The following is a 57,671-nucleotide window of genomic DNA, read 5'->3' as shown; positions in this document are numbered from 1 at the left end:
TGAACTTCGGTGTAGCGACCATCGGGCATGCGCACAAGTATGTCGAAGACGACTACTGGCGTATCGTCGCCGACTTCGCGTGGTAACTACTTCTTTCTGAAAACTGTTAGCAATGCTTTCGCGCGGGTGGCGCCGACAAGCATACAGCGGATCCAGTCCTCGTGCTTGCTCGCTTCGGCGGGCTCCTCGAGGTCGGTCAGCATCACTGCAGTAGCGTCGAGCCCCTTGATGCGGTAAACGCTCACGATGTTTATCTTGTCCTTGACCAGCGACTTGTCACCGCTGGTGTTCCACACCAGCCGTTCGTCGGTTAAGTTCCTGAGGGCGGAATTCCTGTCGCTCTTCATCGATACCACTAAAATATCCGATACCGAGAGCTTCTTCTTTTCCATCAGTTCATCTATGCGGGCGCTGAGCATCTGCACTTGTTCACTGCCATCGCGATACTGGATTTCCTTCACAGCTTCGCCGAGCACGATGTTGTCGAAAGCCTGCAATCTGAATCCGGTATTCTTGCGCACCCATTCTAGAATGCGCTTCGTGCTACGGAACCCGCGGTTCAATACCATCACTGGCATCGCATCTACCTGTGCGTTGTCGATACCGTTGCGGCTTGCATACAGGCGCTGCGCCGGGTCGTAAAAGAACCTCACTATACCGTGCTCCTCGTTGTGCAAAAGCCCGATAAATCCGTCCACCCACTCGCTTGCGAAATCCTGACCCTCGTCGATAATCACCGCATCGTAAAAGAACTTCTCGCGCTTCTTCTTGTCTTTCGCCAGAATCTTCTGCGCCTTCACGAACGCCTGCGGGAGTTCCCTGTCGTAGTACTGCGACCTGTCGCCACTCTTGTCAACCTTCAGCTTCGCAGCGCGCACGTACTTCTCGCACCATTCGGAATACGCGTACACGTCTACGCGCCCGTAGCTCACGCCACCATCCTGTGCGTATTTTTTCTCGACACCAATACGGTCATTGCTTATTACCTTGTCTACATCCTGCTTGAGTTCGGTCGCAAGCAAATCGTTGTAGCAGGCGATGGCCACGTTCTTGCCTATGCGCGAAAGCCGTAGAGCATCCCACACTACCATGTGCGACTTTCCGGAACCGGCCACGCCCTCTATACGCATGCGCGGGTTGCGCGAAATAGATTCCATCATCATCTGCTGCATCTCGGTCGCTTCCTGGAAGCAGTTCTCGTAAGATGACTTGATGATTTCGCCGGCATCGGGCTTTTCGCCTTGCCCGTCCAAAAAGTTCCTGAGCCTGAACAGCGAATCCTCGTCGAGGTACTCGTTCATGAACGGCATGTTTCCGTTCGCCTGCACAGGCGTCTCGAGAATCTCGATAAGCCGCTTCTCGAAACGTTTCGCGTTGATGACATCGGGCCTGAGCAATGCGCGCTTCCTCGGGATTTCCGACGAGGGGATCCCTTCCATGCTGTCCATGTCGCTGAAGCATACCGCCCACTGCACGCGTACCTTGCGCATGCGCCCTTCTCTCGCGGGCTCGAGGATTTCCTTCATGTATTCGTGCAGCGGCGCGATGAGGGCACTCACCTGCTCGCCCGGAGAACGGTTCAGGCGGTTCTTTCCGCTATACCATTCCGTCTCGCGCGTCTCCTCGTTATACTTTGTCCATATCCTTGCGCCCTTGCATTCCACTATAAGCATGCCGTAGTCGCGGTGGTATAGAATACAGTCCACCTCGTGGTTTATCGCACCGCCCGTGCGACTGGTAAATACGAGATGGCGGTTCATCCACACATCCCATGCGGGGCCAAGCGTCTGTGCAATACGAAAAATAGCCCACTCTGCAGTGGACTTTGAATCGGGCTTGATATTGATGCGGATAGGCATCTATTTCTTGAGGCCGGCAGCCTCGAAGAAAGGAATGTTTCTCGGGTTCGGGAGTGCGACTTCGGTAATCCAGTTGTATTCCGCGATACCGGCAAGTCCGATACGTGCGCAGAGCTGGTCGCGTGCAACGTTGTACGCATCCAGAATCTGGACCTTCTCGCCTTCCTTGGCTTCTTCGATCTTCTTGGACCAGCTCACGCCGAGTTCCACGAGGGCGGCGCTCGCCTTCACGTACTTGTGCGCCTGGTCCTGCGTGATAACCGGTTCTGCCGGGGCTACGAAAGCATCCACGCTGACAATCGGGACACTCTTCGGCAATGCGGACTGAACCTGATCCATATTGGGCTTCACGTCGGCATCGTCGTTACAGGCAACAAAAAAAGAGGCGATAGCCAGAATTGAAATTGCAAGAATTCGTTTCGACATATGCGCCTCTTTTTTTAATAGCGGTTCAGGGATTTGAACCCCGGACCAATGGATTATGATTCCAGTGCTCTACCACTGAGCTAAACCGCCATGTGTGGCAAATATAGCATAGTAATCGAGCATTTTCAAGGTATTTCCTCAAAAAAAACTAATAATGGACTTTAGTTTCCACAGAATTCTCGCCCCACTTTATCACCTGCCAGCCGGGCTTGTCGCTCTTGAGCTTGAAGTACGGCCTGTCGGGAGCAATCTGCATCTGCGTTGCCGGAGCGACATGCACGGTGATGTCTCCGAAGCTTTCTTCGAATTCGCAGTGGTAATGCCCACAGAAAACATGCTTCAGGTTCTTGTACTTCGCAAGTACTTCCTGAACTTCCAGCATGTTCTTCAGGTGGTAGTGAAGGTCCATGAACTTGTGGTCACAGAAGCAGGGCGGATGGTGCATGAACAGCAGGACCTCGTTCTTCACCTTCGGAATCTCGGTCTCTAGCCAGTCGAGCTGGTCCCGCGAAACTTCACCGCATGCACTGTCCAGGAAAAAGATAGACCTGCCCTGGAGGTCAAAGCGGTAGTAGCACTTGCCGTTCTTTACGGGAAGGTCGAAATACTGCGCCATCACGTCAATATTGTCGTGATTTCCGGGAATGATGCACACAGGGCAGCTCACCGACTTGATCTGGTCGGCGATAAACTTGTACGCTCCCGGTTCGGCATCCTCGTTTGCAAGGTCACCAGACAGGACAAGCAGGTCTAGTTCCTGCATGGAATCAGAATTCAGTGCATCCAAAAAGTTTTTGCGCACGTCGATATCCTGCACAAGACTTTCATCTTCGCCAATATGGATATCCGATATCTGTCCTATCTTCAACAACTTAACACCTTGCAATAGTTCATTTAATATATAAAATATGGATTTGCTCTAATCAAGAAAAAAACAATTTTACCTAGACGAGTGTGATATTGCTCATATTCCTGACGAGAAAACCGTATTTTTTCAATGCCTTTCTGTGCTTTTATTGTTCACAGTCATTGAAAACTATCTTTCAACATCTGTCCACGTTGAAGGTCGTGGATTCATTCGTAAGTTTTCAACATTTGTCCACAAGGTTATTGAACTTGTATGTTTTTGACTCTCATGGACTTGTGTATAAAACCCACAAATTATATCCACTATTCACTGCACCATAATCATTTTCCTATATATAAATAGAAAGATAATTATGATATAGGAGTGAATTAGGCCTCCTTCTTGACCTGGGGAGCAGGCTGGACCTGTGCTGCAGACTGTGCAGGTACACCCATCTGGCAGTTACCCTGGAAAATTGCGCCTTCCTGGATAATAAGGTGCTTGGTCTTGATGTTGCCGACGAACTTGGAAGTGTTCTCGAGGATGAGCTTTTCGCTGCAGTCGATGTTACCCTTGACGCTACCGGCGACTACGGTATTGGTGGACTTGATTTCGCCCTCGATAAAGCCGCTGCGCTCGATAATGAGCTCGCCTTCGATGTTGATGCTGCCGTTCACTGTTCCGGCGACACGGACGTCACTCTTGCCGCTGATATCGCCCTTGATGCTGACGGTGCTGCCGATCTGGGTAATTTCCTGTTCTTTTGTAGCCATGCTATGCTCCTGATTGAAAAACTATGTCTAGTAATTTATAAAACTTTCTGGGTCCTGGGGGACTCCGTCCTTTGTAATTGTATAGTGTAGATGGGGACCGTTCGTATTGCCCGTATTCCCCACGGATCCGATGATATCACCCTTGTGGACCGGGCTCCCCTTTTTCGTCTTGATATTCATCAGGTGTGAATACGTGGTCACGTACCCGTTCCCATGGTTGATGACGATGGTGTTGCCCAGTTCCTCCATCTTCCCTGCCGATTCGACAGTACCGCTTCCGGTAGCAAAAACCGGGTTCCCGGGCTGGGCCGAGAAATCCGTACCGAGGTGCGAGGCGTCTTCCGAGAACTTCTTGCTCACGATACCGACTACGGGGATCAGGTCGGGAATGTGTTCCACGCGGAGCTTTTCCTCGAGGGTCTTCCAGCCGTGAGCGTCAAAGTCGATGTTGTTCTTCTCGGAGGGAGTGTGAGCGAACCTGTTGCGGTCAATGATGGAATTGATCTTGTTGGAGTCGTTCTCGATGAAAGTCTCGAAGATGTTCTGGATGCGTTCTTCCATTACCCACAGGGAATCGAGACGCATGAACATTTCCTCGTAGTTCTTGTCCTTCTTGATGAGCTGCGCGTTCATGACGCGGATTTTCTCATATTTTGCGACAATAACGTTGATTTTTGCCAGGTGGAAGGCAAAAACACCGAGTACAACTATAAACAATGCGAGAAAAATCTTCAGGAAGGTGAACCACTTTGTGGATATCCTGAACTTCTTGATCTCGTGAGAATCCTCCGGGATAATCTGTACTGTATAGTACTTCTTCACGGTTCACTCCCTTAGCGGTTTTCCATGATTTCCTGGATTCGGGTCAGGTCGTCCATACTGTAGTACTTGATGACGATCGTGCCTTCGGGCTTGCCGGCGGCGCTCGGGTTCAGCTGGACCTTGGTACCGAAGAACGTCTCGAGCCTGGACTCGAAATTCTTCATGTCGGCGCTGAGTTCCGGCTTGGGCTTCGCGGGGGCCTCGGGCTTCTCGCCTGCAGGCTGCGTATCCACATTTTCTACCGGTTCTGTAGTTTCTTCCTTCGGCTTGTTGATATCTTCACCGCGGGAAATCGCCTCGATCTGGCGGACGTTCAGGCCTTCTTCGATAATGCGGCGGGCCAGCGCTTCCGGGTTGGCAATCTTGTCGCTGCAGAGGGCGCGTGCGGCACCGCCGGCAATCTTGCCCTCTTCTATCCAAGTGAGCACTATTTCGGGGAGCTTGAGCAGGCGAAGCGCATTCGTGATTGCCGAACGGGATTTGCCCACAGCCTTCGCGAGGTCTTCGTGCGTGTAATTATAATTGTCGATAAGTTTCTGGTACGACCTGGCGATTTCGACCGGGTTCAGGTCCACGCGCTGGATGTTCTCGATGAGGGCCCATTCGCTCATCACCTTGTCGTCGAGGTTTTCGTAGACCTGTGCCTTGATGGTCGAAAAACCGGCGAGCTTGCTTGCGCGGGTACGGCGTTCACCGCTGATAATCTGGTAGCGGTCGCCCACCTTGCGGAGCACGATGGGCTGAATAAGCCCCTGCTGCTTGATGGAGTTCGCAAGTTCGGTGAGTTCTTCTTCGTTGAAAACCGTGCGCGGCTGGTAGGGGTTCCTGTCGATGAGGTCGATAGCGATTTCAACAATCTTCTCGCTGCTGTCGACTTCGGGTTCGCTGGCGGCAGGATTGCTGACCGATTCGGGCGCACTGACAGGCGCCGCCACGTTGTGGAATCTGAGAATGTCGGAAAGACCGCGTCCTAATGCTTTTTTACCCATATTATATTACCTGTCCTTGTTCAGGATTTCTTCGGCGAGTTTCATGTAGGATTGCGAACCGGAGCTCTGCACGTCGTACAAAATGACCGGCTTGCCGTGGGAGGGCGCTTCGCTCAGGCGGACGTTCCTCGGGATGACCGTCTGGAAAACCGTGTCGGCCAGGTTTTCGCGGACTTCTTCGGCCACCTGTTTCGAGAGGTTGTTGTTCGCGAACATGGTGAGGAGCGCACCTTCGATCTTGAGGTTCGCGTTCAGGTTCTTCTGCACTTCGCGGATAGTCTTGAAGAGTTCGGTCATACCCTGCAGGGCGTAGTATTCGCACTGCACCGGGATGAGCACGCTCGTCGCCGCCGTGAGCACGTTCAGTGTCAAAAGGTTCAGGCTCGGGGGCGCGTCGATGATGATGAACTCGAATTCGTCCTTCAGCACCTTGATGATGCGTTCGAGGCGGTGTTCGCGGCTCATCGCGTTCACCAGTTCGATTTCCATGACGGCGAGGTCCGGGCCGGAGGTGATGACCTTCAGGTAGTCGAGGGTCGTATCGGCTATGGCCGGCTTCAGGTTTTCGAACGTCATGTTGTCCGGATTATCGGCCATGTCGAGAATTTCATGGATATCGGTTTCTTGCGATTCCATGAATCCCAGACCCTGCGAGGCGTTACCCTGCGGGTCCATGTCGATAAGGAGTGTCTTTTTTTCGAGAGCGGCAAAACTTGCAGCCAAGTTCACGGCCGTCGTGGTCTTGCCCACGCCGCCCTTCTGGTTGCATACTGCTATCACTTTACTCATTTATTACCTCGAGTGACTAAGGCGTAATCCTGTTCTTCGTTCGGCAGTTTGTATTTCCAGATGTTGACTGCCGGGTCGTTTTCCAGGTGTGAAATGCTATTGAAACTTTTTAATGTGAGGAATAGTCCGCCCTTCTTGAGGGCGGGCTGTGCACGTTCCCAGTCGTTTTCGAAAGTCGAGAGGGCGCGGCAGCTGATGAAGTCCAGGTCGGCAAGGCCCGAAGTCTCGAAGCGCTTGCCCACCACGGTCAGGTTCTTGAGCCCGAGCTTTTCTTTCGCGTAGTTCATGAACTCCACGCGCATGTGGCGGGGCTCCACCGCATAGAACTGCACCTCGGGCATCGCGATGGCGAGCGGGAAGACCGGGCACCCTGCGCCGGCACCCATGTCGGCCCATTTTTTTCCAGCTGTCATCCCCGCGGAGGCGGGGATCTTCATTTCCTTCACTATATATATATAGGGAACGAGCGAGTCGGCGATGTGCCGGCTCAGGAACTTCTCGGAATCCTTTGCCGAAATCAGGTTGCCGAATTGCTTGGTTTCTACCACCAGGTCGGCAAAGTCATAGAGCTTGCCCAGCGTCTCTCCGGACAGCTGCACGCCATGTTCCTTCAGGAACTGGTTCAGGAGATTCTGCTGCTCTATGTTTGTTCTGTAGCTCAATTTTTCCTAACGTCATCCCCGCGCAGGCGGGGATCTTTTATGTTGGTGTTTCACGTGAAACACAGCCAAGGTGACCAAGCAAAAATGTGCTTGCACATTTTTATTTGGGAACCGCAGGGTGTTGGCCTATGGCGAAGCCAGAGGCCCAACATGTTCAACATGTTGGTTTCGCGTTCCCACACAATTTAGTATATCTCACAAAAAAAAGAGGGCGCCGAGGTTGGCGTCCTTTCATTTTTTAAAAATATCCGTGAATAACTTTTTGATAAATGTTGAAATAGTGTGAACTTACCTTGAAAGTTTTACGGTGTACTTCCCCTTCGCGGGGCGACCGAGGAGGTCGAACTGTTTGAACTTTCGCCAGTCCGCGAGCGGGTATATTTTCTTGGGTGCAATGCGGACGGGTTCCTCCTCCGCGCCGACATAAACATAGAATGACTTTTCGATTGCCGGAAATACCATGCTTGTCCATGTCTGGATAAGTGTGTCTCCCCGTATCTCGTATTCGTATTTCGACATGAAAGGGTATGTTGAATCCGGCTGATACGGATCGATGCACCTGCCTTCGTCCTCAGGGTCATGGACTAAGATGCTAAAAGCATAAACGCAGCTACTCTTGCTGTAGAGGGTGTCGCGAAGGATACCGCATGACCCATGATCGCTGACCACGCTGCCATTATCGCTGGAGTAGGTCATCTCGCTAAATTGAAATTTATTTTCTTTTTCGTTCAGAAAGACATCCCTCTTTTTAAACAGGTACCCGTCCTTGTAGATGGAAATGTACTTCATGTTCCCGTCTTTCTCGATTATCGTGGTATCGTTATAGACAGTCAGTTCCTGTATAGTCGTGTCCGGTTTTATAAAATACTCCATGGTGCTGTCCAGATGGCGCCCGGTCCTGTAGTATTTAGTGATCCGAATCTGGTCGAGGAGGCCAATGTCGGCGCCTTTTTCCTCATAATAGATACTGTCGGGAACATAGCCCTCGTAGCTCTTGTCGTATATACCGTACTCTTTTCCGATATAGAGGTCGAATATGGTTTGGATGCAATCGGATGCGAATGCGTTTAACGCCAGGAATGTCAGTATAAATAGTGTCCTTCTCATGTCGGTAAATATAGAAAAAAGTTAGACTGTTATCTCTACCCGGTTTCCTTCGGAGCCTACATGCTGCACCTCGGAAATGTCGACAAACAAGTTTGTCGCCGCTTCCTCGGTTTGCAAACGTTCCACGTGAAACATTTATATAATTCAAAACTTTCAACATTAGTCCGCAAATATATTTCTAGAACCTTGCTGGTGAATTTGGGTCGCACCAGATGGGGCCGTGTCCACCGAATGCTGCCGAGAGGGCTGCTCCCGTGACGCAGAGCCCCGTCCAAATGAGTGAATTTTTCAGGTAATTTCCTTTTTCTTGCTCTTTTATGGAGGGATTGATTTTCCCGGAGTTCGAATCCGAAGCCTCGGCCTTGTCGTTATAGTCCACCTTGAATATCAGGGCGCGGTCGATTTTAGGCAAGTCCCCGGTCTGTTTCTGTGGCAGTAGCTGGGCGAACGACAGTGACGCGCTCGCCAGTAAAAGAATTGCAATACCGTAAAATCTCATGATAACCCCAAATTATTCTCCCGTAGATAATATATATAATTTCGCGGTCATTTTCATAATGGTGCTGCTTATCATGTGGTATAAATAGTATATTTATGCCGGAGGCCTAAATGGTAGAAATCGAGATTATCCAGGGCGACATCACCAAGCTTGCAGTGGATGCCATCGTGAATGCGGCGAACTGTTCGCTGCTGGGTGGCGGTGGCGTGGACGGCGCCATCCACCGGGCGGCGGGCCCGGAGCTATTGCAGGCGTGCATTCCGTTCGGCGGGTGCAAGACCGGCGAGGCCAGGATTACCCCCGGGTTCAAGTTGCCGGCAAAGTTCGTCATCCATACTCCGGGTCCCATCTACCGGGATGGCCTGCACGGCGAACCCGAACTGCTGGAATCCTGCTACAAAAGCTGCCTCGATCTGGCTGAACAGAACGGCTGCGAGACGGTCGCCTTCCCCGCTATTTCGACCGGCGTCTACGGTTACCCCTGGCACGAGGCGACCGAGATTGCGGTAAATACCGTCCGCGAATTCCCGGCAAAAACCGTCAAGAAAGTCATCTTTTGCTGCTTCTCCGCCGATATGGCGGCAATCTACCGCGAAGAGGTAGCGAAGGCGTCATTCTGAATTTATTGACATGAAATCGCGCTTTTTTTTGTCTTTTTTTATAGTGCTCGTGATGGCGGGCATCTCATTTGCCAACGAGGAACAGGACCCCAATGTAGCGCAGGATTCCGCTAGGGTGCAGCAGAACTCTGGAAAAACTTTCTTTCGGGAATTGGTTCCTTGGAATATGTACCTGGGAGGCGGCACAGGTTTCGCTTTTGGAGCAGATTGGGTTTTTGGTGATTGGAATTATATATACGTTAAAGGTGATGATTCCAGTTTTATACCAAGTCACATTTGGTTGTGGACTATTGGGACGCATGCTTTTTATGCGGACGGGTTTAACTTCTTGCTGCAGCCAAATATCCTATATTTCTACGAAAGGGGCATCTCGTTCAAGTTTTCCCTAGGTCCAGAACTGGGCTACATTAACGAGACTGGCTTTGATTACGGCTTTTCGCTCTGTATCGGGACAATCATCGACATGTTCAATGTCAGGGTGGGCTATCTGGTACGGACGAAGAGTCCTTATTTCCATATATTGTTTAACTTGCCGGTAGGCATTAGTATGTGGGTATAATAATCTATATTTTAGCAGACAAGTATTGAATTTTTTCAAAAAAAAGGAACATCTTATGGAAGAAGTCGTAAAATTTCTCAAGGCATGTGGTGCGTATTTCCTCGCGACGGCCGACGGCGACCAGCCGCGCGTCCGCCCGTTCGGAACCGCCAACATTTTCGAGGGCAAACTCTATATCCAGACCGGCAAGTCGAAGGACTGCTCCAAGCAGATCCAGAAGAACGGCAAGGTCGAAATCTGCGCGATGAACGCCGCGGGTAACGAGTGGGTCCGCGTCGCCGGTACCCTGGTCCGCGACGACCGCCGCGAACCGAAGGTCGACATGCTCGAGCACTACCCGGAACTCAAGTCGATGTACTCCCCCGACGACGACAACACCGAGACGCTCTACTTCAAGGAAGCGACCGCTACGTTCTACAGCTTTACGGCGGCTCCCCGCACCGTGAAGTTCTAGTCGATTGTTTCACGTGAAATTTTGGGCTTGACCCGGAATCTCATTGATGAAAAAATTGCCTCGACGGAATGCCGTCGGGGCTTTTTTCATTGCGGGAAACCCGTGTCCGTGTTGATATTTTTGTAAACATTCTATTAACAAAATGGTCGGGCGTATAATTTCCTGCGAAAGCGATGTGAATAATCTCTGAACAAATTCCCCGACTTTTTCACAAAGTGCCCTTTAAAGAAATGTTTCACGTGAAACAATTTATCCCATCTGTGGATAACGGGTGAACTGTGGTGATAACAGGATGTATCGGCTAATTATTCAATCAACACTTTAATAACATCCTAGTAACAATTATACTAACAACTGAATGGCGCTAAATTCGTAAAAAAAGACCCGCTTTTGCAGCGGATCCTTTTAAAACCGTTAGTTCTGTTTCGCGACTAGACTAGAAAGCGAGACCGAAGGTCAGGTTGATGTCGGTGCCGAAACCATTGGAAACGAGATTTTCGGCATCTTCTTCGGCGTTGTCCTTGTTCTTGCCTTCGGCGCTTGCAGACATGATGTTGTAGCCGACACCGAGGTCGATGGAGAACGTTGCGCGACCAGTGCGGAACTTCCAACCGACCAGGACATAGGGGCCAAAGGCGTTGGCGCTTGCGCTTGCCTCGACATCGTCATCGTCGTAGTCGAGACCGACGTGGGCGTACTGGAGTTCGGCTTCGACGTAGAGACCCTTGTGGCCGGGGTTCACGTAGTAGCGGAAGCCGCCGATGATTCCCAGGGCGAGCATGTCGAAGCTGGCGTCATCTTCGTCGATATCGTAGTAGTCGCTGCTCACGTACATGACTTCCGGGCGGATAATGACAGACGTGTGCGGCGTGACGGAGCGTTCGACGGTCACGAACAGGGTCTTGAGGCCGAGGGCCGTCATCACGACGAGGCTCACCGGGTGGATGCTGATGTTCCATGCCGGATCGTCGGCCGGTGCTACCGGTGCCGGAGCGCTGGTGGACTGCGAAGCTTCGGTGCTTTCGTAGGGGTTCTGTGCGAATGCCATGCCCAGAGAGATGGCGGTGATAAGTAAGAGCTTGCGTATCATTGGATTTCCTCCTTGTATGAATGGATGGAATTATAGCAAATTAATAATGTAATACAAGCCATGACGGGATTTTTTTTTAGAAAAAAATGTTGGGCATTATCACATTATGCCCTGTTGGAGTAATCTCCCCCGTGTTTTTTTTGCTTTTTCAGATTATATTTTATTGATGTGATTTTATTACGTGTGTGTCGCGCCAAGCGCGCGTAGTTATAGAGGTATTAAATGACGCTAAATAAAAGTCTAGCTGTGTGGGTGCTCCTGGCTGTCACCCTGTCCATGGCGGCGCCGCAGAGCGCCAAGGTGCGTTCCGTTCTTGGCGACGTGTCGTTCAAGAAAAAGGGCCAGGGAGACTGGGCCAGCCTGCGTGTAGGCGCGAAGGTCCAGGAAAAGGACCTTATCCAGACGGACCTTGAATCCGGTGTGCTCATCTCGATGCCCGAAGGCAGCACGATCTCCATCGAGGAGAACGCGCTTGTCGAGTTCACGCAGGTCATGTTCATCAAGGATTCGCAGATTTCCGAAATCAACATCAAGAAGGGCCTCCTCCGGTTCAACGCGCAGAAGCAGACCGGCAAGAAGAGCCAGTTCAAGTTCAGGACCGGGACCATGACCGCATCGATTCGCGGTACGGACGGTACGGTGGGCATGACGGAAGGCGGACAGTCGTTCGGTGCCTTGAACTCGGGCGAGATGGTGATGGAAGAGAATGGCCAGCAGGTCTCGGTGAAGGCGAAGCAGTATGTTGCCTTCCGTAAGGGCAAACCGCCCGTAGTTGTCGAGGCCAAGAACGCCGGCGACCCAGACTTCGCGAAGAAGATTGCGGCTGCAATTGACGATCCCAACAAGTCCGATGCCGAAATCCAGTCGCAGGCCAGGGAACTCGATGCAAAGATCGAGAAGCGTAATCAGGAAATGAAGTCCAAGTTCGAATGCAAGTTCGAGCGTGTGCCGGAAGTGGTGGGCGCCGACAGCATAGAGATCTTCGCGACCTGTACCGACGGCATGCAGGTGGCCATCGGTTCCGAACGCCACACCTCCGACGGCAAGCGTATGCGCTTCGTGCCCAGGTGGAGCCGTGGCGCGCTTGGCGCAAAGAAGTTCGATGCGCTTTGCTCCGTGGAACATACGACGTTCGAATGCGGCAGCATCGCGTTCAACTACAGGCTTGACCGCACCGTGAAGATCATGAAGTCCGACATAAACAAGTGCGAGGCGCTGTACACCACTAGCGGCTATACCGACAACGAGGGCAAGCTCTCGATCTATGTGCGCGATAGCCTCGTGAAGGAACTCATGCTCGAGAGGGATAATCCGGCGGCGGTCCTCAAGCTTGTCCCGGGAACTCACAAGTACAAGTTTGTGCCCGAGAACAGCCCGGAATTCAATGGAGTCATCGAGCGCGAACTGCAGTGCTACCCCAAGACGGGCGTACACGTGAGCGTGCGCGGTGGCGCCAAGGAAGTTATCAAGAAGAAGGTTTCGCAGGGTGCGTCGATGTACCCGGAACTTATATTCGATGTTGAGAAGGTCCTCAACAACGACCCGTCCCAGATCCGGTCCGTAGACGTTGTCGTCGCCGGCCAGAAGTTCGAGACGAAGTACGTGCCTTCGGAAACGGGTATCGGCTACAGTGCGACGGTCCAGATTCCGCGCGGCAAGATGACCACGGTCAAGATCAAGGTCAACATGCGTAGCGGCGAGGTCGTGCTCGCGACGAAGGTCTACGAGTTCCGCTAGCCCCTAGGTTGCCAAGAACTTTAAGCAGGAAGCCGACCGCTCCCTGCTTTTTTGTTTGGTGTATATTACATTTTAGTTTGTATTTGTTTACAAAAAACTAATTGCCTCGTTTATCCGTAGTATTTATTTTATACGGAGTTGCAAACAAGGGAAAGTTCCCGATAAAATAAAAGGAGGCAACACTAGTGAAGAAACTCGTCATTTCCGTTTGTGGCGGCGGCGCCCTCGGTATTGGTCCCCTCAAGTTCATGAGCCTGCTCGAAAAGGATCTGGGTGCAAACCTCGCCGATGTGAGCGAAGCATTCGCGGGCACTTCTACCGGCTCGATTATTGCGAGTGGACTTTGTGAGGGCATGACGGCCCAGACGCTCTTTGACCTGTACAAGGCGAATCTCGAGAAGATTTTCAAGAAGAAATCCGGTACGCTTCCGCCGATTGCCCGTTCGAACTACTACCGCTACGACAATTCCGGCCTCAAGAAGCTCCTGTACGAGAACTTCCCGGGCAAGATGGACAAGTTCAACAAGCCCATCTACATCCCGACCACCTACATGAACGGTGAAAGCGTAGAGAAGGTGTGGGACCGCACCGACACCTGGATGGACCGCGCCTACGCCATCCTTTCGAGTTGCTCCGCGCCGACCTATTTCGACACGCTGACTCTTGATGGCAAGGTCTTCTGCGATGGCGGCATGTGGGCGAACGACCCCATCATGGTGCTGCAGTCCGGCCTCAAGAATCTCTGCGCAAGCAAGAAGAAGTACCGCGACCTCTTTGCCGACGGTATCAAGATCCTCACGTTCAATACCGGCATGATTACCCCGAACAAGGCCCCCGCGAAAAAGAACGCTCTGGGCTGGCTCGAATACATCATGGATGACTGGATTGCACGTACGGGCAACTCGAACTACTTCGAAGCCTGCGCGAACATCGGTGAAGACAATGTTTACCGTGTCGCGCCGAAGGTGGACAAGAAGTATGCGATGGATGACCTTACTCTCGTCGACAAGGTTGCCAAGATCTGGGAAGACGAATACAAGAGGGTCAAGAAGGATGTCCTCAAGTTCGTGAAGTCCACGATGTAGTCGACACTTCCGATTGAAAAAATTCACCGGCCGCAGGAGCGGTCGGTGTTTTAATTTGATTCGGCGATAACCGCAGGGCGTTGCGGTCTAGCCCTTTGCGGCATCATCGTGCTTGTGCGTAACTATATCGTCGAGCACGGTGCGCTGGGCGTAGAGTTCCTCGGAGATGTGGCTGAAGGCCTCGACTACCACAGGGTCGAAGTGCTTGCCTGCGCCCTCGGTGATGATGGCCATCGCCTTCTCGTAGGTGAAGGGCTTCTTGTAGATGCGTTCGGCCACGAGCGCGTCGAACACGTCGGCCACCGCCATGATGCGCGCCGACAGCGGGATTCCGTTGCCCTTGATTCCGGTGGGGTACCCTGTGCCGTCCCACTTTTCGTGGTGGTAGTGCGCCATCTCGGTAGCTTCCTTGAGGTAATCGTCATCCATGGAATCGCTTGCGTTTTCTTCGATCTTTTCGAGAATATGCCAGCCTTCGGTGGTATGGCTCTTCATGATGGCGAATTCTTCGTCGGTAAGCTTGCCCGGCTTATTCAGAATGAGGTCGGACACGGCGATCTTGCCGATGTCGTGGAGAGGCGCGGAACGCTTGAGCTTTGCGATGTACGCGTCGTCGAGAATTTCGCTGAACTTGCCTTCGCGCTGCAGCTCCTTCGCGATGGCCTCCACGTAGAATGCAGTTTTCTTAATGTGGTTACCCGTACTGGTATCGCGCGCTTCGACCATTTCTGCGAAGTTGATAATAATTTCGTCCTGCATGCGGGTGATGCGCTCGGCTGCCTTCTCGAGTCTTTCGATGAATTCCACCGAGTCCTTGCAGGTCTTGATGAGCGCCTTGTACAGGTATTCGATTTCGTCGTCCGTGGTAATGTTGAGGGAATCGAGTTCCTGGACGCTGCTCACGCGGCTCTGTTCCAAGTTGTAGGCGAAGTGTATGGCGCCCGATGCCATGCGGTTTACGGGGTTCACGATTCCGCGGTGCACGAGTTCGAGCACGATACTCATGATGATAATTGAAAGCCCGAAGAACATCGAGAGGAGCTTGATGAAGAACTTCGCCTGGTCGATGAGGATTTCGCCCATGGAGATGTCGGCGGCGACATAGGCGACCGTCTTGCCCGCGGAATTCTTGAGCGGCTTGTATACGGTGAGTAGCCAGCCGTACTGGTCGTCGGAGATAATCGGCTCGATGGATTCGCCGTTGAGCAGTTTAGGCAGGTAGGGCACGAATGTCGGGTCGAAGGGGATGACTGCACCCGGCTCGCCACCCTCCTCGCCGTCGGTCGCATCGAGGTCGAATACCACGTGGCAGCCGTCTTCGAGAATCTTGTACACGTACAGGTAGAGCGCCTGCGGGAACCCGTTCCTTATCTTGTACAGTTTCGATTCTATTTCGGTATAGCCCGGAGCCTTTTAGCCTTCCGCAATGAACTCGTCTACGCGGTCTGCGTCTATCGCTACCGAGGCGGCTTCGGTAAGGCCGTGTGCGATATCCACGAACTTGCCTATGGAAACCTGCCTGTAGAGGACGAACCCTGTAATGCTCGCGAGCGCGCCCAGGAGGATCTCGGCGATGATGACGATGAAGACGACCTTGCGGAGCAACGAGCGCTTGATGTGGTAGCTGCCGATCTGGCGCATGTGTTCGGCCAGGTTCGGGTCGAACAGGAATACGTGGCTGTAGAGGTGTTTAAGCTTGAGAGGAATCTTCCTGTGCGCGATAATCGCGATGGCGACGACGATGGACTTGTCGATGATGTCGATGACGAAGTCGGCCGTGAGCTGAGCGAAGAACTTGCTGAATCCGAGGTTGTTGTGGATGGCGATGGAGAATGGCGCCGAGATGCCCTCGCCGAAATCGTAGCCGTACAGGAAGTAGGTGAGGATGGAACCGAGGATGCCGCCCAGGGCGGCGAACGCGATTACGGTGATGCACGCCTTGAGTGCGCTACGGAAGTAGCCCCTTTGTTGGAACTGCGTAGCGGCGACGCCTATGAGGATGCTGATGATACCGTAATAGAGGGTGGTGAGGTCGGAAATGCCGTTGAACGCATTGGAGAAGAACCCGACAATTACGGCGGGGAGCGTACCGCCCAGCATGGCGGCGAGAATGGTTCCGATGGAATCCGCGAAAATAGGGATATCAAAAAAGAGGACTATTTTCGAAGGGATGATATTGATGAGAATACCGACAAGAATGAGCCCCATGGCCCATAGAATCTGTCTCGACTTAGAAATCGAAGTCCATTTCATCAACAACCTCTGGCATACACATAAACGGGAAATTCCGTATAGAATGTTCCGTTGTATAAAATTTATTATGAAATTGACCGAAACGTACGAAAAAAAACAGAAAACTTCGTGTTTTTAGGCGATAATTGCCGATGCGACGATGCCGTCGCCGGCGTAGAGCACCAGAATCTGGCCCGGTGCGGAGGCGAACTGCGGTTCGTCGAACCGCACGCGGATGGTACCGGCGGCAGTGTCGAGCGCGACAATCCGCGCGACGGCGCCCCTGTGGCCGAGCCTGATGTGCGCCGTCAGTTCGCCCTTCAAGAGCGGCGAGGTTTCGGATACCATCAGGTTGAGTTCCACGCCCGAGACTTCGGTGCAGCTGAGAGCGCTGCGGGGGCCGAGCACCACCTGGTTCTTCTTCGCATCGATGGACACCACGAAGAGCGGTTCCGGCTGGCCACCGATGTTCAGGCCCTTGCGCTGCCCGATGGTGTAGTGCACTATGCCCTTGTGCTGGCCGAGCACCTTTCCCTGCATGTCTACGAAGTCACCCGGCACGTTGTCGGATTCGTCGAAGAGTACGGAGTAGTCGCCGCATTCCAAGAAGTCCTGGCTTTCTTTTTTGGTGGCATAGTCGTCCCAGCCGATTTCTTTCGCGAGTTCTTTGACCTGTACCTTCGTCATGCCGCCCAGCGGGAAGATTACCGTGGAGAGTTGCTCTGCGGTAAGGCGCGAGAGGAAGTACGTCTGGTCTTTGCTGTGGTCGAGCGCCGCATACAGGAACGGCTCGTCGGGGTTCTTGAAATCGAGGCGGGCGTAGTGCCCGGTGGCAAAGTAGTCGAAGGCAATGCCCATGCGGCGGGCTGCCATGTGGAGTGCGCCGAATTTGATATTCTGGTTGCAACGCACGCACGGGTTCGGCGTGCGGCCCGCGCGGTATTCGGCGCGGAAGTAGTCGAGCACCTGGCGCTTGTATTCCTCGGAAACACGGACAACGTAATGCGGCACGCCCAGACGGTCGGCGACGGTCTTCGCTTCGGCGATGCTTATGTCCTCGCCAGGGCCGAAGCAGCCCTCGCGGCCTTCTACGTGCGGTATGTTGAGGGAACCGTCCCATGTGGCCATGGTAACGCCGACGACTTCATATCCCTGCTGTTTTAGTAGGTAAGCCGCGAGTGCCGAATCGACACCGCCGGAAAGCCCGACTGCTACCTTCTTTGCCATGTGTTTACCGCCTAGAGGTTCGCGTAGTGGAACATCGCGTCGATGCACTTCTTCGCCTTCACGCGCGTATCTTCGTCGAGTTCCACGCGGTTCGCCTGTTCGGGGTGGCGGAGTGTCTCGAGGATGTTCTCGAGGGAGTTAGACTTCATGTACTTGCACATGCTGCAGCTCCCGATGAATTCCATGTCGGGGTGCTCGTAGTGCATGCGTGCATTGAGCCCGCATTCCGTAAGGAGCAGGACCTTGCTCTTGGGCGGCAGGCCATCGATGTACTTGACCATCTGGCCGGTACTGCCCACGAAGTCGCTGTAGAACGCCGCAGAGGGGTTGCATTCGGGGTGGCTCACCACCTTGAGGCCCGGATTCTGGCTGCGGAAGAACTGGATGAGTTCGGCATCGTACGTCTCGTGCACGTAGCAGCTGCCGTTGTAGAGTACGATGTCCTTCTTGACGCCGCGGCTTTCCATCTCGTTCTTGATGTTTTGGCCCATGAGCTTGTCGGGCACAAAGCAAATCTTGTCGTTGGGGTAGGCTTCCACGATCTTCATCACGTTGCCGCTCGTGACACACACGTCGCAGGCCGCCTTCACGTCGGCCGTGGTGTTGATGTAGCAGATGAAGGCGTGTTCCGGGTACTTTTCGCGCAGCGCCTGCACGTCCTTGCCGGTAATGGAATCGGCGAGGCTGCAGCCCGTGAGCTTGCCCGGGATGAGCACGTCTTTTTCGGGGCTCAGGATCTTGGCCGTCTCGCCCATGAAGCGGACTGCGGAGAAGAGGATTGTCTTCTGTGGGACCTTCGTGGCGTCTTCGCTCAGCTTGTAGCTGTCGCCCGTGTAGTCGGCGACACCGAGCACGATTTCCGGTGCGCAGTAGCTGTGCGCGAGGATGACAGTATCCTGGTCTTTCTTGCGCTCGTTGATCTCGTTGATCAGCGGGAGCATCTGTTCGACTTTTTCACGGGTGTAGTGGCAGAGCACCGCACCCGGCTGGATCTTGTTCAATCTGTTGAAGAGTTCGTCCGCGGTCATAGTGGACTAAAATATAGAAAATGCGCTTGGGCTATCCAATGTCATAAAAAAATTATATAATATTAGATATAGTATTAGAAGGAGCTCCCATGAGACGAATGGTGTACATATCCGTATGTCTTGCCCTGTGCCTACTTGCCACGGGGTGTACGCGTACGCGTATTACCAGTTTCCACGTCGATGCAGCCGAGGCTCCCGAAGTCGAAGGCGTACGCGGGTACCTCGAACCCCATTCCTCGACATTCCGTTTTTCCGGGTCGTACCTTTTCAGCCCGAAGGAAACCATGGTGGTGAGCGGGTCGTATTCGAACTACAGCGCCGATTCGCTGATGCAGCCCACTCGGGAATTCACCGCGAAAGGAATCTACGAATTGGGCGGCAGTGATCTGAACGCATCGTTCGAATGGTTCCAGAAAACGAGTTTTTTTATTTGGGGCCTGGGCGTCGGTTACGATGACGGAATTTACCACCACCTGAAACTTGGTTTCAACACGAGATTTTTCGAAGCCGGCATATTTATGGGCACATTCCACCAGTATACCACGATAACCGTGGACGGCGAAGAGTGCGATGTTTACCCGTGCTCCGACAGTGATGACTGGAAATCTATCGGCGGGACGGATACCGATTTTTACGCCTCGCTATTCATGGGCTTGTATGCGACTATCATGATCGAGGACTTTTTCTTGAGCTATAGCCTGAGCTCGTATTCCCCGGCCGTCGAGGCTGGCGATGAGGGCCTTGCCACACCGTCGATAGACACGCATTACATTATGGCCGGGTATCGATTCAACACCCACTGGGAAGTGAGCGGGGGCGTTGCGATGACCCTCGTGAACCCCGACTACCGCCACTATGCCGCAAAATTCGGCGTGGGGTATGTTTTTAAGTAGGCCGATGGAATATCCGAATACAAAAAATACGGCATTCTGACCTTCAAATTCGCCTAAAAACCAATGTGTTGAAAAAATTACAAAAAAATACGGGCGAAAATTAACTTATCTAAAGTAATACATACAAATTACAATTGCTTGCCCATATTCAATTGGCGTTGAACATTGTTTGGTTATGATAAACTTTTGGCAAAAATGGGCTTACTTGCCGTGTCATAATACGTTACAAAAATATTATTAAGTTTGTACGAAATTTTTCATCTAAACTTATTATGACCAAATACAACTTTTCAAGATACAATATCCTTATCGCCGAAGGCGATGACATTGCAGTGTATAATACTTTGGGCAACTCCCTTGCGGTTTTATCGCACGACGAGTATGACTTTCTGGAGAAAATTGTTAGTGAGGGCGTCCCTGCTGACTTGGAGGCTTCAAAGCTTGATTTCTTGGATAGGTGCCTAATCAATAATTTCATAATTCCTGTCGATGCCGATGAGCGCGAACGAATAAAAGAGAAGTTTTTGTCGGTGAAAACAGGGAAGCAGTCATTGACAATGACAATTCTTCCGACTCTTTCGTGCAACTTTAATTGCAATTACTGCTTCGAAGGTGCCGACAAGAAAAGTTCCATTATGAATGCAAAAACGCAGGATGGCGTTATGCATTGGCTGGAATCTAACTGTACGGAACTTCAAAATCTGAATGTGACCTGGTTTGGTGGCGAGCCTACGCTTGGAATGGACGTTATAAGGGGCTTATCTAGGCGAATGATTGACCTGTGTACAAAGAAGGGTATCGCGTACAAGGCCTCCATAATCACCAATGGATCCCTGCTCAAGTCCGAAAATATGGACGCCTTTAGGGAATGCCGAATTTCCTGGATTCAGATAACGCTTGATGGGCCTAAGGATGTTCACGATAAGGTCCGCTTCTTCAAGTCGGATAATCGTGGGTCTTTTGATGTGATAATGGAGAACGTAAGGAAATATCAATCAGAATCACCTATTGCGACGACATTCCGCGTGAATGTGGATTCCCGCAACGAAGCGCAATGCTATAGGCTGATTGATGAAGTCGCCCGTGAACTGAAGGGCGTTAAAAATATTTCGATGTACTTTGCCCCGATTCATGCGTCGACAACAATGTGTAAGCATGTTTCGGCTTATACCTTGGAGGCGCTTCATTATGCAGAAATCGAAACCAAGCTCATTGAGTATGCCTATAAGAATGGCTTGTGCAACATTACGCTGCCGCCTCATTTAATGGGAGTCTGTGGGGCGGCCAAGGAGAACGGCCTTGTAATCTGCCCGAACGGCGATATTCACAAATGTTGGGAAACTGTTTCTGTAGACAAGTACAAAATTGGGAACATAGCTGACGAGAAATTCAATCTAAGGGACGCAGGGAAGGATTGGACGTCTTGGTCTCCTTTTGTAGAACAGGAATGCCTGGATTGCAGGATTATGCCAAATTGCATGGGAATGTGTACGTACCGTTTCTTGTTCAAGGAAAACTATTCGGGAAACTCGGCCCTTACGCCATGCCCATCGATCAAGTTCGATTTGGAAAATAGACTGCGCCTCTATCTAAAAAAATTTCACCATTAATAAAAGGAGTCATGATATGAAGGAAATCAATCAAGTAGACAGAAACGGCTACATCACGCAGGGGCTAGATTTGACCCTTCGCGCACGTACCCGCAAAAACGAAATCATCTGCTTTTCGGTAACTCCGGATGGAACAACGGCTACCTGCAAGGGTTCGCCTGTCGTCTTGGTGGAACAGCTGAAGGAAATCAATAAGATTGTTGATTTGATTTCTGTTCTGAAAAATGTCCAGATCGATTTGGACGGTAACAAGGTGGTCGTGATACCTTTCCAAAAGAAGTCCCGGACACTTCTTCGCGGATCGTGCGCTGGCGCGGGTTGCGCAGCCGATGCGACGGCTTGCCCGACTAACGTGTGTGGTGGCTATGTCTGCGGTGGATATGCAGGTGCTTGCGCTGCCGATGCGTGTGGCGGTGCTGCATGTGGAGCGAAAGCAAGCGCTTGTGGTGGCGATGCATGTGGAGGCGCGGCATGCGCTGCAGACGCGAATGCCTGTGCTGCAGAAGCGTGCGCTGTCGAGGGCTGTGGCGGCCATGCAGGGGCCGGGACGGGAACAGGTTGTACGGGGGATGCCTGTGGAGCAAAAGCAGATGTGTGTGCTGGCGCAGGCTGCGTTGGAGATGCATGCGCAGCCGCTACTGGAGCGTGTGCAGCAAAGGGCTGCCTCGGAAACGCCTGTGCGCTTGATGTTGGGCCATGTGCCGCCGATGGCCAGCTTGGTCCCTGCCTGGTGAACGTTCCCTATTGCCCGTTCATTCTTTAGTTGTAGCTAGATAGGTGCAATAAAGAACGATGCATTTCTCCGTTGAATGGAGAAATGCGTTTTTTTGCTCTCCATTCCTAGGCAAAAAAGGATAGATTTACAAGTGTAAGTCTATGGTTAAACAGTAAATGTAAGGGAAATGAATTATGGATGGGCAAAATCAAGGCAAAGACGCTATCGATCTATCTTTAGAGATCATCGGCAAGGCGCATAGTGACCTTCTGGAGTGCTACCGTCATATTATCGAGATTCACAAGAATTGTGGCGATTTAAAAATCCGTAATAGGATCTTGATTGCAGATGGATTTGGGTATTCAGTTAATTTCTTTAATCTTTTCTACATAGCAACATTGCAATCTCTTAAAAAGATAAAGAAAGTCGCATTCCCGCAATGGGATGATAACGTTAGCGAAGATGACAACAGACTTCTCTTCCGAGAATACTATGACTTTGCTTCAGATTTGTTCTTCTGCCTATATAGTTTGCTTATTTTTATTACCAAACATCATCACTCAAATTCATTGCTGAACGACAAAATAAGAAACGCAATAAACGAGGTAAAGAAAATAATTGCCCAGTGCATTTTGACAATTTCTGAATATGAAAAAAGAAACTTTATTAATTTTGCATTTTTCGAATTTGGAATAGACTCTGACGAAGATTTCGATGTCATTCACACGCCATTGACTTTTGATGACCCCTGGTATAACGCTAGGCTACAGGAGTATAAGAATTTTGTATTGACTGGAGAATGCACCGAAGAATATTACCCTTTTGAATTATGGCTATATAACAAGCAAAATCATAGATCTGACCGTCGCAAAAATCATCTAAATGTATCTGAACTAGAAACATACTGTGCTTATGTTTGTAACGAGGAATATCTATTCAAGAATATAAATGACTATATAATTGCGTATTTTTTTGATTTCATGAGAAAGTCAAACAGGACACAGGCGGAATTTGCTCAACTCAATAGTGAAAAGCATGGAGCTTTCCGGCATTTGAAATATGAAGAAAAAAGAAGTGCTTTTTATTCAACCATTGAAAGCGTGAATGAAATAATAAATATAACGGTTATATGCGCCGCTATCAATTATCCTATATATTTAAGTAAGGACAGAAGTAGAATTGTTGATACAGATTATAATAAAGGCAAACGAAATAAGTTGATGAACTTTATTTCACTAGTGAAGGCGGCATATGGAATAGAGAAAAACGTCAATCCTGTCGCATTGGGCAAAGTTTTCAGAAACGTTTTTTCTTTTGACAAAACCTTATTTCAAAAATGGCCGTGTATTTCGTTCTTACTTTATTGGACGTCTCATTTCTTTGAATATAAAAAGTATTGCAAGCTGTTTCTAGAAGAAGCAAACACTCCAAAGGCTGCAACAAAGCAGATTAATATTTCTCCTAGTGCGTCTGTTGTTGTGGCTACATGGAAGAATACTGATTTTCAGGAGGTTATACAAAAGAAGTATATAGAGAGGGAGGCTTTACTACGGTTGCAGAAGATGTTCTTCTTCGCGTTATTTGATTTTGTCAAGGACATTGATCAAAAGACGACATTTCCTCCAAATGATTCTTTTTATACCCTTAGAATTAAGGATTTATTGTATGAAGCACTCTATGATGGTTCGTGGAAATCGACAAAAAAACAGACTGTCATATTCAATGAAATCTTGTCTAAATCACTTCCAAAGAGTTCTGTAACCATTGATTTTGAAAAATTTCAGAAAACCGCTTTCCATCCGACCGAGACGGCTCTATTCTTAATACATAGCATTAATTCCTATGCAAGAGAACCTCGGTATACAACCTTGATCCAAATAATCAACTTTATAGATGCGCAGCGAGATAAGACATTTGGCTATTATTCCAAGGATTTCAAGGAACTGGAATCCCTAGCGAAGAGGAGGGATAAAAAGTTATTAAAAGAAACGGAGTTGATGGAAAATATTGACAACGGTTTCTCAATTAGCCTTGCGCAAAAAAGTCCAACATTTGAAAACCAGTTCTTTTCTAGAACAGTTACATGTAAAGTATTCCCAGAGACCGATACGAAGCTATTGCAATTGGAATGCGGTAAAATAATATTCTCCTATGACAACTATTATAGGCAACTTTATTCAAATTTTACAAGCAGTGTATACTTGAATGAAGAACGAAACATGGCTACTCATTACTCGAAATTCAAGTTTACAGAAGGCTTGCTGAAGAAGGACTATTGCATTGATTTGCTGCTACTCTTGTTCGACTTGAAATCAAAAAATACAAATGAGCAAGAAATAAGACTAAATCTTGAAAAACTGTCATCCTTTATTGATTGCTTAAATCGTATTAACTTTATTAATATAGTGCGAAATAAAGTTTCCTTCTCAAACCAGTGTTACATACTTGGTAGAGTGATGCTGATGATAAAAACTTCCAACTCTGATAGGTCGATATCCTTGGCAGAAAGAATGTATTGGAAAGAACAAATGTACAACATGGATACTGAAACTCCTTTGGACGAGATTGTTAAGTTATTTTATGAAATGGATGTCAATTCAAAGGTAAAAAGGGAAGGTCCACCACCTTATACAGTGTACCAGGTTCCTCTTAATGATGTCCCTGATGAGTGGAAATCATTCTATGCCAAGAATACGCCTTCCCTTTCAAAGGAATTCCTTACCGAACTATCGGCCGTATTAACAACGATTTCAAAATTACTGAAAGATATTGAAAGTAATGACGAGGAATTGCAGAATAAAATAGCGGAAGCCCTTGAGGTATTGAAGAAGGACGATTTTTCCCTCGAAGAATATTTTGCCTTTGCGGATTCTTTAAGTGATATTTATTATTCGTCATCTAGGAAACTGAATATCAAATACGATTGTAACATAGATACAGACTCACTTTCATGGGTTAGGTTGTGTGACAAGTATTTTTCGAGATTGAAAGACCATATAGTGCAGTCAAAGGTACTTGACAAATTTAGTGAAAATATTTCGAAAGAAATTAATAATCCCCAAATACTAGAAGAAGTGATAAATAAAACCAATGAGTTAAGAAAGGGAAATAAGGAGATAATCAATGATCAGGGCGAATTGCTCATTGACAGGCCGATTCTGAAAAAAATAGGCAAGTGCATAGAGAATTATCCTTTTGAAGAGGAACTGCGGAACTTTTTAAATACGATGTTCGGCGTTGCCAATATCTGTCGTGTAAAAATAGGGACGGAGCCTAATGCAGTTAATGTAGAGAATGTTATAGATGACGATGTCAACTTTTTTGACCTTTATGGCTATGAAAGTAAACTGTACTTGATAAAGGTGCTGATACAGATGGCAGAAGTCGATTTGACCAATAAATAGCGCGAGTCGGATTTTTTTTCTTTCCCCTATTGCTTTTCCGAAAAAGTTTTTATATATTACGAATACATCATTGAACTGCTGTTAGTTGTAACTCTCTGCTTTTTTTTCGTAACAGCCAGCAAGGAGTTCAAAATGATGAAAAACCAGTCTTAGACCTCACCAGGGGATAGTCACGTAGGTGTAGCACCGACGTGGTTTTTGGCGTTTTGTCTGTAGCTGCATTTCTGCCTCTCCAAACGCCTAGAATTCCGTTCCAACCGGACGGGATGTTTCCAAACACATCTTCAACGCAAAATTTTACCCAAGCGAGGTACCCAATGATCTACATCTCAGCCGACAAGCGAATTAACGATTTCTGCAACGCCCTCATCAGGAGCGGACGCTGGAACTACTATCGGGGTGGCAAGCATTCCATCCTGAAGCACAAGGCCCCAACTAGCCGTAAGGCGCTGGTTGTCGCGATAACACCGAGCAACGGAAACACCTTCAAGGTGCTCGAACGCGAATATAACCACTATATTCGTGCGTTCCTCATCCAGACGGGCGTAATCATCGCCTAAACTTCCACTTTTCTGAATGTAAATATATATTACAAAAAAATAACCTTTTTACCCTATTGACATATGCTTCAACTCAATCCATCCCAAAATCGCCAAATCTATTTCCTCATCGCCTGCTCATGCCTATTTACGGCAGGCTTGCTTTCGTCGAACTTTCTTGCGTCGAAAGTCATCTGCGTATGCGGCCTAGAAATGCCCTCAGCAACGGTCGGCTATGCCTTAACATACTTGATGACCGACGTTATAGGAGAACTATATGGAAGGAAGGTCGCGAACAGGATCGTCCAGTTCGGGTTCATTTGCCTAATTGTGGCCTGTGTATTAACCCGCCTGGCACTCCTTTTGCCATCACCTTATGACTCCAGTGCTTTCAGCCAAGTTTTTTCCACGTCAACAAGAATCTTTATTGCAAGCATTGTCGCATATATAATAAGCCAAAGTACCGACGTGTACATTTTCCACAAAATAAGGAACTATTCCCCAAGATTCAAATTTATTCGAAACAATGTCAGTACAATTATTAGCCAATTTCTAGATACGATTATCTTTTCCTTTATCGCGTTTTATGGCGTTGTTCCCAACATCTGGAGCATGGTTCTGGGCGTCTTTATTGCAAAAGTCGTGCTTGCCCTATGCGATACTCCGTTCTTCTACCTTCTAACCAGGAACAGAATTGATTGCCAAGAAATATAGAATAGGAGTCCTTATAAGCACATCAATGTGCAGGAACGATCTGTTGTTCGGTCGTTCCCTGGCATCCGTTTTGTCGCAATCCGTCAAACCAGACTGCGTCCTCGTCGTTGATGACAACGATAATACTCATTTTAGCGATGAATTAGTGGCAAAGCTCAATTCCTACCACAATCCGAATCTACATTACTTGAAAAATTGCCATACACATGGCTGTTCTGGTACTGGGGCTTGGAATTCGGGAATAGAATGGTATGCAAGTCAATTCATTGATTGCGACTATATCGCTTTCCTTGATGACGATGATTCCTGGGAATCGACATATCTGGAACGTCAATGTAATACCATTGACGCCTTTTTCAATAAGAATGGCCGCCTTCCCGAAGCCTGCTGCGCATATCTAAAACGTAGTGATTGCCCTTCACCGCATATTTTTAAACAGTCCGACATAACAATCGAAAACTTCCTTTGCGGCAATATCGGAATACAAGGAAGCAATATGTTCTTTAGTTTGGGTACATTAAAGAGGGTTAATGGCTTTGATGAAATGCTACCCTCTTGTACCGACCGGGATATGCTTATTCGGCTTTTGCAATTATCTCCAAAGATCCAGTTTGCAATTACACCGATGGTCCTTGTGAACCATTTTGCGTGGAAAGGTAGCATTACCTACGACAAGGGCAAGAAATGTCTCGGCATTACACGATTCTTTGAAAAGTACATTCACCTCTATACTCCTGAATTGCTCGAAAAGGCGGTTCATCGCGCCGAGAAGCTTTTTGACTATAATGACTCCAGCAACATATATAAGTTGTTCAATTTGGTTCATGGGAAGGCTGATGAAAAGAAGATTGTGATAGGAATTGCGCTTCACAATGGGCGCAAAACCATCAGACGGAGCCTTCGGTCCGTTCTCAATCAAGAAAATCTTTCTAGCCATCTATGGGTATTGATTGCGGACGATGATTCTAACGATGGCTGGGAAGAAGAAGTCTCGGACCTTTTGGCTTTGACAAACGTGATGGTAATCCGTGTAAAGAACAATGCTACGTACAAGACACGAAATGATATTCATGCCTATATTAGGAAATACTTCGGTAATGTAGAACTGATTGGACGGCTTGATTGCGATGACGTGTATTCAGGTAATCTCGTTCTGTCAAGAATCGAACAGGTTCAAGAACAGAGCGGTGCTGATGTCGTACTAGCCGGTAACTACTTGCGTTTGAATGAAGAGGTGATAAGTCGGGTGAATCGCGCTACGAAGGATCTCCTTGACAGTGATTATTTAATAAACCGGCTGAGGGATATGTCGAATGGTATTGCCGAAGCAGAACTACCGTCGTGTAATGTATTCATGTCGAAAAGATGCCTGCGCGACTATCCTGCAAAGAATAGTGCCGAGGACCATTTTCTTCTAGTTGATTTGCTACTTGGCGATAACGATTATAAAATCGCTATTGCAGAGGATGTGCTACTGACGATTTACAATTTGAATGGTAAGATAACCGCAGACAACAAGAGACTCGCTCTCTATCTGGAAACACGAAAGGAACTTTATCAACGAGGCTTAGGCTTATGCAAAATGAAGAAAGAAAGCAGCGTGCACTAGAAATTTTGAAAAAAATGGGCCTAGACGATTTGGAATATTTAGGCCAAGGCTATGAAGGAGTCGTCTTTCATGATGCGAACTATGTATACAAGGTAATCCTTCCGTTCTTTGAGGGCGGTGACAAGTGGTATACCTACCGTCATTTGACCTTCTTCTTTGACAAAAAAGAATACAAGTCCTTTTACCATTTGGATGAGGTCTTAGAGTTTGAAGGTCTGTTTATTGAAAAGTATCCCTATGAGGCCTCAGAACCTGTTGGGTATTTCTCAGAAAAAGACGCAATCCAGTTCTTGACGGAATGCTGGCAGAAGAAGGTGATTATTCAGGATTGCAAGCGGGAAAATTTCATTCGAGTAAATGGAACCATAAAGCTAATAGATCTTGATGGGTGCAAGTATTACAATGACGACTTTTTCTTAAATGCCTGTGCGCGCATGTTTATCTTCATTCATGAGCAGGATAATCCCCGATTAAAGAAATTGCAGCGGAGTGCGATTAACAACTTCGATTTGCCGGAATTAGATGGTTTTAGGGAATTCGTCAACAAGATTTTCTCCAACATCATTTACGAGGAGTCTGGCCCGGTAATACATTCTCTCAAGATTAACCAGCAATCAGGATTAATTTACGAGATATACAGCTGCGCTGAAATTTGCAATCTTGATTATCTGTTCTTTTCAAAAATCCGGGAACATCTGTACTTATCGGATATTCAGGTTGACGAACCGAAATTAAGTAGCAACAACACCTTTGTTCCCCAAAGAATTGCTCTTGGCTTTAGAAAAATCACCCCTCTTCGCAAAAAGGTTTCCCTGCTAATCAAGACGTGTGCCCAGGATGTGTTCACGATTGAATCCAATATTCGCCATATCGTACGCCAGTTATCCTGTCCAAACTACTTCCATGAGGTGGTCGTTTCTATTGATTGCCGCGAATGTGATTTTGTACGTCAATATACTGCAGAAGGAAACCTGAACGATGTCATTGCAATTACAGAAAAGCTAAGGAATGAAGGCGTTATCGACAGGATAGTTCTCTTTGATGCTAATCAGGCCGAGGCGATAAACCAACGGTGGTTCGGAATAGCGACAAAGGAGACTCATTCCATAAAAGGTGTTCCGATTGCGTCACAGCTGTATGCTTTCGAGAACTGCGAAGGCGATTACATCCTGCAAATGGATAGTGATGTAATGATAGGTCGATCCGATTATGGTCATTCGTTCATGAATGATATGTTAAACGAACTGGAATCAAACGAAAAAGTCATTTCAGTCGGGTTCAACATACCGGTTTCCCAAAGCAATCCGTATTTTGGTTTTGAAGAGGGTGGCTTTGTGCCAGAAGTAAGAATGGGTTTATTTGATAAGAAGCGAATGTTCGGCTTACGCCCTTACCCTAATAGTACAGATGAAAACGGCAAATTGAGGCTAACCTGGTATAGGTCCATGGAGCAGTATCAAAAGCAAACGGGATATTGTTCCATTCGTGGTGGGGACAAGAGAAGCTTCTACATTCATCCCCAAAACTACAGGAAAACAAAGCCCTATAGCTGGATGAATATACTGGACAGGATTGAGCAGGGTTATATTCTGGACAAACAGATAAATCACTTTGATTGCGAGGGATCCTTCTTTGATTGGAGTTTCCCCAAACGCAATGAGAAAATGGTTGTTCTCTCTTGTCTTAGGAATGTTTCTATCGAGAGGTTCCTTCGTTTTTGGTGCTCGTTAATGAGCCAGCGTTTTCAGGATTTTAGCATTATTCTTTATGATGACTGTTCCGACAATGGGATTCAGTATTTTATCGACTACTTGATTAAGCCTTATTCAGACAGAATAACCTTCATAAAGGGACGTACTAGGCTAGAGAAACTGCAATGCGAGTACCTCGCACTGCACAACTACTGCAGTAATCCTGATTCTATAATCGTCATGGTAGATGCCGATGATGCCTTGATTGGGAAAGACGCCCTATATGATGTTTACAAGAAATATGCCATGTGGGGCGTGGATACAACCTGTGGTCGAGTCCACCAGACTTACAGAATCCAGCCTCATTACCGTTATCCCGTAGACTTTATGGATCCGCGAAAGTATGGGGGCAATGTATGGCAGCATTTGAAGACGTTCAGGAAATACCTCTTTGATTCAATTCCTTTATCGTACTTTATGTATAACAATGGCGAAACTAAGTTTTCGCAGCGAAAATGGTTTGAGAAATGTGACGACTATGCGATTATGGTACCCATCGTAGAGATGAGCGAATCCCCATATCAGATGGACTTCATAAACTACTATTACGAAAGGGATTACGAGAATAGGGATGCGAATAGAGATATAAAGGAACGCTGCATCAAGGAAATACTTAGAAAGGATAAGCTTTCGCCTCAAAACGTATACAAGAAGCGTAAGACATTTTTCCCGCAGATGGACAAAATTGAAATAGACATCACCTTTGATTGCAACTTGAAATGCAAGGGATGCAACAGGTCTTGCGGGAAGGCTCCATCAAGGGAACGTATGGGTCTTCAGGATATCAAGAGATTTGTCGAAGAAAGTATACGACTCAATATCAAATGGAAATTGATAAACATTCTTGGTGGAGAGCCGACGCTGCACCCCCAACTCAAGGATATTCTAGGAATTTTGCAGACGGAATACGCCGATGCGTTCAATAACGATGTTGTCATCCAAGTCGTATCAAACCGTTATACAGTACAGTCTCGAAATATCTGTGAAGAGATTAAGTCCTTTAAGAATGTTCGTATAGATTATGAATCTTCAAAAGATGACAATGAAATCGGATATTTCACCCCGTTTGCCGATGCCCCTATAGACGATCCTAATTTCAAAGACGAGGATTACCAGAAGGCATGTTGGGTCGCGTCGTATTGTGGAATAGGATTGAATAAGAACGGATATTATGGTTGTTCCGTTTGTGGAGGAATTTCGAGAGTCTTAGGTGATGGAGAGGGCGTGAAATCGCTTGCAGAATTGACGGAATCCGTTATAAAGGAGCACTTCGAAAAATACTGCAGGTTATGCGGAAATTTCAAGCATTATTCCAATTCTCATGGCGATTTTCTACCTCGCTGTGAAAAGGACTCGTTTAGAGAAGTAATTTCCCCTACATGGGAGCGCCTGTATGAGGAGTATAATCATCAAGAAGGGTAGCTGCAATTATTTAAATTGTAGTGGTAAAGGACAAAAAGATGAAGTTTATCCACACGGCCGACCTGCACATTGGTAAAATCGTGTGCGAGCATTCGATGCTCGACGAGCAGCGGCATATACTGGCGCGCATTTTGGAGGCCGTGGATAGCGAGAAGCCCGATGCGGTGCTGATTGCGGGCGACGTTTACGACAAGCCGGTGCCGTCGGCCGAGGCGGTCGCGGTGCTTGACGACTTTCTGGTGGAGCTTGCCGCGAGGAAGGTGCGCACGTTCGTGCTGAGCGGAAACCACGATTCGGCGGAGCGTATTGCGTTTGGCGGGCGGCTCATGGAAAAGAGCGGCGTACACGTGTCTCAGGTTTACGACGGGAAATTTGTGCCGGTCACGCTCAGCGACAGTGAAGGCGAGGTGGACGTTTGGATGTTGCCGTTCGTGCGGCCGGTGACAGTGCGCGCGAATCTTGTGACCGACGAGGAGCGCGATGCGGTGAAGGATTATACATCGGCCGTGAAGGCTGCCCTCGCGCAGGTGCATTTTACGCCGGGGCGCAGGAATGTGCTGCTGGCTCACCAGTTCGTGACGGGCGCGGAACGCAGCGAGTCCGAAGAAAACGTGGGCGGGCTCGACAATGTGGATGCTACGGTTTTTGCCGCGTTTGATTACGTGGCGCTCGGCCACATACACAAGCCGCAGAATGTGCTGAAGGGCGATGATGGCACGGTGCGTGCGCGTTACAGCGGCACTCCACTCAAGTATTCGCTTTCGGAGGCGGTTCACAAGAAGTCGCTCACGGTGGTGGAACTGAGCGCGGGCAAGAATTTGATTCGAGAAATCCCGCTGGTGCCGTTGCACGATGTGCGTGAAATTCGCGGGACTTTTGCCGAAATCGTTTCTCCGGAATTCCGGAATGCGCAGGTTGCCGCGGGCAACAAGCTTGATGATTTTGTGTACATCAAACTCACCGACGAAAACGACGTGCCCGATGCGGCGCAGAAGCTGCGCGGTATTTACCCGAACTTGATGATGCTCGCCTACGACAACGAGCGTACGCGCAACCATGCGGATGTCGGCGTTGCGGAATCTGTCGACGAAAAGAAACCGATGGAACTTTTCGGTGAGTTTTTCGAGGGCCGCAACGGCCGCCCGATGAAACCGGAAGAAAGTGAATTTGTTCAAGATTTAATCAGCAGCATCTGGGGAGGTAACGCATGAGACCTACCAGGCTTGTGATTTCTGCATTTGGCCCGTATGCCGAAAAGACTGTGATCGAGCTGGACAAGCTCGGGACGAGCGGGCTCTTTTTGATTTCGGGCGATACGGGTGCCGGCAAGACGACGATTTTCGATGCGATTTCTTTTGCGCTTTTCGGGACGGCGAGCGGGAGCAGCCGCAATGCGAGCGGTGACTATGCCAAGCATTTCCGTTGTCTGAATGCGACGCCTGATACGCCGACGTTTGTGGACTTGACGTTTGCCTATGCGGGCAGGGAATACCGTGTGGTGCGCAATCCGGAATACGAACGGCCCAAGATGCGCGGCGATGGCATGACGAAGGAGAGCGCTTCGGCGACTTTCTATTACCCCGAGGGCAGCGGAAAGGTTGGCCCTGCGAGCCGTACGGTAAGCGGTGACAAGGCGGTGACGGATGCGGTGCGCGATATCATCAGGGTGAATGCCGAACAGTTCTCACAGATTGCGATGATTGCGCAGGGCGACTTCTTGAAGTTGCTGCTCACGACGACGGACGAACGCATCGATATTTTCCGCCAGCTTTTCAAGACAGACAAGTTCGAGAAGTTGCAGGAAGCCATCAAGAGGCAGGCGCTGGAATTGAAGAACATGTGCGGCGAAAGCGAATCGTTTGCCTGTGTAACGGTGTCGCATGTATCATGTGACGAGAAGTCTGCTTTTGCCTCTGACATCGAGGCTGCCAAGAATCTCGCTGCGGAAAGGCGCATTGCTGACTGGAGCGAATTCTGCGATTTGCTTGAGAAGGTCGTGAACGAAGATTCTGCCGCTGTCGATGCGATGAAGAATGGGCTCGACGGTTACGCGGCGCGTATGACTGCGATGAATCAGGAACTCGGCAAGGCGCAGAATATAGAGAATGCACGCAAGTCGCTTGACGAGGCGAAAAAGAATCACGCTGAGCGTTTGCCGGATCTTGAGCCGCTTACGGCGGCACTCACGGCGGCTGAGGCGCGTAGGCCCGAATGCGAAAAATTGCAGGAAGAGGTCACGACTTTAAGGAACTCGTTGCCGGAATACGGCCAGCTCGAAGAAGCCCGCAGTAATATAAAGGTCAAGGAGCGCGAGTTTGCGAGGGCCAAGGAATCGCTTGAATCCAGAAAGGAGGATTTCGAAAAAAGGAACAGCGAAATCCAGAAGCTCGAAGAAGAATTCAAGGGGCTTTCGGATGCGGGCGAGAACAAGGCGAAACTCGATGCGCAACTGGAATCTCTTAAGAATCGCAAGAACCAGCTTGTGCAGGTGGGCGGTACGGTAAAGGAACTCGATGATGCCGAAACCGCTCTCCGCGATGCTCAAGATGAATACCTCGATGCCGACAAGGAGTATAGACAAAGTAATGATATTTACGAAGCGAAGAATCGTGCTTTCTTGAATGAGCAGGCGGGCATTCTGGCCGAAACGCTCGAAGAAGGCACTCCCTGCCCGGTTTGTGGGTCTACGGCGCACCCGCATAAGGCTTGCAAGTCGGTAGAGGCGCCGACGCAGGCGGAACTCGAGGAACTCAAGCGCAATGTCGCAAAATTGCTTGAGGCATGGAATACTAAGGCGGGCAAAGCTTCCAAGGCGAAGGCCGCGCGCGATGCCAAGCGCGAAGAACTCGGGAAAAAACTTGCGGAACTCTTTGGTGAATGCACTGTTGAAGAATGCAAGGAAAAAATCCGTGCGGAATTCGACAGCGTAAAATCGCAGTTGGCCGAAGTCGTGGCGAAACTCAATGCCGAGAATGTTCGTGCGGCCCGCAAGGCTGAACTGGAAAAAACGCTGCCCGAAATGAAGGAGCAGCACGAGAGGAGCCGCACTGAAAACGAAAAACTAGCGAAGGATGTCGCGGCGGCCGAGGCGGAACTTGTAACGCAGAAAAAGCATGCCGAGGATGCGGCGAAAAAGCTCCCGTATGCGGGCAAGGCCGATGCGGAGAAGGTCATCCGCGAAAAGCAGGACGCAGTTGCCGGCATTCAAAGCGCAATCAAGCTTGCGACCGAAAAGCTGAATGGGTGCAAGGAGAACTTGAAGGAACTCGAAGGCCAGGTGAAATCGCTCGAAGGCCAGCTGAAAGATGCTCCGCAGTACAACCTCGAAGAACTGGAAAACAAGTGCAAGGCGCTCGCCGATGAACAGCAGGCGCTCACGCAATCGTGGAAAACTGTTTCGGGGAGGCTCGAGCAGAACAGGCGCGCGCTCAAGGATATTCGCGGTGTTGCCGAAAAGCTGGGTGCACTCCTGAAAAAGCGCGCGTGGGTCGAGAACCTTTCCGATACGGTGAACGGAACGCTCTCCGGCAAGGACAAGATGATGCTCGAAACCTACGTGCAGGGCGCGTACCTGGACCGCATCCTGCGCAAGGCGAACACTCGCTTTTTGCGGCTCTCCAACGGGAAATACGAGCTGGTACGTCGCGGGCAGGCCTCCAATAAACGCAGCCAGAGCGGGCTCGACCTGAACGTAATCGACCATACCTGCGGCAAGCAGCGCGAGGTGAAAACGCTCAGCGGCGGCGAGAGCTTCTTGGCTTCTCTATCGCTTGCGCTCGGCCTTGCCGACGAGGTGCAGAGTTCTGCAGGCGGAATCGAACTCGATACGATGTTTATCGACGAAGGTTTTGGTTCGCTCGACGAAGAAATCCTGAGGGTTGCCATCGACACGTTGCAGAACTTGGCCGGCAGCAACCGCCTCGTGGGCATCATCAGCCACGTGGAAGGGCTCGAAAACAGGATAGACAAGAACGTGCGCGTGCAGAAAGACGCGAACAATATCAGCCGCGTGAAAATCGAGGTGTAGCGGAAATTAGATGTCCTTGCCGCTGCGCGCCGCAAATGCGAGCAGAATAAACGCGCTAGCGATAATCCCGATAAGCGTTAGGTCCGCTTGGCCATACAAGAACATCTTGAGCAGTTTCACCAACTGCGACGACATGAACGCGTAACCCGCGCTGCACAGCAGTACGAACAATGCGAAACGCCCGAGGAAGGGGAGGCTCTTCGTAATTTTTTTGAAGTAGCCGTTTATATGGCCGCCGTAGATAATGAGCAGTGTCGCGACGAGGCCCACCGAAATGGAATCCATGTGGAGCCTCAGGAAATTGGCGAACTGGTGAATGTACTGCATCATAGGCAAAATATAATTAGTTTATTTGAGCAGTTCTTCGGGGACGCATTCGGCCATGGCCTCGTAGGCCTTTGCGCTTGGGTGCAGGTGATCGCCCGAATCAAAACCGCCCGCGAACCGTTTGGGGTCATCGTGCCCACGCACGGCCATATCGAAATCTACACAGCCGTCGAATTCCGGCGAAGTCCTTAACCATGTATTGAACGCGATGCGGATGATGTCGCGGTTTTCGTTGTAGGTGCGCCAGCCGTAAATGGGCAGGAGCGTGCCGCTGTAGACTTTCAGTCCGAGCTTGCGCGCGTGCATAATATAGAGCGTGCGCACGCCGTTGATGAGGTCGTCGGCCGTGGGCATGTCGCTCCAGGGGCGGAACTTGTTGACTTCGACACCGACCGGGTGGATAATGTCGTTTATACCGTGCTGGACAATGACGGCGCGTGCTCCGGCGACGTTCATTTCGATGGGGAAGCGGGTGGCGCCCTTCAGGCCGTATGCCGCATACGTGATGCAGCTGTATTCCCGCAGGATGCGCGTGCCACTTACGGCGCGCCGGATAATCGCCACGTTGTTGAAGCCTTCTCGGGCACAGCGGAGCGTGAGATAGTCGGGCCAGTCCTGCGCCGTGATGGAATCGCCAAAACAGACGAGCGCGAAGTTCTTCTCTTCGGTGAGGATGTCGACTGTATTGAGGAAATAAATCCAGTTTGTTTTACGCGTGAGGTCATCGGGGAGGCTTGCTGCCTTCGCGAAGTTGCCGTAGCTGTACTTGCCGCCAGAGAGCGGGCCCGTGATTGCCGTACCCGCGTTCATCTGCGTGAAGTCTGCAAAGTAGAGGCTCACGTCAAATGTTTCGCCTGCGGTGACGTTAAATGCGATTTCGTCGCTCAGGATTTCTTCGCCTGCGGGGATTGTTCCGGAAGTGCGGCCACCGAATGTAATGGGGGTCGGCGCATTTTTTTCCGTCGCATTTTCAGCCTGCGCGGCATCTTTAGTCGGCGCATCTTTAGCCGCGGAATCTTTAGCGACATACGCCTCGCTAATCGTAACGGACTCCGTGCCGGTGAGGTTCGAAAAATGGAACCGCAACTTGCTGCCCGAAAAGCACGCGCGGATCGGGTAGCGCAACGTCAGGTCCTTCGCGTAGGTCGCTTCCTTGCGGTCGGTAATGGAGGTCGCGTTGCCCCAGCAGGCAACCCATTTCGTGAACTTTTCGGGCATGCGCCAAAGATAGATAAAACCTTCGGCGTAAAAATAATATGTAAATGAGGTTATCCCGGAACTGGAAAGCGCGTGCGTTCTGCGTGTAAAATTTTGGAAACGGAACGGCGATTTTCGAGAAATTTTGTATAAAAACTAATGTATTGATAAGAAAACTAAAGTTTTATATACCACATTCACAAAAAAGATGCTATATTATGAGGGAACCAATAAATAAAAGGAGTAAAATCATGGACAAAATCATCAACACGGTTATCTTCTTCGGCTCTCTGGCCATCGGTGCCCTCAGGCTTGTTTCCGAGGCGAGGAGAGGTCCGGGTCGAATCTAACCTAATCACACAAACCAAGGAGATCCAAATATGAGAAACATATTTGAGTTCATTGCCTCAGTCGCCAACCAAAGGGTGGATTCGGGCAAACCAATGGGGGTCCCTGCCTTGACCGCCCTGGCCAATGCCGCGGGCTTCAGGTCAAAAAAAGGACAGCCTTACTGCGTGGGCGGCCGCGGGTTTTACCGCGTTGTTTCGGATGCCTATGCGTACATGCACGGGTCCGGAAATCCGGGGGCTTGGAAAATTCTCGAGTTCCAGGATTCCAATGGGAATTACCGCTGGAAGAAACGCTAGCTAAATAATGATTAATCTTAAAAACATTCGTTTTTAGGATTAAAACAATAATAATTATATTTGATAAATAAATGCGGAACAAGAGGTAGACATGGCAATCCATCAGCAAGAACTTTACGATAAGATCTTCTGGCAGATTCCGTGTCTACTTTTTGCTTCTATGAATGCCCCCTACATAGGGAAGGGCTACGGTTCAGATGCCAACTGCAGAATCCTGGTCGTTCATTGTAGCGCCTATGGACCGTCAGAAACGGCTGCAAGGGATCTGTCCATTAGTGATTTTTATAAAGTGCAGCCCGCTAGGGGCGAAGGGCTATCTTACCCTGCATATTCCAGTGAAGATATCTATACCCTTCATGCCGACTATAATCCCGTAAAGTCGAATCGCAAGAAAATCGAGCAGGCCGTTGCGTCGATATCTCCCGGTAAAACGCTCGAAGACATTGCCCATTACCATTTCATATTGCGCCTGCTCAGGGCATCAGAAAGCCCGTCGTCTACGGATCTTGATTACGCTATCGAGGCATTCCCCAAGGTAATCGATATCCTGAAGCCGACGCACGTACTCTTCTTTGGGAATGACTGCCTCAGGACAGTTTCCCGCCGCGCATTTACCAAGCCGGTGGAGAACAAGTCCATTGAGAGGTTCCTGACGGACAAGGGAATCTTTTTTTCTACGATTTCTCGAAGGGCCGGCTTCCAGGAGAAGACCTCGGCGGTCCCGAATCAAAAACAAATGAACGATCTTCTTGACCAGATAGAAGAACGGGCCGCCAGGATTAATGAGACATCGATTCTGTCGAGCGTGGACATGCTCCGCAAGCTCATAAACAGTGACGACGCGGATAGAAATGCCGAAGATGCCGGAATAGGCCAGAAGACCGATTTCATTATCGACCGTGCTCTAAAGAACCAGAAGAGTTTTTCTACGACAACCTTTAGGGAACTGGCTGAACAGCTCAACCGGCTCGGTTTCCGGACTGCGCGAGGCGAAAGCTTCTCTGCGGAAGGCAATGGGCCGCTCTTGCTCGTGAACAGGGTATTTAGAAAGGCTCTGGGCCAGGGCGACTATGATGCGGCCGTAGCCATTGCGGCGACATTCATTAACGACAGGACGGGCCTGCCCTGGATCTTGAACGAGACGATAGAAAAGTATGTAAAAGCGGGAGCCATTTTGTTTGAGGATGGCGTTCTGAGAATCCCCGTGACGGATATGCCCATCACCGAAGAAAATATTCCGTCTAATCTAGTGGAGAAGGCCTTTATCAAGGATGCCGACGAGAAGTTCAGGGACATGCTTGTCGAGTATCTGGAGAAAAAGCAGAAAAAGCAGCAATTAATGCTGCTTTGAAATAAAACATTTTAAAAACTATCTGTCTTGAATGTATTGAATAAAAGCATTGAATTTTTCATGCATTACATTCTTATCTTCATCAATCAATCCTATTTTTTTTGCATCGCGAATGAGTTCTGTGTTGAAAGTATCCTCAAAAAAGCGATTTAGTCTGATTTTCAGCCGACTTGGGCGTTCAAGATACATACGACGCCTTTCTTCATCTTGAAGACGAAAACGAGTATATAAATAATCAAACAATCTTGGTTCAATTATTTCTTTGTTATCTTCTTTCAAAGATTGTTTTTCCTTCTCTAATTTAGCCAATTCCATTGAAGTTTTTTCAACATACTCTTGTAATTGTTGCATTGCAGCTCTGTCTTTAGCATTCTTTTCTATGGACTGTTTTAATTGATCTTTTAATGTTTGTTCCTTATTTCTAATTATTTCTAGTTCTTCCTTGGCATTGCTAGTGTCAGGAAATAAACTTTTGTATACGCCCTGTTCAATATGTCCTATATTGGTTTTCAATTCGGCTAGTATGGTAGAAGTTTCCTTTATGAACGAAAAAACATTATTATAGAATTCGTTAGAGTGTTCGGTTGATTTGAAATAGAACAGTATTGATAGTACAATTGCGAAAATTGCCATTACAGTACTTAAAAAGTACAAATAATCAAAATTCGGAATGCTTATTTGAGTATTCCATAATTTAATCATGATATAGGCGGGGATACCCAATGACAAAAGCGATGCAACAAATACTTTTGCTTTTTTTTCGTAATCTGGTGTATCTTCGTCTTGTTTATTATTGCACATAAAATTTTATCCTTAATGAGGCCTTTTTTTTACTTAATTATAACAAATAATTTAATTTATATATAATATTGACACTAATTTGTAAGTTGTTTTTGCGCCCTCATTTCTCATCTTACAGCAACATCTCGAATAGTGGGCGATATCCCGCGTGTTTTGACTCGTCTGCGTCGCCAAGGCGACCATCCTCGCAGAAACATCCGGTGCATTCTCTGCCGCGATATAGTCCTTCATTTGCTTGAAAAGGCGGATAAGGGCCTTGCTCTGTGCAGTCGCCTGTTCGCCCTTGAGCACCGTCATGAGCATGTAGATGCCCTGCTCCGTGAAGGCAAAAGGAGCGTACCTAACACCGCCCCAACTTGAGGCCGATTTTTTCGACCTCAAGTTATCATTTTGGCTAAATTCATCTGTTTTCGAAGTTTTTTTTGTGGTCAAGGACGAAAATTTCGACCTCGATAATAACGATATCTCGGCTTCATTCAATTGAAACCGAAAATCCTCATCAAATTTGGCGATATTATTCTTGACCTGTTCATTAAATCTCTTCGTACTATACCCGTAAATCTCCGCCAAGTCGGCATCGAGCATGACCTTTACCCCGCGGATAGTGTATATCCGCGACTTGAGCAGATTCTCGTCTATCAGGCTAAATTCGGGCTTTTTCGGCGAGAGGGTCACGTTTTTCTTCATTTTTGGCTCCTTTTGCATAAAAAAAAGGACCGCTCCGCCTTCTAAGCGGGAGCGATCCATAATACCACCTTTTCTGGTGCTGGGAGCAATATACAAATATTACACGAACTTGATTACGAGTTGCTTGCCGAGGGCGTGTGCCAGCTTGTAGAGTGTTTCGACGGAAGGCGAGCCCTTCGGAGTCTCGAAACGCTGGTACGCTTGCGGGGTGATGTTTGCGCGACGCGCCACCTCGCTCTTCTTTTGACCCCTGCGCGCTTCAAATAGTTTATATGCAATCTCGATTCGCGGGGAAAGCTCAACTGGGTAGAGCCCCTTGTCGGAATCGGGCATTGTCTTGGGGAGAATCATCGTATTGCCGAGATCCAGGTCGCATTCCATCGCACCGCCGAGCGCATCCTTCGCCTGCCTGAGGGCCTCCTCCTGCGTGTCGCCGAACGCGTTCACGTTGGGCAGGTCAGGGAACGAAACTACGAAACCCATGTCCTTGTCTTTCTCGATTTTCGCTGCGTAATTCATGGTTGCCATTAATATACACTATTAAAATCGTGTGCGCAATAGTTTGGCTTACGAGTGTAATTTAATGTTTTTTGATGCCTTGAAAAATGAAGGGGAATGTCTTCCCCTATAGGGATTCTACCCTTAAAACTCTGATTACGTCCGCATTGCGGACGTATTTGTTTATAACTCATTAAAATTAAAAACAAAATCTCGGATATTCAATGTTGCCCACTTAAGATAGTCCATATCGTTCTCGGCGACATATCTTATAGTTTTTCCTTTATGTTTTCCAAAGGTTAGTATGTCATCTGGATGTTTGCCTTCAATATGAAGGCTTTCAAGACTTTTTGATCTTTCCTTTATCAATGCGTCCGTATCAAAGAATGCAAAATAATAGGCAATGTTTTTGATTGCCCATTGTATCCATTGCCAATCGGTATGAACTACTTCTGCTAGGGTTCTACCTTTATATTCTCCCATTTCTATAACATCATTGATGCCAATTAATTTTGCGGGTTCAGCTGCTGGGTCGTTTAAAATATCTAACAATACCCATGAACCACATGCTGCACAAGGAATGCATTGGGGAGTCGTGTCATTCTTTCTACACCAACTTTGTTCTGGGTTATTTTCCATCTCATCGGCTCTTTCTCCATTCCGATAATAGAAACCATAGGCGTGGCCGTATTTTCCACCTTTACCGCCGGGCTTTACTTCATGCACCTCTACATATTGTGATTTGTACCAATCGGATATTCTTCCATCAGGATATCGTTGTGCGCGAAACGGCAAAACTCTGCCTATGTCATAATAAATGGTAATAAGGCTATTATGAAGACCTTTCTTATTGATTAGTTTTATTAGTTCGTTTTTATCCATGTTTCTATCCACTACATAAACGCTAATCCGAAGTTTGTGCGTCTTTCTAGAGAGTTGCTGCCTATCTGAATTTCTTTCCATGATTCCTTGTGATTTTCTACAAGAGATAATTCTGGCTTTATCTTGTACGAGAAATCAGACTTCGAAATGAAGTCGATAAAATCGGGAATGCTTTCCCTGTAGTGCAAGGCGAATTTTATGGCGTCGTTCTCTTTGTCCTTGTCGTTAGAATTCTGCTTGTTGTAAAGTACGTGGTCCAAGTTGCAGGACATATAGTAGGCATTGTATGGAACTTTCCAAATCGTCGGTGTAGTTGCCAAACGCAAAAGGTTCTTTGCCTTTCTTGAATTGCGCTCGATGATATTTTCCCGAACAGGGCACAGGATTTTATCCAGGGTGTAGAAGGGGGCATCTACATCGCCTTGCACAACATAGTCTTCTGCAACGAATGCTCCATCGGTATCTACGATGTGGATGATGCGTTCAAAGTGCTCCGGTCTCAAGCGATAGGAATCTGCCCACTTCTTGACGACCTCGGCAATCTTCTTCGTGATATCTGCTGCGCCGATTTTCTGGTGAGTGTCCTTGTCAAACTCCGTTGTGATATCGCAGTGCATCACGTGGGTATAGACGGTATCCTTGTCAAAATGGCGGGAAAGGAGCACGCCGAGGGCGGTTTCGTCGGAGGGACCTTCTACAATGACGAATACGACTTTTTTACGAGGCATTGGAACCTCCGGCAAGTTTGAAGGCTAGTGCAATTTCGGAATTGTTGGTTGATTCGTAAACGGGTTCGCTCTGTTCGCCCAGGATAATGTCGCGATAATAGAAGTCGCGCAGGTTGTTGGTTGTTTTCACACCGCTGAAACGAATATACCTGTTCATCGGATTTGTTGTAGTGAATACGATGAAGTTTTTGTCCAGCGTTTCAAGGGGGCGCAGATTGTGCGACGTGAACAGCAGCTGCCCCTTGCCCTTTTCGGAAATAACTCGGAGAATTTCGCCCAGCAGGTATTCAAAGATGCCGGAATCGAGCTCGTCTATGGCGACCGTGATGGAGCGGTTGTTATAGACGTCGATAAGCAGGGAGAGTATGGATATGATTTTTTTGATGCCATCGGATTCCATCACGAGCGGGAATTCATGGCCTTCCTTGCAAGATGTCAATTGCACGATATGGCCCGGTAAACCATCGCGCATCAGTTCTCTGCCGAGAATCTTTAAACCAACCTTGAGATTGGGGACAATCTGCGGTAGGACGATGTTCATACTTTTGATGGTTCTTTCCAGAACTTGCAAAATATCTATCGCAATTGTGGTAGGCCGGTTTAATGGAATCAGCAAACTTGCAGATTTGTGATTAGTGGCATGGTCCAGAGAGATGTGGAGAGGCATATCGTTTAAACTGATACGTCCTGTGACTGCCGTTCTAATTGCAAAAAGTTCACGTGCGCCATACCATGCCAAACGTGCCAGAATAGAATTAGTTTCTCCAGGCATAATGGCATCGTTCATTTCTTTTGAGAAAATAAAGGAGGCGGTATTTGCTTCGGCCATTTTTTTTGCAACAAGCAGGGCGTTTTTTTTGTTTTTGTCTTTGCCCATGAGCATGTCGTATTTTGCCTTGGGGACAAAGGGGGATTCGCTGTTGGTATCTATGTAGTCGACAAACTTTGTTGCGGTATCTTTGCTCTTGCTCGAATAAGAAATTTTTTCATTGTAAATGACTAACTTGGCGTAATTTTCGCTATTGCCTTTTTTTATTGAAAAACCATAGACAACTTTATAGCTAGTTTCGTTATCGTTGTCTTCGATGGCGAATTCGAATTCAAGTCGGGCGGACTCGCTATCGACATTGATGCAGGATGCGATATAGTTTCCGTCACCTGGCTCTAACGGGTATCCCATAAGGCAGTGTTTCAACATAACCAGGGCTTCGATAATCGCCGTTTTGCCGGAACCGTTTTGGCCGTAAATACCGGCAATGCAGGCCCCGGTTTCGTCCTTGCGAACCAGGGAAATTTCTCCCCTTTTGACGTTTTTGAAGTTCTCGAGGAGAATTCTTTTCAATATGACAGTAGCGTTCATCATATCCATAAAATAGTTTAATTAGCTGAAAAAGTCAATATCAAACATAAAAACGATATAAAAAATATCGAAAATTGGTTTGGTTGTGCTAAAATTGGGCGAGTAAGTTCCTAAAGGCATCGTCAACTCCTCTGGCATACAAGCGTCAAAAATGCCAAAGACTACACACTTGTGCACTAAATATAAATTCAAAAATCTTGTTTGTCAATACTTCCCCCAAAAAGCAAAAAAAAGGCTATCCGTTGGCAATTTGATGTCAATAAAATAGGGTATATTTCAGTTATCAAGGAAAGACATGTCGCGTATTTATGATAACATCGACCTGAAGTTCGCTGAAGGCTTAAAACAGCTTGTTTCTAATTCAGGAGTCAAGCGAGTTGATTTTTGCGTGGGCTATTTCAATCTAAGGGGTTGGGGTTCTATCGCCGATTTGATAGACAAACTTCCGGGGTGCGAAGTTTACGAAAAAGATGAACCTGTAAATAGAATTTGTCGTTTGCTTATCGGGATGCAACGGACTCCCGAGGAACTTGTTCAGGGCATGTATTCTGCATCGGGCCAAATTCCTGCTGATACTGAATTGGTCCGCAAGTGTAAGCGTCAGATGGCTGCTGAGTTTAAAAAGCAACTTGTAATGGGCGTGCCGACAAGTGCAGACGAGGCCGCCCTGCAGAAATTGTCCAAGCAGATGAAAGAGGGCAAGGTCTGCGTAAAGCTGTTTGCAAGGTATCCCCTGCATGCGAAATTGTATCTGGCTCACCGTCCTGACGATTCGTTCAATCCCATTATGGCGATGATGGGTTCTAGTAACTTGACCTATGCCGGCTTGAATGCAAATGGTGAACTAGATGCCGAATTTGCAGATCGCGACGATGCAAAGAAATTTGCTGATTGGTTTGATAAACGCTGGGAAGACAACTTCTGTGTAGATATCACCGAAGAGCTTATAAAGATTATCGATGAAAGCTGGGCTAGTGAAGAAGATATTCCGCCTTACTATATCTATTTGAAAACAGCTTACCACCTTAGCCAGGAAGCTCGTGACGGCATCAAGGAATATGTGATTCCGCCGGAGTTCAAGCATACCTTGTTCGATTTCCAGGCAACGGCGGTCAAACTTGCAGCAAAGCATTTGGACAAATATGGCGGAGCCATGATTGGCGACGTCGTGGGTCTTGGAAAGACGATTACTGCATGTGCCATCGCCAAAGTCTATGAGATGCGTAATTCCTGCAGCACCGCTATCATTTGCCCAGCAAACCTTATCCCGATGTGGAAGGGGTACATCAAGGATTACGATTTAAAGGCCGATGTATATTCTAATGCCAAACATCTTGATTACAAAAACCTGAAGTATTATCGCTTAATCATTGTAGATGAAAGCCATAACTTGCGTAATAGCGATGGTGCGCGCTACAAGAATCTAAAGGACTTTATTCAGTACCAGAACAGCAAAGTCTTGCTTCTTACTGCAACGCCGTACAACAAAGAATATAAGGATTTAAGTAACCAGTTAAGGTTGTTCTTGCCGGAAGAATATGATTTGGGCATTAAGCCCGAGGCTTATATCCGCACATTGCAGGGCGATAGGGAATTTTCTGTCAAGCATCCAGAAACATTCATTCGCGGTGTTGGCGCCTTTGAAAAGAGTTACGAACCTGAAGACTGGCAAGAACTCATGCGTTTGTTCCTTGTGCGTCGCACCCGCACGTTCATCAAGGATAATTACGCAAAGACTGATGATTACGGCCGCAAGTATCTGGAATTTCCGGATGGAACGAAGTCCTATTTCCCGGAACGCATTCCGAGAGCAATCAAGTTCAAGACAGTAGATAACGACCAGTTCAGTCGTCTTTATTCTGACGAGATGATGGATATGATGGGGCAACTGAAACTCCCTCGTTATGGCCTAAGCAAATATATCTCGCCGACGAAACAAAAGAATGCGAACGGAACTGAGCAGCAAATTCTTGCCAACTTGAGCAAGGCTGGCGTCAGAATGATGGGCTTCTGTCGGACTAACTTCTTCAAGAGAATGGACAGTTCCGGCCTTGTGTTCCTGATTTCTATCCATAGGCACATTCTCCGAAATGCAGTTTATCTCTATGCTATTGAGAAAAAGCTCCCGTTCCCTATTGGAGCAGAGAATGCCTTGGCGGATAATTTCCTTGATGACGAGGATGTGGAAAACCATACCAACGATTTGTTTGATGAATCGGGTTCCATTTTTGGAGATAGTCTAAATTTTGCGGGAACTGTAACTGAAGAAAAATACAAGAAGGCTGCTCAGCAGATTTACGAACGCATTGTTGCCGACAAGTCCAGTAGTGTTTCCTGGATTGATTCCGGCTACTTTACGCCAACCTTGAAGAGGGATTTAAAGGCCGACTGTACAACATTGATGAACATGCTGGAATACTGCGGTGGTTGGGAACCGGAATTAGATGAAAAACTCAACGAATTGCATAAGCTGCTGACAGGCGAATTCAAGGGCGAAAAAGCAATTATATTCACCCAGTTCAGTGACACGGCTGCATACATCGCAAAGCAACTGCAAAATCGTGGTATAGAGAACGTTGGTTGCGTTACAGGTGATTCCGAAGACCCCACAGCAGAAGTGGGCAAGTTCTCGCCAATCAGTAACAAGGTTGAAAACCCATTGCCTATAGATCAGCAATATCGAGTCCTTGTTGCAACGGATGTGCTGAGTGAAGGCCAGAACCTTCAAGATGCCCATATCATTATTAACTTTGATTTGCCGTGGGCAATTATCCGCTTGATTCAGCGTGCGGGTCGAGTGGACCGTATCGGTCAGAAATCCGAAGTGATTTACTGTTGCAGTTTCTTCCCGTCGGAAGGTGTGGAAAAGCTCATCAGGCTTAAGGAGCGCCTTTCTAATCGAATCAAGGAAAACGCCGATGTGGTTGGTTCCGATGAAGTTTTCTTCGAGGGCGACGAGACAAACATCAAGGACCTTTATACCGAAAAGAAGGGTGTCCTTGACGAAGAGGAAGATGGCGAAGTCGATTTGGCAAGTTATGCTTACCAGATTTGGAAATCTGCAACGGAAGAATATCCGGGATTGAAAAACATTATCCCGAATTTGAGCAATGTCATCTATTCGACCAAGGAAAACTCCGAAGACGAATCGAAGCAGGGTGTTATCACTTACGCAAAGACTCCGAGCGGAAGCGATATGCTCATGTGGATGGACATAAAGAAGAATATCGTTACGCAGTCGCAAAAGACCATTTTGGATGCGTTGGCCTGTGATTACGACACTCCTGCAGTGAATCCCGCGCTTGACAACCATCATGAACTCGTCAAGCGTTCCATCAAGGAAATGCAATCGGTCAAGATTCCGCAGGGAGGTATTCTTGGACCGCGATTCAGCACCAAGAATCGCCTGTTTACCTTACTCGATACTTACTGCAAGGATCATGAAGGAACGTTCTTTGTCACGGATGATTTGAAGCTCTCCGTTGACGATATCTACAACTATCCCATGTACGAAGAAGCCAAGTACATTCTTGGCCAGATGCTGCGCAGGAATGCTAGCCCCGAAGAAATCATCGCGACGGTCGTTGATTTCCGGAATGAGGACAGGCTCGTTATCAGGGGCGAAGAAAATGCAGCCATCAAGGAACCGCAAATTATTTGCTCTATGGGACTAAAGAACAAGTCACGGTAACACCATGAACAAGAAAGAATTTATTGCTTATCTCAAGGACAACGATTTTGCCGCCCTGTTTTCGGAAATGGGTTATGACAATCCGTCTAATCGCATGCCGCTTCCCCTGAATATTGTGGAAGGCGAAGATGAGCTTTCCTTTGATTTCGAAGAAATCGCCCAAAAGAGCAGTTTCAAGATTTACCGTGCCGATGTCGAGCAGATTCCGACGAATTCCCTTTGCAAAAAGATTGACCACAGGCTCCGCAAGTATGGCGAAAACTATATCGCCATATTTACCATGGGTTCACACCACCTGTGGATTATCCCCGTAAAGACTGTCGAAAAGCGGACATTGGTAAGCATTGAGTACGAGGATGCTGGCAAGGCTGAATTCCTGGCCCAGAAAATGGATAATCTCTCCTTCGGCGTTGACGAAGAGGTTACCATTACCGATGTGACAAGCCGTGTGCAGAAGGAATTTGCGGTAAACTCCGAAAAGATTACCAAGGATTTCTACACGGGGTTCCGCAAGCAGCATGACTCCTTCGCAAAATTTATAAGCGGAATAGATGTTGAAGGGGACCGCCAGTGGTATGTGTCGGTGATGCTGAATCGCCTCATGTTCTGCTATTTCATCCAGAAGAAGGGCTTTCTGGATTTTGACCCGCACTATCTGCGGCATAAATTGGAATGGTGCAAGGAACATAAGGGCGAAGACAAGTATTTCACTTTCTACAAGGGATTCCTGAAGGCTTTGTTCCATGGTGGACTTAACGCTCCGAGTAAAAAGCGTTTGGCCGAATTTGAAAAGACATACGGCAAGATTCCTTACCTGAACGGAGGTATGTTCGACGAACACCAGATAGAGCGCGACTACAAGGATATTGACATCAAGGACGAAGCATTCGAAGCCTTGTTCGACTTCTTTGACAAGTGGAACTGGCACTTGGATACGCGAATTTCTGCCAGTGGCAAGGACATCAACCCCGATGTGCTGGGTTACATTTTTGAACAGTATATCAATGACCGTGCCCAAATGGGCGCCTACTACACCAAGGAAGACATTACCGAGTACATAGGCAAGAACTGCATTGTGCCCTATGTGATGAACAAGGTGCAGGAATCCCTGGATGAAAAGGAAAAGGCTTTTATTTGGGACTCCCTTGCCCAAAGTGGCGACACCTACATTTATGATGCCGTCAAGAAGGGCGTTGATTTGCCCTTGCCCGATTACATAGAAAAGGGCATAGATACCACGAAGCCGAACTTGTTGGAACGTCGTGCCCGCTGGAACGAAAAGGCCGATGACGAACTTGCCCTGCCTACCGAAATTTGGCGCGAAACCGTTGAGCGTCGTGAACGCTGTATGTCGTTGCGGAAAAAGATATCGTCTCACGAGATAAACGACATAAACGATTTTGTTACTTACAATCTGGATATTCGCAAGTTTGCCGAAGATTTGATTGAAAAGACGCCCAGCGAAAATTTTATAGCGCAGACCTTTGATACATTACAAAACGTGACAGTCCTTGACCCCACATGCGGTTCGGGTGCATTCCTGTTTGCAGCCATGAACATAATGGAGCCGCTGTATGAACGCTGCATCGACCGCATGGAGGAATTCAACGAGAAGGACGGATCCTTCAAAAAAGAATTGGACGAAATCAAGGACAAGTATCGTAGCAATATCCAGTACTTTATATACAAGAGCATAATACTGCGAAACCTCTATGGCGTGGATATAATGCACGAAGCCACGGAAATCGCAAAATTGCGGTTGTTCTTGAAGATGGTTGCCGTAGTAGAAGTTGATAAGCGTGCCGATAATCTAGGACTTGACCCGTTGCCCGATATTGACTTTAATGTGCGTTGTGGAAACACTCTTGTTGGTTTTGCGAATGAAAGGGAACTGGAACGTAGTTTTGAGGGCGATTGGATAGAAGCGGGAAAGAAGCCTGAAATTGATGCAGAGATGGCCGATGTTGCCAAGATATATGATGAATTCAGGCAAATCCAATTGGATGGTGGCGACCTTGCGACATTCAAGGAATCCAAGAAGACGCTGCAGACATCTCTCAAGAAACTTAACAAGACGCTTGATAAAAAACTGTACGCCACCAATGGTATGGGTAAACCTTTTGACGAATGGAAACACGATGCCCAACCTTTCCACTGGCTTTCGGAATTTTACCAGATAATTCATGGCAATGGTGGATTTGATGTGATTATCGGAAACCCGCCGTATGTTGTTTATACAAAGAAGAACTCTATTTCAAAAGTGGCTGTATCCGATATTTATTCTTTAAAAGAATATGAAACGATTAGTTGTAATAATCTTTATGCGTTTGTTTTAGAGAGATCAAATAAAATGGTTCGTGATAATGGTTTTATGGGAATGATTATTCCCATATCATCAGTATCTAGTCCCCAATTTAATCCACTAGTTGATACTCTGAAAAAAAATATGAAATTTTGGGTGTCGTCTTATTCGAATCGACCTGGAAAACTATTTGACGTTGAACAAAGGCTTACAATTTTTACAGGATATAAAAACAATAATTGTTTTACATCGTATTTCTCTTCTTCTTACAAGCATTGGTATACCGAAGAGCGAGTGAATTTGTTTACGACGCTGTATTTTGCTGAAAATACATTAGATGCATTTGATATAGGCTTGTCTAAAATAGGGTCAAAATGTGAAGAAGACATAAAGTTGAAATTGTCAAAAAGAAAGGATGATAAAATCGGTTTCCTTAATTTGAAGACTAACAAGCATTATGTTTACTTTCACAATGCCCCTACATATTTTATCCGAGCAATGTCTTTTCAACCAAACAAAGGAATGAAAGAGTCTAGTCATTACAAAACAATTGCATGTGGCTCAAAAGAAATTTCAGAATGTGTGGCAAATGTACTAAATAGTTCGCTATACTATTGGTATTATAAAATGTATAGTAACTGTCGTGATTTTTCTGAGAGAGAATGGAAGGAATTTCCTTGTCCACTAAAAATAAAAGAATTGATAGATTTAAATAAAAAATTAACAGATTCTTATCAGAAGAACAAATTGATAAAAAATCGCTTTTATGGTCAATCGCAGGTTTTTTATGAGGAATACTACCCTTCAAAATCAAAACCCATTATAGACGAAATAGACAAGGTGCTTGCCAAACATTACGGATTTACCGAAGAAGAACTCGACTTCATCATTAATTACGACATTAAATACCGCATGGGCGACGAACTCTCCCAAGACGAGGAATAATCAACAAAGGAGCAAAATCATGCCTGAAAATCAACTAACCCTTTCTATTGATTACTCAAGAATTGCAGTAGGAATACATTCTAATGTAGCAGACGGCGAATATCATGATGTTCGAATTGCCCTTGAAAATCAAATCAACAATCCTAAAGTCTTTATTGAAGAACATCATGAAGATGAGTTTGGGCATGTTTACACTACAAAATCGGGTGGGCCCAGAGTATATAGCGAATTAAAAAAGAAATGGAGCCGGATAAAATACCTAATAATATGCATATATAATGGTCATACTGTTCCTTGTGCCGATGGTTTTGAATTATACAAAGTAAAAAAGGAAGATGACCATGTGGTAGATTTGGTCAAAATCACCGAACCATGCGCGATTGATCTTGAAAAGATACTTATTGAAAAATCTTCCGATAATGATTTTGATGCTGCAATGAGAGACAACGAGCTCTCGTTCTACTTGCTGGAAGAATTAACAGCGCAAAAATAGTCTTTAATTGCAATTTTAAAAATCCAATGGGCAATGAACCTAACACCGATGAGGAATAATTTATGGCAGAAAATCAATTTGATTGGATCCCATTTTATGGAGCGTTTGCTAAAAAGCTCCTTCCTTACAAAGAGAATCATAATGAATTAGTCCGAAAGGTTAAATCTGCATTTAACGATGCGGGTATTGATTTGCCCACATTAGAAAACCCAGACCATAATGTTGTTGTAGAACGTATAAATGCGCTTTACCCCGGAGCTTTGGTTACTCCGCCCACTAGCGGTTCGCAGCTTTTTGACATAGACCCGTTTACTGTTATGGGGCTTTTTAATAAGAACTCTATGACTCCTGATAATAAGCGTAAAATTATATCTAGTTTAGCTGCTCAATTGGAGGTAGAAGGAACCATTCCCACGAACTTTGATGGAATTCCCACTGTAAATAATTTTGGAGCAGCGTTCTATAAGTTCATTGATGAACGTGGAGCGGATGATATTAACCAGTTGTGGAGATTATTTGAGAATGCTCTTGGTTACATTGAAAAACAGGGTGAGCCGGAAAAAAATGGTGTAAAGAAATACTTTGATCTTGCAATCAAGAAAAAAGGGAATGGTACGTCAAAAATTACAATGGCCCTTTTTTGGATTGCGCCTGCTTTATTTCTGAATCTTGATGCAAATCTTCGATGGTTTTTATATAAGTCAAAAATAATGCCCCAGGACTATGTTAGTCGTCTCCCTAAATTAAAAGGAAAAATATCCGCCAACCAGTACTTTGACATAATTGATATCGTGCGGGAGTATCTAAAAATTGATGATAGCATTGCAAAATCTTTTGTAGAACTGTCTGCAATTGCCTGGAAAAAAGCGCAAGAAGCGGATGATAGTGCAAAGAAAGAGATTCAGAAAATAGAAGACGAAGATTCTAAAAATGATTTAGAAGATGATGAATCTATTGAAAATCTCCTCACAAATAAGGACGCTCAATATTGGATTTTTTCACCTGGACGAAAGGCCTCAAATTTTGAGAATGACAAGAAAAAAGGTGTGATGTCTGTTGGTTGGGGTGATGTTGGAGATTTGAGGCGTTTCCATAATAGAGAAGAAATCCGCGCTGCGGTGCGAAATTTTTGGGGTAACCAAACAAAAAGCTACAAAAATGACACTTTATGCCTATGGCAAATGGGGAACGAAATAAAACCAGGGGATGTCGTTTTTGCGAAGAAAGGCATGTACAAAGTTATTGGTTGCGGAATTGTTGAAGGGGGATATTTTTATGATGAATCAATATCACCAGAAATAAAAGACGCTTATAGGCATTGTTGTAAGGTAAAGTGGCTTGATACCGATATAGTTGTTGAATTGGAAAAGGCGTTGATATAACTGAATATCGGGATTTGGTTAATCTTTTGGTAAAGAGTTTTAAGGATTCCGATTCTACGGAAGACTCTTCAAAGGACGAAACAAAGGAAATCGCCAAGGTGACTTATGACAAGACTTCCTTTTTGAATGAGGTTTTCATATCAGAAGAAGATTATGATATGCTGAAGGATCTCCTCCTTCAAAAAAAGAATATCATATTGCAGGGAGCTCCTGGAGTTGGAAAAACATATATGGCAAAGCGCCTGGCCTATTCAATTATGGGTGAGGTGGATGAGGAACGTGTTAAATTAATTCAATTCCATCAGAGTTATAGCTATGAAGATTTTGTGATGGGTTATAAACCTACAAAAACTGGGTTTGAACCGCATTATGGACCTTTTTACAGGTTCTGCAAAGAAGCTATAGATGACGATGCCGACCGGCCATATTTCTTTATTATTGATGAAATAAATAGAGGAAATATCAGTAAGATTTTTGGTGAAATGTTCATGCTTGTTGAGAATGACAAGCGTGGCCCCAAGAATACTGTTACACTTACTTATGAAAATGACGAATTTTTCATTCCGTCTAATGTGCATATTATTGGGATGATGAATACGGCCGACAGAAGTTTGGCTATGATTGATTACGCTTTGCGCAGAAGGTTCTCTTTTTATGATGTTCAGCCCGCTTTTGGTTCCGCTAAATTCGGGAACGAAATTGAGAAGGTTCATAGCGAAAAACTGAATAATCTTGTACGTAAAGTTATGGAGCTGAATGAAGCCATTGCTAATGATGATTCCCTTGGGGAAGGATATCGGATTGGTCATAGCTATTTTTGCAACATTCCCGAGAATCAGGTTTCGCAAAGCTTGAAATCGATTGTTGAGTTTGATTTGATTCCTTTGCTTAAGGAATACTGGTTTGATAATAAGGATGAAGTGAAAAGATGGAGTGAAGAGTTAAGAGCTGCTATTAAATGATTCCTATAAAGAATATCTATTACATGCTAGCTTATGCCTTCCACTCGTTGAGAGAGGGGGCTTTTCGTCGCTTGGCATGTGAGGATTTCTCAAACATAGACAATCTGTTGGCGGAAATAATTATTATCGGCACGGCATCCCTTGTCAAAAGAGGCCTGCTTAGGGATTATGAAACTTTGACGGAACAACTGTCCTCTCCGCGTGGTAAAATAAATATAACTGCAACAATAAAATCCTCTTGCTGGCTCAATAAGAAACTTGATTGTAGCTATGATGAGTATACTGAAAATTCTGAATTCAACCGTATAATCAAAACAACATGCTCTTTACTATTGCACAATAAAGAGGTGAATTCGGACAGGAAGAAAAAAATTCATAAGTTAATGGTCTATTTTTCTAATGCCTCTTTAATTGATTTGCATTTAGTTGATTGGAATAAACGTTTTAATAGAAACACTCAAATTTATCGAATGCTTATATATGTTTGTCATTGGTTGTATTTGAGAAAATTGCAGACGCAAGAAGTTGGGAATAAATATGCAAAGGATTATAGTGACGAGAAAGAGCTGCCTAAACTATATGAAAAGTTTATCTACGAGTTCTTTAAACAGGAATATCCAGCAGCATTTTCCGTTAGTGCATCTCATATTGAATGGCAACTAGATTCAGGAGAAGATACTGGTCTATTGCCCAAAATGATTACAGATGTAACCCTTGAAAAAGATTCTAAAGTTCTAATTATAGATGCGAAATATTATAGCAAAGAAACTTATAACCGATACGGCAAAGATAAGCTCAAGTCTGGCAATCTTTATCAAATTTTCGCCTATGTAAAGAACAAGGCGTGGGAAATGCGAGATTCGGACACGGTTGTTTCCGGCATGCTTCTATATGCAAAAACTGATTCGGAGATCACTCTTGACAAGAATTATAGCATGAGCGGGAACCAGATAAGTGTTAAGAATCTAGATCTCAATGTCCCTTTTGAAGAACTCCGCAAGCCGTTGGACGAAATTGCAAAAAAAATTATACAAAATTGATATGTTTGTAATGTAACAAATTAATAAGTTTGAGATAAAATAATTTTTTTATAAATTAAAATGAAATGTAGTCAAAAGAAATGGTTCTTTTGATTGTATTTTTTTTACAGAGCGAAAAATATGTATTACCTGGATACTTCAAAAACTCAGAAATGCGACATTCTTTTGACGACAACAACTCATTTCCCCAGTAAAGTCATTCGATTGGGTACGGGGAGCGATATATCGCATGCTTCATTACTTGTTGATCCTCATGTGTTAATTGACTCTACAGGAGAAGGAATTCAATCAAGGAATATTGAACGGCTTGAATATGAAGATGAATGCTCAATTCATCTAATGCGATTAAAAGAAACTATTACAGATGATGAAAAAATGCAAATAGAAAATTTTGCACGTGAACGAATTGGCCAACGATACAATACTTCACAGGCTTTTATGGCGGGATTGAGACAACGAGGAATTATAAAAAACGGGCCTGAGGAAAAAGGGATGTTTTGCTCTCGTCTTGTTGCTGAAGCTTTTGAATCTGTCGGGATAAAACTTGTAAAGGATTCTCAATATTGTACGCCGGCAGATCTTTTGCATTCTCCAATGCTGGAAGAAATTCACGATATTTCGCGTATTGTTCCTAATGAAGGATTTATATCTGTAAAAAAACATGGCCGTGATTTTGACCAAGAAATGCGAGATAAAACCAATAAATTATTAGAAAGCGTTCGAAAAATTGACCCCAAAATTGAAACATTAAATGACATTGATTGGTTTTTAATCAATAATCCTGAACAGGATAATGCGATTTTGACAGCTTTTGAGGAATCAGGTTATTTAACGCATGAAGATGAGATCTTTGAGGCGACACAATATCTTTATGACCCAACTCTATATATGGCTTATTTTCAAGGAAATTCAAAACATCACTGTTTGACGGTTTCTCTCGTTGAAGATACATCGCGTTTTGATGTGTGTTTGGGAGGTTATATTGAATATGTAAAACAATATGGGTTGAAAACTTTTGAAGCTTTAAGAAAATTATATGAAAAATTAGTTGATCATGCTCAAAGAAGGAAACTGTGCGCGCTCACGGTGTTAAATACTCTGACATCTAGTAATTTTAAATTATTTGATGTTGAAGATGTTGATGAAGATGAAAATGAAATCTCTTTATCAGATTGTTTTAATGGAGTTGTTGTTACTGTGGACATTGATCGTCAACAATATCAGGACCTGGTAAATGATGGTATAAGAGAAGGTTCTTGTGTTTGCGCGGAAGTGACGCAAACCTCTTCATGTGGATATGGTCTTGTCAAAATTATCAAAATAAAGTAAAAAAGGAAGAAGTTATGGATATAGGTATAATGAGTATAGGAACTGTGCTTAATGTAATTGGATCGGTTCTGCTTGCAGTAAGAGTGAAAATGCTGCTAAAATGGATTGGTCTTGTTCTCGATGCTCATGAAATGAGTATTGTTGCACTAACGGATCTTATTGAAAGAGGTACCAATAGTACGCCGGTCATAAATGGAATGACGGAACATTTAGAACGAATAAATAAGACGACCGGTCAAATTCTTCTTGTTTTGGGATTTTTGATGATTAGTGTTGGAGTCATTTGTCAGTTAATAGGTATCTACCTTAAATTAGGATGATAGATGACATTTTTTGATATAAATAGCAAAAAGCCATATTTTGTGAGGATGAAATGATTGATAAAGTTCTTCCCGGTCATCAATATATTCTAATGGGAACATATTCTGCCATAACGATTACCGTTATGGCTCAAACAAAAATGTTATATGATTTCTTTTGCCTATTTTGTGAGGTTGAAATAGACAAAAAGAATGCGCTGACTTCGTTTAAAACAAAATGCGAATTTCGAATGAATTCTGAGATGCGAGATAACATATCGTTATTTATAAAAAATAACATTTTTGCGTATCCGCAACTTCAATCTTTGGGGAGATGGTTGCATCTTGTTGAAAATGGTGACGTCTTTTATTTCCTCCCTCGTCTGCAAAAGCCAGAAATATTGGAAAAGTTGAAAGAACAGCTTTTGCGTGAAAATTTAAAAGGTTTTATAGATAATGAAAAAGATGTGAAAATAATGAAGTCCGCTATAGAGGAAAATTATGAAATTCGAATGTTTGACGAGAAAACATTGCCGATAGGAGAATCTGATAAGAGTAAAAGAAAATGTATCTTTTGTGATTGCGATAATCCGGCAAATTATAAGCAGAAGGCTCATGCTATTTCAGAGAGTTTGGGAAACAAGAATCTTGTGCAAAATGAAGAATGTGATTCGTGCAATAATTTCTTTGGCAGTGACATCGAGGCAGAATTTGCAAAATTCCTTGCGTTCTTCCGATGCATGTTTAAAGTAAAAGGAAAAAATGGGGTGCCTCAAAAAGAAGGTCATTTTGGAGTGTCTGATAATGAATTTACCTTTAACGGTTCTATTTGGACTCAAACAGATAATACATTATCAATAGTGAGTGATGTTCCTGAAAAAATTGTTCCACAAAAATTGTACAAAGCCTTGGTTAAATTTGCGATTTCGTTGATAGGGAATGGTTTTAGAGATGAATTGGTAGATACCATAAGTTGGCTAAAGGGTGGGTGGGCCGATGAAAACGAGTTGCCGAAAATTGCACTTTCGTGTCAACACCCTCTAGCAAAAGATCATCCTTGGGCTATATGTTATATTCGAAAAAATGAGAATCAATCTTTGCCAAAATTTGTGTTAGAATTTCATTTTTTATTTTTTGTTTTTGTTGTTATAATACCCTATGTGAAGGATGAAACGACAAATTTTGCGTTAGATGAAAATTATAAACGAGGCTGTAAAATAAACTGTGTCACAATCCACCCCCAATAACCCAAAACCTTACT

The 57,671-nt window shown here is 46.5% G+C and carries 49 protein-coding genes, 1 tRNA gene and 1 pseudogene (1 of these 51 running past the window's edge); 27 read left to right on the top strand and 24 right to left on the bottom strand.

The window, feature by feature from the left end:
• Window positions 1-86, top strand: partial view of a hypothetical protein gene (locus B7994_RS11490; protein WP_088638611.1) — the final stretch only. It extends 1,693 nt beyond the left edge of the window; only the last 86 of its 1,779 coding nucleotides appear in the window; its start codon lies off the left edge, out of view; the stop codon is at window positions 84-86.
• Here B7994_RS11490 and B7994_RS11485 read toward each other — a convergent pair whose 3' ends face one another.
• The 11 genes from B7994_RS11485 to B7994_RS11435 form a co-directional block, all read right to left on the bottom strand.
• Window positions 87-1,859, bottom strand: a complete 1,773-nt coding sequence (locus B7994_RS11485; protein ID WP_088638610.1) for an NERD domain-containing protein — start codon at window positions 1,857-1,859, stop codon at window positions 87-89.
• Entirely contained in the window at window positions 1,860-2,285 is a 426-nt protein-coding gene (locus tag B7994_RS11480) for a hypothetical protein (protein WP_088638609.1), read from the bottom strand. It abuts the gene before it with no gap.
• 18 nt (window positions 2,286-2,303) lie between these two features.
• Window positions 2,304-2,375, bottom strand: a tRNA-Met gene (locus tag B7994_RS11475).
• Window positions 2,376-2,433: 58 nt separating this feature from the next.
• Window positions 2,434-3,156, bottom strand: a complete 723-nt coding sequence (locus B7994_RS11470) for a metallophosphoesterase (protein WP_233143188.1) — start codon at window positions 3,154-3,156, stop codon at window positions 2,434-2,436.
• 365 nt (window positions 3,157-3,521) lie between these two features.
• Entirely contained in the window at window positions 3,522-3,905 is a 384-nt protein-coding gene (locus B7994_RS11465; protein WP_088638607.1) for a polymer-forming cytoskeletal protein, read from the bottom strand.
• A gap of 27 nt (window positions 3,906-3,932) precedes the next feature.
• The gene (locus tag B7994_RS11460) at window positions 3,933-4,727 is read right to left on the bottom strand and encodes a M23 family metallopeptidase (protein WP_088638606.1); all 795 of its coding nucleotides are present in this window, start codon (window positions 4,725-4,727) and stop codon (window positions 3,933-3,935) included.
• 11 nt (window positions 4,728-4,738) lie between these two features.
• Complete coding sequence (locus tag B7994_RS11455; RefSeq protein ID WP_088638605.1) at window positions 4,739-5,716, bottom strand: ParB/RepB/Spo0J family partition protein; 978 nt, start codon at window positions 5,714-5,716, stop codon at window positions 4,739-4,741.
• A 6-nt stretch (window positions 5,717-5,722) separates the two neighbouring features.
• Window positions 5,723-6,505: a ParA family protein gene (locus B7994_RS11450; protein ID WP_088638604.1), complete on the bottom strand. Its 783-nt coding sequence runs from the start codon at window positions 6,503-6,505 to the stop codon at window positions 5,723-5,725.
• On the bottom strand, window positions 6,502-7,167 hold the full coding sequence (locus tag B7994_RS11445) for a 16S rRNA (guanine(527)-N(7))-methyltransferase RsmG (RefSeq protein ID WP_088638603.1): 666 nt from the start codon (window positions 7,165-7,167) through the stop codon (window positions 6,502-6,504). Before B7994_RS11445 ends, B7994_RS11450 begins: the two co-directional genes overlap by 4 nt.
• A gap of 288 nt (window positions 7,168-7,455) precedes the next feature.
• The gene (locus tag B7994_RS11440; protein ID WP_088638602.1) at window positions 7,456-8,274 is read right to left on the bottom strand and encodes a hypothetical protein; all 819 of its coding nucleotides are present in this window, start codon (window positions 8,272-8,274) and stop codon (window positions 7,456-7,458) included.
• 178 nt (window positions 8,275-8,452) lie between these two features.
• Complete coding sequence (locus B7994_RS11435; RefSeq protein ID WP_088638601.1) at window positions 8,453-8,773, bottom strand: hypothetical protein; 321 nt, start codon at window positions 8,771-8,773, stop codon at window positions 8,453-8,455.
• 110 nt (window positions 8,774-8,883) lie between these two features.
• Here B7994_RS11435 and B7994_RS11430 point away from each other — a divergent pair, with 110 nt between their 5' ends.
• From B7994_RS11430 to B7994_RS11420, 3 genes are read left to right on the top strand one after another with little or no spacing between them, the layout of a single operon-like run.
• Complete coding sequence (locus B7994_RS11430; protein WP_088638600.1) at window positions 8,884-9,393, top strand: O-acetyl-ADP-ribose deacetylase; 510 nt, start codon at window positions 8,884-8,886, stop codon at window positions 9,391-9,393.
• Between the two features lie 10 nt (window positions 9,394-9,403).
• The gene (locus B7994_RS11425; RefSeq protein ID WP_088638599.1) at window positions 9,404-9,952 is read left to right on the top strand and encodes a hypothetical protein; all 549 of its coding nucleotides are present in this window, start codon (window positions 9,404-9,406) and stop codon (window positions 9,950-9,952) included.
• Between the two features lie 55 nt (window positions 9,953-10,007).
• Window positions 10,008-10,406: a pyridoxamine 5'-phosphate oxidase family protein gene (locus B7994_RS11420; protein ID WP_088638598.1), complete on the top strand. Its 399-nt coding sequence runs from the start codon at window positions 10,008-10,010 to the stop codon at window positions 10,404-10,406.
• 436 nt (window positions 10,407-10,842) lie between these two features.
• Here B7994_RS11420 and B7994_RS11415 read toward each other — a convergent pair whose 3' ends face one another.
• Window positions 10,843-11,496 carry an outer membrane beta-barrel protein gene (locus B7994_RS11415; RefSeq protein WP_088638597.1) on the bottom strand — a complete coding sequence of 218 codons (654 nt, stop codon included), beginning with the start codon at window positions 11,494-11,496 and terminating at the stop codon, window positions 10,843-10,845.
• Window positions 11,497-11,718: 222 nt separating this feature from the next.
• Here B7994_RS11415 and B7994_RS11410 point away from each other — a divergent pair, with 222 nt between their 5' ends.
• Together B7994_RS11410 and B7994_RS11405 are read left to right on the top strand one after the other, a co-directional pair.
• Window positions 11,719-13,233 (top strand): FecR domain-containing protein, encoded by a 1,515-nt coding sequence (locus tag B7994_RS11410; protein ID WP_088638596.1) that lies wholly within the window; start codon window positions 11,719-11,721, stop codon window positions 13,231-13,233.
• 185 nt (window positions 13,234-13,418) lie between these two features.
• Complete coding sequence (locus tag B7994_RS11405; RefSeq protein WP_088638595.1) at window positions 13,419-14,318, top strand: patatin-like phospholipase family protein; 900 nt, start codon at window positions 13,419-13,421, stop codon at window positions 14,316-14,318.
• A gap of 87 nt (window positions 14,319-14,405) precedes the next feature.
• Here B7994_RS11405 and B7994_RS11400 read toward each other — a convergent pair whose 3' ends face one another.
• The 4 genes from B7994_RS11400 to nadA form a co-directional block, all read right to left on the bottom strand.
• Window positions 14,406-15,653, bottom strand: coding sequence for an HD-GYP domain-containing protein (locus B7994_RS11400; protein WP_088638594.1), 1,248 nt, complete (start codon window positions 15,651-15,653; stop codon window positions 14,406-14,408).
• Window positions 15,654-15,731: 78 nt separating this feature from the next.
• A complete protein-coding gene (locus tag B7994_RS11395) occupies window positions 15,732-16,571 on the bottom strand; it encodes a hypothetical protein (RefSeq protein WP_144063862.1) in 840 nt (279 codons plus the stop codon).
• A 114-nt stretch (window positions 16,572-16,685) separates the two neighbouring features.
• Window positions 16,686-17,777, bottom strand: coding sequence for a tRNA 2-thiouridine(34) synthase MnmA (mnmA, locus tag B7994_RS11390; RefSeq protein WP_088638592.1), 1,092 nt, complete (start codon window positions 17,775-17,777; stop codon window positions 16,686-16,688).
• An 11-nt stretch (window positions 17,778-17,788) separates the two neighbouring features.
• Window positions 17,789-18,805, bottom strand: coding sequence for a quinolinate synthase NadA (gene nadA, locus B7994_RS11385; RefSeq protein ID WP_088638591.1), 1,017 nt, complete (start codon window positions 18,803-18,805; stop codon window positions 17,789-17,791).
• An 89-nt stretch (window positions 18,806-18,894) separates the two neighbouring features.
• Between nadA and B7994_RS11380 the strand changes: the two genes are divergently transcribed.
• The 10 genes from B7994_RS11380 to B7994_RS11330 all read left to right on the top strand — a co-directional run bounded on the left by B7994_RS11380 (window position 18,895) and on the right by B7994_RS11330 (window position 35,489).
• Window positions 18,895-19,698: a hypothetical protein gene (locus B7994_RS11380; RefSeq protein WP_144063861.1), complete on the top strand. Its 804-nt coding sequence runs from the start codon at window positions 18,895-18,897 to the stop codon at window positions 19,696-19,698.
• 272 nt (window positions 19,699-19,970) lie between these two features.
• Complete coding sequence (locus B7994_RS11375; protein ID WP_088638589.1) at window positions 19,971-21,308, top strand: radical SAM protein; 1,338 nt, start codon at window positions 19,971-19,973, stop codon at window positions 21,306-21,308.
• 16 nt (window positions 21,309-21,324) lie between these two features.
• Window positions 21,325-22,071: a hypothetical protein gene (locus tag B7994_RS13955; protein WP_144063860.1), complete on the top strand. Its 747-nt coding sequence runs from the start codon at window positions 21,325-21,327 to the stop codon at window positions 22,069-22,071.
• A gap of 146 nt (window positions 22,072-22,217) precedes the next feature.
• On the top strand, window positions 22,218-25,427 hold the full coding sequence (locus tag B7994_RS11360; RefSeq protein ID WP_088638586.1) for a hypothetical protein: 3,210 nt from the start codon (window positions 22,218-22,220) through the stop codon (window positions 25,425-25,427).
• 317 nt (window positions 25,428-25,744) lie between these two features.
• Entirely contained in the window at window positions 25,745-25,987 is a 243-nt protein-coding gene (locus tag B7994_RS11355; RefSeq protein WP_088638585.1) for a hypothetical protein, read from the top strand.
• A 63-nt stretch (window positions 25,988-26,050) separates the two neighbouring features.
• On the top strand, window positions 26,051-26,680 hold the full coding sequence (locus tag B7994_RS14475; RefSeq protein WP_088638584.1) for a queuosine precursor transporter: 630 nt from the start codon (window positions 26,051-26,053) through the stop codon (window positions 26,678-26,680).
• Window positions 26,661-28,289, top strand: a complete 1,629-nt coding sequence (locus B7994_RS11345; RefSeq protein ID WP_144063859.1) for a glycosyltransferase family 2 protein — start codon at window positions 26,661-26,663, stop codon at window positions 28,287-28,289. Before B7994_RS14475 ends, B7994_RS11345 begins: the two co-directional genes overlap by 20 nt.
• Window positions 28,256-31,462: a radical SAM protein gene (locus B7994_RS11340; protein ID WP_088638582.1), complete on the top strand. Its 3,207-nt coding sequence runs from the start codon at window positions 28,256-28,258 to the stop codon at window positions 31,460-31,462. Before B7994_RS11345 ends, B7994_RS11340 begins: the two co-directional genes overlap by 34 nt.
• 38 nt (window positions 31,463-31,500) lie before the next feature.
• The gene (locus tag B7994_RS11335) at window positions 31,501-32,673 is read left to right on the top strand and encodes an exonuclease SbcCD subunit D (RefSeq protein WP_088638680.1); all 1,173 of its coding nucleotides are present in this window, start codon (window positions 31,501-31,503) and stop codon (window positions 32,671-32,673) included.
• Window positions 32,670-35,489 carry an AAA family ATPase gene (locus B7994_RS11330; protein WP_088638581.1) on the top strand — a complete coding sequence of 940 codons (2,820 nt, stop codon included), beginning with the start codon at window positions 32,670-32,672 and terminating at the stop codon, window positions 35,487-35,489. The genes B7994_RS11335 and B7994_RS11330 overlap by 4 nt, the downstream gene beginning before the upstream one ends.
• Window positions 35,490-35,495: 6 nt before the next feature.
• On the opposite strand, the gene B7994_RS11325 is transcribed toward B7994_RS11330, so the two are convergent.
• Entirely contained in the window at window positions 35,496-35,819 is a 324-nt protein-coding gene (locus B7994_RS11325; RefSeq protein ID WP_088638580.1) for a DUF3392 family protein, read from the bottom strand.
• Window positions 35,820-35,837: 18 nt separating this feature from the next.
• Complete coding sequence (locus B7994_RS11320; RefSeq protein WP_088638579.1) at window positions 35,838-37,034, bottom strand: GDSL-type esterase/lipase family protein; 1,197 nt, start codon at window positions 37,032-37,034, stop codon at window positions 35,838-35,840.
• 359 nt (window positions 37,035-37,393) lie between these two features.
• Between B7994_RS11320 and B7994_RS11315 the strand changes: the two genes are divergently transcribed.
• Both B7994_RS11315 and B7994_RS11310 read left to right on the top strand, forming a co-directional pair.
• Entirely contained in the window at window positions 37,394-37,660 is a 267-nt protein-coding gene (locus B7994_RS11315; protein WP_088638578.1) for a hypothetical protein, read from the top strand.
• Window positions 37,661-37,751: 91 nt separating this feature from the next.
• Window positions 37,752-39,011, top strand: coding sequence for a hypothetical protein (locus B7994_RS11310; RefSeq protein ID WP_088638577.1), 1,260 nt, complete (start codon window positions 37,752-37,754; stop codon window positions 39,009-39,011).
• An 18-nt stretch (window positions 39,012-39,029) separates the two neighbouring features.
• Here the strand turns inward: B7994_RS11310 and B7994_RS11305 are convergent, their stop codons facing one another.
• The 6 genes and pseudogenes from B7994_RS11305 to B7994_RS11280 form a co-directional block, all read right to left on the bottom strand.
• Window positions 39,030-39,812: a hypothetical protein gene (locus B7994_RS11305; RefSeq protein ID WP_088638576.1), complete on the bottom strand. Its 783-nt coding sequence runs from the start codon at window positions 39,810-39,812 to the stop codon at window positions 39,030-39,032.
• A 212-nt stretch (window positions 39,813-40,024) separates the two neighbouring features.
• Window positions 40,025-40,499: pseudogene (locus tag B7994_RS11300) on the bottom strand (ORF6N domain-containing protein); the annotation flags it as partial.
• Between the two features lie 99 nt (window positions 40,500-40,598).
• A complete protein-coding gene (locus B7994_RS11295; RefSeq protein ID WP_158213140.1) occupies window positions 40,599-41,018 on the bottom strand; it encodes a type II toxin-antitoxin system HicB family antitoxin in 420 nt (139 codons plus the stop codon).
• A gap of 162 nt (window positions 41,019-41,180) precedes the next feature.
• The gene (locus B7994_RS11290; RefSeq protein WP_088638574.1) at window positions 41,181-41,879 is read right to left on the bottom strand and encodes a hypothetical protein; all 699 of its coding nucleotides are present in this window, start codon (window positions 41,877-41,879) and stop codon (window positions 41,181-41,183) included.
• Between the two features lie 11 nt (window positions 41,880-41,890).
• A complete protein-coding gene (locus B7994_RS11285) occupies window positions 41,891-42,607 on the bottom strand; it encodes a hypothetical protein (RefSeq protein ID WP_088638573.1) in 717 nt (238 codons plus the stop codon).
• Window positions 42,597-43,970, bottom strand: coding sequence for an ATP/GTP-binding protein (locus tag B7994_RS11280; RefSeq protein WP_088638678.1), 1,374 nt, complete (start codon window positions 43,968-43,970; stop codon window positions 42,597-42,599). The genes B7994_RS11285 and B7994_RS11280 overlap by 11 nt, the downstream gene beginning before the upstream one ends.
• A gap of 292 nt (window positions 43,971-44,262) precedes the next feature.
• Between B7994_RS11280 and B7994_RS11275 the strand changes: the two genes are divergently transcribed.
• The 9 genes from B7994_RS11275 to B7994_RS11235 all read left to right on the top strand — a co-directional run bounded on the left by B7994_RS11275 (window position 44,263) and on the right by B7994_RS11235 (window position 57,657).
• Complete coding sequence (locus B7994_RS11275; RefSeq protein WP_088638572.1) at window positions 44,263-47,658, top strand: helicase-related protein; 3,396 nt, start codon at window positions 44,263-44,265, stop codon at window positions 47,656-47,658.
• 4 nt (window positions 47,659-47,662) lie between these two features.
• On the top strand, window positions 47,663-50,905 hold the full coding sequence (locus B7994_RS11270; RefSeq protein WP_088638571.1) for a DNA methyltransferase: 3,243 nt from the start codon (window positions 47,663-47,665) through the stop codon (window positions 50,903-50,905).
• Between the two features lie 19 nt (window positions 50,906-50,924).
• Window positions 50,925-51,398, top strand: coding sequence for a hypothetical protein (locus B7994_RS11265; protein ID WP_088638570.1), 474 nt, complete (start codon window positions 50,925-50,927; stop codon window positions 51,396-51,398).
• 62 nt (window positions 51,399-51,460) lie between these two features.
• Window positions 51,461-52,780 (top strand): hypothetical protein, encoded by a 1,320-nt coding sequence (locus B7994_RS11260; protein WP_088638569.1) that lies wholly within the window; start codon window positions 51,461-51,463, stop codon window positions 52,778-52,780.
• 14 nt (window positions 52,781-52,794) lie between these two features.
• On the top strand, window positions 52,795-53,742 hold the full coding sequence (locus tag B7994_RS11255; protein WP_088638568.1) for an AAA family ATPase: 948 nt from the start codon (window positions 52,795-52,797) through the stop codon (window positions 53,740-53,742).
• A gap of 23 nt (window positions 53,743-53,765) precedes the next feature.
• Window positions 53,766-54,782 carry a hypothetical protein gene (locus B7994_RS11250; RefSeq protein ID WP_198957848.1) on the top strand — a complete coding sequence of 339 codons (1,017 nt, stop codon included), beginning with the start codon at window positions 53,766-53,768 and terminating at the stop codon, window positions 54,780-54,782.
• 120 nt (window positions 54,783-54,902) lie between these two features.
• Complete coding sequence (locus B7994_RS11245; protein WP_088638566.1) at window positions 54,903-56,111, top strand: YiiX/YebB-like N1pC/P60 family cysteine hydrolase; 1,209 nt, start codon at window positions 54,903-54,905, stop codon at window positions 56,109-56,111.
• A gap of 14 nt (window positions 56,112-56,125) precedes the next feature.
• On the top strand, window positions 56,126-56,431 hold the full coding sequence (locus B7994_RS11240; RefSeq protein ID WP_088638565.1) for a hypothetical protein: 306 nt from the start codon (window positions 56,126-56,128) through the stop codon (window positions 56,429-56,431).
• Window positions 56,432-56,484: 53 nt separating this feature from the next.
• Window positions 56,485-57,657 carry an HNH endonuclease gene (locus B7994_RS11235; RefSeq protein WP_088638564.1) on the top strand — a complete coding sequence of 391 codons (1,173 nt, stop codon included), beginning with the start codon at window positions 56,485-56,487 and terminating at the stop codon, window positions 57,655-57,657.
• Window positions 57,658-57,671 lie beyond the last annotated feature (14 nt).

The sequence above is a fragment of the Fibrobacter sp. UWR2 genome (assembly GCF_002210285.1).
In the GTDB taxonomy this organism is placed as follows: domain Bacteria; phylum Fibrobacterota; class Fibrobacteria; order Fibrobacterales; family Fibrobacteraceae; genus Fibrobacter.
The sequence above is the reverse complement of the archived record's forward strand: the minus strand, read 5'-3'. Positions and strand labels throughout refer to the sequence as shown.

Bases quoted from the DNA above. Each gene is read 5' to 3' on its own strand.
- B7994_RS11310 (WP_088638577.1), top strand. From the start codon at position 37,752: ATGGCAATCCATCAGCAAGAACTTTACGATAAGATCTTCTGGCAGATT.
- B7994_RS11425 (WP_088638599.1), top strand. From the start codon at position 9,404: ATGAAATCGCGCTTTTTTTTGTCTTTTTTTATAGTGCTCGTGATGGCG.
- mnmA (WP_088638592.1), bottom strand. From the start codon at position 17,777: ATGGCAAAGAAGGTAGCAGTCGGGCTTTCCGGCGGTGTCGATTCGGCA.
- B7994_RS11315 (WP_088638578.1), top strand. From the start codon at position 37,394: ATGAGAAACATATTTGAGTTCATTGCCTCAGTCGCCAACCAAAGGGTG.
- B7994_RS11435 (WP_088638601.1), bottom strand. From the start codon at position 8,773: ATGAGATTTTACGGTATTGCAATTCTTTTACTGGCGAGCGCGTCACTG.
- B7994_RS11270 (WP_088638571.1), top strand. From the start codon at position 47,663: ATGAACAAGAAAGAATTTATTGCTTATCTCAAGGACAACGATTTTGCC.
- B7994_RS11480 (WP_088638609.1), bottom strand. From the start codon at position 2,285: ATGTCGAAACGAATTCTTGCAATTTCAATTCTGGCTATCGCCTCTTTT.
- B7994_RS11335 (WP_088638680.1), top strand. From the start codon at position 31,501: ATGAAGTTTATCCACACGGCCGACCTGCACATTGGTAAAATCGTGTGC.
- B7994_RS11330 (WP_088638581.1), top strand. From the start codon at position 32,670: ATGAGACCTACCAGGCTTGTGATTTCTGCATTTGGCCCGTATGCCGAA.
- B7994_RS11235 (WP_088638564.1), top strand. From the start codon at position 56,485: ATGATTGATAAAGTTCTTCCCGGTCATCAATATATTCTAATGGGAACA.
- B7994_RS11440 (WP_088638602.1), bottom strand. From the start codon at position 8,274: ATGAGAAGGACACTATTTATACTGACATTCCTGGCGTTAAACGCATTC.
- B7994_RS11355 (WP_088638585.1), top strand. From the start codon at position 25,745: ATGATCTACATCTCAGCCGACAAGCGAATTAACGATTTCTGCAACGCC.
- B7994_RS11360 (WP_088638586.1), top strand. From the start codon at position 22,218: ATGGATGGGCAAAATCAAGGCAAAGACGCTATCGATCTATCTTTAGAG.
- B7994_RS11420 (WP_088638598.1), top strand. From the start codon at position 10,008: ATGGAAGAAGTCGTAAAATTTCTCAAGGCATGTGGTGCGTATTTCCTC.
- nadA (WP_088638591.1), bottom strand. From the start codon at position 18,805: ATGACCGCGGACGAACTCTTCAACAGATTGAACAAGATCCAGCCGGGT.
- B7994_RS11285 (WP_088638573.1), bottom strand. From the start codon at position 42,607: ATGCCTCGTAAAAAAGTCGTATTCGTCATTGTAGAAGGTCCCTCCGAC.
- B7994_RS11305 (WP_088638576.1), bottom strand. From the start codon at position 39,812: ATGTGCAATAATAAACAAGACGAAGATACACCAGATTACGAAAAAAAA.
- B7994_RS11380 (WP_144063861.1), top strand. From the start codon at position 18,895: ATGAGACGAATGGTGTACATATCCGTATGTCTTGCCCTGTGCCTACTT.
- B7994_RS11275 (WP_088638572.1), top strand. From the start codon at position 44,263: ATGTCGCGTATTTATGATAACATCGACCTGAAGTTCGCTGAAGGCTTA.
- B7994_RS11290 (WP_088638574.1), bottom strand. From the start codon at position 41,879: ATGGATAAAAACGAACTAATAAAACTAATCAATAAGAAAGGTCTTCAT.
- B7994_RS11485 (WP_088638610.1), bottom strand. From the start codon at position 1,859: ATGCCTATCCGCATCAATATCAAGCCCGATTCAAAGTCCACTGCAGAG.
- B7994_RS11325 (WP_088638580.1), bottom strand. From the start codon at position 35,819: ATGATGCAGTACATTCACCAGTTCGCCAATTTCCTGAGGCTCCACATG.
- B7994_RS11250 (WP_198957848.1), top strand. From the start codon at position 53,766: ATGCTAGCTTATGCCTTCCACTCGTTGAGAGAGGGGGCTTTTCGTCGC.
- B7994_RS13955 (WP_144063860.1), top strand. From the start codon at position 21,325: ATGAAGGAAATCAATCAAGTAGACAGAAACGGCTACATCACGCAGGGG.
- B7994_RS11455 (WP_088638605.1), bottom strand. From the start codon at position 5,716: ATGGGTAAAAAAGCATTAGGACGCGGTCTTTCCGACATTCTCAGATTC.
- B7994_RS11375 (WP_088638589.1), top strand. From the start codon at position 19,971: ATGACCAAATACAACTTTTCAAGATACAATATCCTTATCGCCGAAGGC.
- B7994_RS11465 (WP_088638607.1), bottom strand. From the start codon at position 3,905: ATGGCTACAAAAGAACAGGAAATTACCCAGATCGGCAGCACCGTCAGC.
- B7994_RS11265 (WP_088638570.1), top strand. From the start codon at position 50,925: ATGCCTGAAAATCAACTAACCCTTTCTATTGATTACTCAAGAATTGCA.
- B7994_RS11430 (WP_088638600.1), top strand. From the start codon at position 8,884: ATGGTAGAAATCGAGATTATCCAGGGCGACATCACCAAGCTTGCAGTG.
- B7994_RS11450 (WP_088638604.1), bottom strand. From the start codon at position 6,505: ATGAGTAAAGTGATAGCAGTATGCAACCAGAAGGGCGGCGTGGGCAAG.
- B7994_RS11395 (WP_144063862.1), bottom strand. From the start codon at position 16,571: ATGAAATGGACTTCGATTTCTAAGTCGAGACAGATTCTATGGGCCATG.
- B7994_RS11415 (WP_088638597.1), bottom strand. From the start codon at position 11,496: ATGATACGCAAGCTCTTACTTATCACCGCCATCTCTCTGGGCATGGCA.
- B7994_RS11245 (WP_088638566.1), top strand. From the start codon at position 54,903: ATGTATTACCTGGATACTTCAAAAACTCAGAAATGCGACATTCTTTTG.
- B7994_RS11280 (WP_088638678.1), bottom strand. From the start codon at position 43,970: ATGATGAACGCTACTGTCATATTGAAAAGAATTCTCCTCGAGAACTTC.
- B7994_RS11410 (WP_088638596.1), top strand. From the start codon at position 11,719: ATGACGCTAAATAAAAGTCTAGCTGTGTGGGTGCTCCTGGCTGTCACC.
- B7994_RS11260 (WP_088638569.1), top strand. From the start codon at position 51,461: ATGGCAGAAAATCAATTTGATTGGATCCCATTTTATGGAGCGTTTGCT.
- B7994_RS11295 (WP_158213140.1), bottom strand. From the start codon at position 41,018: ATGAATTACGCAGCGAAAATCGAGAAAGACAAGGACATGGGTTTCGTA.
- B7994_RS11340 (WP_088638582.1), top strand. From the start codon at position 28,256: ATGCAAAATGAAGAAAGAAAGCAGCGTGCACTAGAAATTTTGAAAAAA.
- B7994_RS11320 (WP_088638579.1), bottom strand. From the start codon at position 37,034: ATGCCCGAAAAGTTCACGAAATGGGTTGCCTGCTGGGGCAACGCGACC.
- B7994_RS11240 (WP_088638565.1), top strand. From the start codon at position 56,126: ATGGATATAGGTATAATGAGTATAGGAACTGTGCTTAATGTAATTGGA.
- B7994_RS14475 (WP_088638584.1), top strand. From the start codon at position 26,051: ATGCTTCAACTCAATCCATCCCAAAATCGCCAAATCTATTTCCTCATC.